The sequence below is a fragment of the Leptothrix discophora genome (assembly GCF_030705305.1).
Taxonomy (GTDB): Bacteria; Pseudomonadota; Gammaproteobacteria; order Burkholderiales; family Burkholderiaceae_C; genus Sphaerotilus; species Sphaerotilus discophorus.
Genome location: NZ_JAUZEE010000005.1, coordinates 1 through 57,671 on the forward strand (window position 1 = coordinate 1; position 57,671 = coordinate 57,671).

The following is a 57,671-nucleotide window of genomic DNA, read 5'->3' on the forward strand; positions in this document are numbered from 1 at the left end:
TGCTCGCGCTGTCCTTGATCTTCTTGAGCGTGTCGGACTGGGCTTGCGCGGTGCCGACGGCCAGCAGCGCGGCGGCCAGGATCAGGGTCTTGTTCATCGGGTCTCCGTGATGAAAGCGGTGACGGGAGAGCACCGTCACCAGGGGTGCAAACGATTCTAGGCAGGCGGTCCCGGCGGTCACGTCGTGGCGGACCCGAATGGCGCCTGCGGGAAACCCTGAGCGGCGATGCACGAGTCGTGCCGTCTGCCTCGGCGATGGCCGGGATGCCCGTCCAGGCCGGGTTCAGCGGCTGACCGGCGTGCTGCGTGCGGTGCCGGCCTCGGCCTGGCGCGACTGGCTCAGGAAGTCCCACAGTGCCGTCGCGGCCGGCTTGGACTGGCGCGCGAACTCGGGGCGCTCGCGGTAGAGGCGCACCTCGATGGTGACCTCGAAGGGCGGCGCGCCGCTCTGGCTCGGGGCGGCCGGCACGAGGCGGCGGGCGCGCAGTTCCTTGCGCACCGAACTGGCCGGCAGGAAGGCCACGCCATGGCCTTCGAGGGCCATGGCCTTGAGGCCCTCGGCCATGTCGGTCTCGTAGATCGGGTCGAGGTAGAGCGGCTCGCCGGCCTGCTTGAGCAGCAGGTCGACCATGCGACCGAGGTAGGCGCCCGAGGCATAGGCCAGGTAGGGCACGCGTTCGTGGGTGCGACCGGGCAGGCGGAACAGCGGCTCGCCATCGGCATTGGCGCGGGCATAGGGCGCCAGCGTCTCGCTGCCGAGCGTGAGCATCTCGTAGCGTTCCGGATTGAGCTGCAGCGGCTGCGAGGTGTGGTGATAGGCCAGCAGCAGGTCGCAGCCGCCCTCGGTCAGCTGCAGCACCGCGTCGTGCACGTTGAAGCCGATCAGCCGGCTCTTGAACTGGCCGAAGCGCTGGCGCAGGTCCATGACCCAGTGCGGGAAGAAGCTGAAGGCCAGCGAGTGCGGCACCGCGAACTCGATCATGTCGTGATCGGCGTTCTGGTGGCTGCGCATCAGGTTGCGCGCGGCCTGCAGGGCACCCAGCACCTCCAGCGCCTGCGGCAGCAGGGTCTGGCCGGCGGGGGTCAGGCGGGTCGGGTAGGACGAGCGGTCGACCAGGTCAACGCCGGCCCAGGCCTCCAGCGCCTGGATGCGGCGCGAGAACGCCGGTTGCGTCACGTGCCGCATCTGGGCCGAGCGCGAGAAGCTGCGCGTTTCGGCCAGGCTGACGAAATCCTCGAGCCACTTGGTCTCCATGCAAGGCAGTCTAGCGGTGGGTCAGGAGGCGGCTGCTACGGGCTGACCCTGCGCGGCGCCGGGGGGGTCGAGGCCTTCCTTCGGGCTGCCGTCCAGGCTGCTCTGCTGCAGCCGCCACATGTGCGCGTAGCGGCCGTCGAGCGCCAGCAGCTCGGCATGCGTGCCGCATTCGATGACCCGTCCGGCGTCCAGCACGACGATCGCATGGGCGTCGACGATGGTGCTGAGCCGGTGCGCGATGACCAGCGCGGTCTTGCCCTGCGCGGCGCTGGCCAGCTCGGCCTGGATGGCGCGTTCGTTGGCCGAGTCGAGGGCGGAGGTGGCCTCGTCGAAGATCAGGATGGGCGGGTTCTTCAGCAGCGTGCGGGCGATCGCCACGCGCTGCTTCTCGCCGCCCGAGAGCTTCAGGCCGCGCTCGCCGACCGTCGTGCCGTAGCCCTGCGGCTGGGCCGCGATGAAGTCGTGGATGTGGGCGGCGCGGGCGGCGGCCTCGATCTCTTCCTGGCTCGATCCGGGCCGGCCGTAGCCGATGTTGTAGCCAATGCTGTCGTTGAACAGCACGGTGTCCTGCGGGACGATGCCGATGGTGCGGCGCAGGCTGGCCTGCGTCAGCTCGCGCAGGTCCTGGCCGTCGATGGTGATGCGCCCGGCGCCGGCATCGACGTCGTAGAAGCGGTAGAGCAGCCGCGCCAGCGTGCTCTTGCCCGAGCCCGAGGCGCCGACCACCGCGACGGTCTTGCCGGCCGGGATCTCGAAGCTCACGCCGTGCAGGATGCGGCGCTGCGGGTGGTAGCCGAAGTCGACGTTCTCGAAGCGCACGGTTGCGCCGCGCACCTGCAGCTCGCGCGCGCCGGGCGCATCGGCGACCTCGCGCTCGCGTTCGAGCAGGTTGAACATCTTGTCGAGGTCGGCCAGGCTCTGCTTGACCTCGCGGTAGAGCACGCCGAGGAAGTTCAGCGGCACATAGAGCTGCAGCAGCAGCGCGTTGACCATCACCAGGTCGCCCAGCGTCATGCGGCCGTCGACGACGCCCTGCGTGGCCCGCCACAGCATGGCGGCCAGGCTCGCCGCGATGATGGCCTGCTGGCCGGTGTTGAGGATGGACAGCGTGGCCTGCGACTTGATCTGCGCGCGCCGGTAGGCGTCCAGGCCCTGGTCGTAGCGGCGGGCCTCGAAGTCCTCGTTGTTGAAGTACTTGACGGTCTCGTAGTTCAGCAGCGCGTCGATGGCGCGGGTGTGGGCCTTGGAGTCCAGCTCGTTCATCTGGCGCCGGAACTGGGTGCGCCACTCGGTCACGCCGATGGTGAAGATGCCGTAGGCGATCAGCGCGGCCAGCGTGATCCAGACGAAGCCGAGGTCGAACTTGCCGCCCAGCAGGGCGAGCACCAGCACCAGCTCGACCAGCGTCGGCACGATGGTGAACAGCGAGTAGCTCACCAGCGACTGCAGCGCGCGGGTGCCGCGCTCGATGTCGCGGGTCATGCCGCCGGTCTGGCGTTCGAGGTGGAAGCGCAGGCTCAGGTCATGCAGGTGGCGGAAGGTCTCCAGCGCGATCTGGCGCGCCGCGCCGTGCGTGGCCTTGGCGAAGACCAGCTCGCGCAGCTCGGTGAACACGGTCGTCATCAGCCGCAGGCCGGCATAGGCCGCCAGCAGGCCAGCCGGGACGACCATCAGCGCGCGTGGGTCGCCGGGCTTGAGGTCGAGCGCATCGACCAGCTGCTTGAGCAGCAGCGGCACGCTGACGTTGGACACCTTGGCCGCCACCAGGCAGACCAGCGCCAGCGCGATGCGCAGCCTGTACTGCCACAGGTAGGGCGCCAGGCGCTGGAGGGTGAGCCAGTCGGTGCGGGGCTCGGCCGGTCCGCCCGATGCGGGTGGCAGGTCCATGGAACGGGCAGAACGCATCGTGGAAGAATCGCTGGAAAGGTGGATGAACGATGACCGCAGCCGCACCGCAAGACCTGCCGCCCGCCGAGGGCGGCGCACCCGGTTCGCATCAGCGCGAGCTGGTCCTGCGGGTGATGCCGATGCCGGCCGACGCCAATGGCAACGGCGACATCTTCGGGGGCTGGATCATGGCCCAGGTCGACATCGCCGGGGCGGTGCTGCCCACGCGCATCGCGCGAGGCCGCATCGCGACGGTGGCGGTGAACCAGTTCATTTTCAAGCAGCCGGTGTCGATCAGCGACCTGCTGAGCTTCTACGCCACCGTCATCCGGGTGGGCAATACCTCGGTGACGGTGCACGTGGAGGTCTATGCCGAGCGCAATCCGGAGGACCCGGAGGTGGTCAAGGTGACCGAGGCCAACCTGACCTATGTCGCCATCGACCTGGAAGGCAAGCCGCGGCAGATCCCGCCGGCGCGGCGCTGAGGCGCTGGCCTCGTCCTACCCGAGGGCTCCAAACCGGCTATCCCCCGGCTCCGCCTCGTCATCCTGCAAGGCCGCCCAGGCACTCGGCGTGAAGCCGGTGGGCAGGACCGCGCCGCGGGCCGGGTTCTGGGTCAGGTCGTATTCGATGTGGTCGGCCAGCGCCTCGGCCCAGCGCGCGTAGAGCGCGGCGTTCGGGTGGAAGCGGTCGGCGGCCAGCCAGTGGTCAACGTCCTCGGTGGTCGGGTCGAAGGGCAGCACGAAACGGCTGCGCCGGTAGGCATGGCGGACGTGGCTGCGCAGCGCGCTGTCGAGCCGGCTGGCCTGCGCACCCATCAGCCAGCGCAGTGGCTGCGGCACGAAGTGCATCAGGTCCATGCGCGGCGGCGCGCAGTGGACCGTGAAACGCACCTTGGCCCGGTGCTTGGCATGGCTGCGGATGGCGTCGAGGTTGGCCAGCCAGCGCCCCGGCGGGGTCTGCTCCAGCACGTCATTGACGCCCAGCACGGTCACCAGCACGTCGGCCTGGTCGAGCTGCTGGGAGGCCATCAGCGGCAGCGCCGTGCTCGAGGACACCCCCGTCCGCGCGGCCAGCTGCCAGCTCACGCGGGTCAGGCCCATCGAGGTCTCGGAGATGCGCCGCGACAGCGACTCGGCCAGCATCGGCGCCAGCGTCAGGGCCGGGTCGGTGACCCCCACGCCGGCCGCCGACGAGTCACCCACGATCAGCAGCCGCAGGCGCGAGAAGCCCAGCCCGGCGCCGCCGTGACTGGGTACGCCGGGTTCGGGCAGCCGCGGCGTGCTGCGCCGCAGCTGCGCCGCCTGCCAGGCCAGCAGCGGACCGGCCAGCCCCCGCACCAGTCCGACTGTGCGCGACGACGGCGGCTCGGGCGCGGCCGGCGGGCGCGGCAGTCCGACGAGGGGCGGGCGGGTGGCGGTCACGGGGGGGCGGTGGGCGGTGGACGGTGGGCGTGGCGGGACCGCGCGATCAGCTGAACTGCGAGAAGTCCGGCTTGCGCTTGTCGAAGAAGGCCTGGAAGGCCTCGCGGGCCTCCGGGCTGCGCAGGCGTTCGCCGAAGACCTTGGATTCGGCGGCGACCGCCTCGCGCACCGCCGCCTCGGTCGGCGCGCGCATCAGGCGCTTGGTGTCGCGCACCGCGCCGGGCGGCAGGCTGTTGAAGCGGGCGGCGATGCGGCGGGCATGCGGCAGCACCTCGGCGGCCGGCAGCACCGCGTTGGCCAGGCCGCACTCGACGGCCTGCTCGGCCGTGAACGGGTCGCCCAGCAGCAGCTTCTCGGCCGCGCGGGCATGGCCCATCAGGCGGGCGACGGTCAGGCTGGAGCCGAACTCGGGCACCAGGCCCAGGCCGACGAAGGGCATCGCCAGGCGGGCCTCGTCGCTGACGTAGACGAAGTCGCAGTGCAGCAGCATCGTCGTGCCGATGCCGATCGCCGGGCCGGTGACGGCGGCGATGACCGGCTTGTCGCAGTCCAGCAGCGCGCGCATGAAGACGAAGACCGGCGAGTGCTCGTCGCGCGGCGGCGCGGCCATGAAGTCCTCGAGGTCGTTGCCGGACGTGAAGATGCCTGGCTGGCCGGTGATCAGCACGGCGCGCACGCTGGCGTCGCCTTGGGCCTGCGCCAGCGCCTCGGCCAGGGCGCTGTACATCGCCATCGTCAGGGCGTTCTTCTTCTCGGGGCGTGCGATCTCGATCTGGAAGACACCGTCGAACAGGGCGGTCTTGATGCTCATGGACTCTCCGGGCAAGGGCGGCAGTTTGTCACGCTTGGGTGACGGATCTGAAAAAGGGCCGCGCCACCGAAGGGTGGAACGGCCCTGGAACACACCCGGATTTTCCCGGGTGCGGGAGGAGACGGCGTTCGGGCGGCGCGGCGACGCGCCCGGCCTCGGGTCTCAGACCCGCTCGAAGATGCCGGCGGCGCCCTGGCCGGTGCCCACGCACATGGTCAGCATGCCGTAGCGCTGCTGGCGGCGGCGCAGGCCGTGCACGACGGTGGCCGCCCGGATCGCGCCGGTGGCGCCCAGCGGATGGCCCAGCGCGATCGCGCCGCCCAGCGGGTTGACCTTGGCCGGGTCCAGTCCGACGCTGCGGATCACCGCCAGCGCCTGCGCCGCGAAGGCCTCGTTGAGCTCGACCCAGTCCAGGTCGCCGAGCTGCAGCCCGGCGCTGCGCAGCGCGGCCGGGATGGCCTCGATCGGGCCGATGCCCATGATCTCGGGCGGCACGCCCTTGCTGGCGAAGCTCACGAAGCGAGCCAGCGGCACCAGGCCGTGCTCGCGCACCGCGCGCTCGCTGGCCAGGATCAGCGCACCGGCGCCGTCGCTGGTCTGCGAGCTGTTGCCGGCCGTGACGCTGCCCAGGCCGGTGGCCTTGCCGCTCGGGTCCTTGGGCGCGGCGAAGGCCGGCCGCAGCCTGGCCAGGCCTTCGAGCGAGGTGTCGGCACGCGGGCCCTCGTCCAGGCCGACCGTTCGGCGGCGCTCGCGCACCGTGCCGCTGGCCAGGTCGGGGCTGCGCTCGACGACCTCGAAGGGCGTGATCTCGTCGCCGAACTCGCCGGCGGCCTGCGCGGCCAGCGCCTTCTGGTGCGAGGCCAGCGCGAAGGCGTCCTGATCGGCCCGGCTGACGTTCCACTGCTGCGCGACCTTCTCGGCCGTCATGCCCATGCCGTAGGCGATGCCGATGTTCTCGTCGGCCGCAAAGATCGCCGGGTTGAAGCTCGGCGTGTTGCCGCTCATCGGCACCATGCTCATGCTCTCGCAGCCGGCGGCGATCATCACGTCGGCCTCGCCGACGCGGATGCGGTCGGCGGCCATCTGCACCGCCGACAGGCCGGAGGCGCAGAAGCGGTTGACGGTGATGCCGCCGACGCTGTTCGGCAGACCGGCCAGCAGCGCCGCGACGCGCGCCACGTTCAGGCCCTGCGGGCCTTCGGGCATGGCGCAGCCCACGATGGCGTCCTCGATGGCCTTCGGGTCCAGGCTCGGCACCTGAGCCAGTGCGCCGCGCAAGGCCGCCACCAGCAGGTCATCGGGCCGGGTGCTGCGGAAGAAGCCGCGGTGCGACTTGCCGATCGGCGTGCGGCTGGCCGCGACGATGTAGGCGTCCTGAAGCTGTTTCATCTTGGGTCCTCGGTCGATTCAGTTCCGCACCGGCTTGCCGGTTTGCAGCATGCCCATGATCCGTTCCTGCGATTTCGGGTGTTCGAGCAGGCTGCAGAAGTGCTGGCGCTCCAGCGCCATCAGGTAGTCCTCGGTGACGAGGCTGCCCGCGTCGACGTCGCCGCCGCAGATCACGTGGGCGATGCGGCTGGCGATGTCGAAGTCGTGGCGGGTGATCTGTCCGCCGTCGCGCATGCCCACCAGGCTGGCCTGGATGGTGGCGATGCCGCTGCGGCCGGCGACCGGGAACAGCGCCTGGTTCGGCGCGCGCCAGTTGGCATCGGCCAGGGCCTTGGCCTGGCCGATCGCGACGTGCAGCAGCTCGTCCTTGTGGGCCACGACGATGTCGTCGTCCTGCAGGTAGCCGAGCTGGCGGGCCTCGATCGCGCTGGTGGCGACGGTGGCCATGGCGGCGGCCTGGAAGCCGTCCTTGAGGAAGGCCAGCAGGTCGGTGCCGGGCGCGGCGGCTGCCTTCTCGGCGGCACGGCGGGCGATGTAGGTCAGGCCGCCACCGCCGGGGATCAGGCCGACGCCGACCTCGACCAGGCCGACGTAGCTCTCCAGCGCCGCGACCCGGCGGGCGCAGTGCACCGCCAGCTCGCAGCCGCCGCCCAGCGCCAGGCCGCGCATCGCCGCGACCACCGGCACGCCGGCATAGCGGATGCGCAGCATCAGGTCCTGCAGCTTCTTCTCCTCGGGCGCGATGCCCTTGGCGCCGGCCTTCATGAAGACCGGCATCAGCGCCTCGAGGTTGGCACCGGCCGAGAACACGTCATCGGGCGACCAGATCACCAGGCCCTGGTAGCTCGCCTCGGCCAGCTCGACGGCCTTGCGCAGGCCCTCGGTCACGGTCGGGCTGATGAGGTGCAGCTTGCAGTCGATGCTGGCGATCAGCACCTCGCCATCGAGCGTCCAGGCGCGCAGCTCCTCGTTGCGGAAGACCTCCGTGCCGGACTTCAGCGGCGCGACCGCACCGGTGCCGACCAGCGCCTCGGGGAAGTGCTGGCGCGCATAGACCGGCAGCGCCGGACGCGGCACGAAACGGCCCTGCGCGGCCGACCACGAGCCTTCGGCCGTGTGCACGCCACCGGCCTGCGCGACCGGGCCGTCGAAGACCCAGGCCGGCAGCGGCGCGCGGCACAGCGCGGCGCCGGCCTCGATGTCGGCCTGCACCCACTGCGCCACCTGCAGCCAGCCGGCTTCCTGCCACAGCTCGAACGGGCCCTGCTTCTGGCCGAAGCCCCAGCGCATCGCGAAGTCGACCTCGCGCGCGCTGTCGGCGATGTCGGCCAGGTGCACTGCGACGTAGTGGAAGCTGTCGCGCAGGATGGCCCACAGGAACTTCGCCTGCGGGTTGCTCGACTCGCGCAGCAGCTTCAGGCGCTCGGCGGCCGGCTTCTTGAGGATGCGGTCGATCAGCGGCTCGGCCTTGGCCCCGCCGGCGACGTACTGGCCGGTGGCCGGGTCGAGCCGCAGGATGTCGCGGCCGACCTTCTTGTAGAAGCCCGCGCCGGTCTTCTGGCCCAGCGCGCCTGCGGCGATCAGGCCGGTCAGCACGGCCGGCGTCGCATAGGTCGGGTAGAACGGGTCGTCGCCGTGGCCGGGGCCGAGGTTGTCCTGCAGCGTGCGGATCACGTGGGCCATGGTGTCCAGGCCCACCACGTCGGCGGTGCGGAAGGTGCCGCTGCTGGCGCGGCCGAGCTTCTTGCCGGTGAGGTCGTCGACCAGGTCCACGCTCAGGCCCAGCGCCTGCGCCTCGTGCAGCGTCGCCAGCATGCCGGCGATGCCCACGCGGTTGGCGATGAAGTTGGGCGTGTCCTTGGCCCGCACCACGCCCTTGCCGAGCGTGCGGGTGGCGAAGGTCTCCAGCTCGTCGAGCACGTCGGCGCGGGTGTCGGCCGTCGCGATCAGCTCGACCAGCTGCATGTAGCGTGGCGGGTTGAAGAAGTGGATGCCGCAGAAGCGCGGCCGCAGCGCCTCGAGCAGCACCGAGGCCAATTGGCCGATCGACAGGCCGGAGGTGTTCGACGCCACGATCGCGCCGGGAGCGATGTGCGGCGCGACCTTCTGGTAGAGGTCCAGCTTCCAGTCCATGCGCTCGGCGATGGCCTCGATCACCAGGTCGCAGCCGGCCAGCAGGCCGAGGTCTTCCTCGTAGTTGGCGGCGCGGATGCGCGCGGCATGGGCGGCCAGGCCCAGCGGCGCGGGCTTGAGCTTCTTCAGGTTGTCGATGGCCTTCAGCGCGATGGCGCTCTTCGGGCCTTCCTTCGCGGGCAGGTCGAACAGCACGACGGGCACGCCGACGTTGACGAGGTGGGCGGCGATCTGCGCGCCCATCACGCCGGCGCCGAGCACCGCGACCTGGCGGACTTGAAATCGGGACATGGGGTCTCCTGGGGAATGCGGGGACGGGTTCGGGATCAGGTTCGGGCCGGGCGCGTCATTCGACGCGCTGCCAGGTCTGCGTGCGGCCGATCAGCGGCAGGCCGATGTAGGCGCGCAACTCCATCGTCTTGCCGTCGTTGACCAGCTTCATGCGGACCTTGTAGGTCTTGCCGTTGTTGGGGTCGAGGATCTCGCCGCCGTCCCACAGGCCGGCCTCGGACGTGCTGGCCTTGACGCCCTGCAGGATGGTCATGCCCAGCACCGGCTGGCCCTTGCGGGCATCGCTGCAGGCATCGCAGCGGGCGTCCTGCCTGGCCGGGTCGGCGACCTTCTCGACCTTGCCGCTGAAGGTGCCACCGCTGTCGCTGATGCGCACCAGCGACTTCTCGGTCCTGCCGTCGTCGTCGATCGTGCGCCACAGGCCGGCGGGCGAGGACTGGGCCAGCGCGAGGCCGCCCAGCAGGCTCATGGCCAACGTCGCTGCGATCTTCGGGATGTGCGTGTTCATCGGGGTTCTCCGCGATCGGCCGGTGATCAGAAGAGGGCCTCGTCCATCGCCATCAGCGGGCTCATGCCGCTGCGTGCGGTGCGGATCAGGCCGGCGGTCTCGGGCAGCAGCTTGGCGAAGTAGAAGCGCGCGGTGTGCAGCTTGGCGGTGTAGAAGGTGTCGCCGGACTTCTCGGCCTCGGCCTGCTTGTCCAGCGCGACCATCGCCATGCGGGCCCAGAAGTAGGCGAACACGAGGTGACCCACCACCCGCAGGTAGTCGACCGCTGCGGCGCCAACCTCGTCGGGGTTGCCGAAGGCCTTCATGCCGAGCTCGGTGGTCAGCTTGGTGACCTTGTCGCCCAGGTCGGCCAGCGGGTTGACGAACTCCTGCATGTCCTCGCGCACGCCAGCGTCCTCGACGAACTCGGTGATGCGGCGACCGAAGGCCTTGAGCTTCTTGCCGTTGTCGGCTAGCACCTTGCGGCCCAGCAGGTCCAGCGACTGGATCGTGTTGGTGCCCTCGTAGATCATGTTGATGCGGGCATCCCGCACGTACTGCTCCATGCCCCATTCGCGGATGTAGCCGTGGCCGCCGAAGACCTGCATGCAGTGCGAGGTCGCGATCCAGCCGTTGTCGGTCAGGAAGGCCTTGACGATCGGGGTCAGCAGTGCGACCTCGTCGGCGCTGGCCTTGCGCACGTCCTCGTCGGGGTGGCTCAGTTCCTGATCCAGCAGCAGCGCGGTGTGCACGCACAGCGCGCGGCCGGCCTCGGCGTAGGCGCGCGCGGTCAGCAGCATCTTGCGCACGTCGGGGTGCACGATGATCGAGTCGGCCGGCTTGTCCGGGTTCTTCGGGCCCGACAGCGCGCGCATCTGGATGCGGTCCTTCGCGTAGGCGACCGCGTTCTGGTAGGCCACCTCGGTCAGGCCCAGGCTCTGCATGCCCACGCCCAGCCGGGCCGCGTTCATCATCACGAACATCGCCGCCAGGCCCTTGTGCGGCTCGCCGACCAGCGTGCCGATGGCGCCTTCGAGCACCATCTGCGCGGTCGCGTTGCTGTGGATGCCCATCTTGTGCTCCAGGCCGCCGCAGTGGATCGCGTTGCGGGCACCCAGGCTGCCGTCGGCGTTGACCAGGAACTTGGGCACCACGAACAGCGAGATGCCCTTGCTGCCGGCCGGTGCGTCGGGCAGCCGGGCCAGCACCAGGTGGACGATGTTCTCGGTCAGGTCGTGCTCGCCGGCCGAGATGAAGATCTTGGCACCGGTGATGCGGTAGCTGCCGTCGGGCAGCGGCTCGGCGCGGGTTCGCAGCAGGCCGAGGTCGGTGCCGCAGTGCGGCTCGGTCAGGCACATCGTGCCGGTCCAGATGCCGCTGGTCAGCTTGGGCAGGTAGGTCGATTTCTGCTCGGGCGTGCCGTGCGCATGCAGGCATTCGTAGGCACCGTGCGACAGGCCGGGATACATGGTCCAGGCCTGGTTGGCGCTGTTGAGCATCTCGTAGAAGCACTGGTTCACGACGTGCGGCAGACCCTGGCCGCCGTAGGCCGGATCGCAGCTCAGTGACGGCCAGCCGCCGGCGACGTACTGCGCGTAGGCGTCCTTGTAGCCGGCGGGCGTGCGGACCTCGTGGCTGCTGCGGTCGAGCGTGCAGCCCTCGGCGTCGCCGCTCTGGTTGAGCGGGAAGACCACGCCGGCGGCGAACTTGCCGCCCTCTTCGAGCACCGCGTTGACGGTGTCGACGTCAACCTCGGCATGGACGGGCATCTGCTGGAACGCGTCGGTCACCTGGACCAGCTCGTGCAGAACGAACTGCAGGTCGCGCAGGGGCGGGTTGTAGTGGGGCATGTCGTCTCCTGAAAGGGTGGTGTGTCGGTGCGGCCGGGCGGTGGGCCTGGCCGGTTCGGTTCTGGAAGGCGGCGGCCCGTCGTCGCCGGTCGGGACGGCGGCGGGCGCGGGATTCAGCGTCGGGGCGCGGGCGCCACGACGTGGCGCGCCAGCAGGGATTCGAAGCCGCGGCGGGCGCGCTCGATCGCGCCGGGCACGCGCAGGAAGCGGGCGTCGTGGTGCAGCGCCAGGATCAGGCCGTGCATCTCGAAGGCCATCTGCTGGGCATCGGTGTCGGGCCGCAGCTCGCCGACCTCGCGGGCCAGTTCGATCGCGCGGTGCAGCGCCGTCTGCCAGGCCAGCACCATGTCGGCCAGCGCGTCGCGGACCGGGCCGGGGCGGTCGTCGAACTCGACGGCGCCGCTGATGTAGATGCAGCCGGAGTCGATTTCCACCGTGACCCGCTCGATCCAGCGGTCAAACAGCGCGCGCAGCCGCAGCACGCCGCGCGGCTGTCGGATCGCCGGGAAGAAGACCTCGTCCTCGAAGCGGCGGTGGTATTCGCGGATCACCGAGATCTGCAGCTCCTCGCGCGAGCCGAAGTGGGCGAACACGCCCGACTTGCTCATGCCCGTCACCTCGGCGAGCGTGCCGATCGACAGGCCCTCCAGCCCCTTCTGCGAGGACAGCAGCAGGGCCGCGTCCAGGATCGAGGCGCGTGTCTGCAAGCCCTTCTGCAAGGAACGGGTGCCCGACCGGGGCGCGGTGCGGGTGCTGGGTGCGGGCGGGTTGAGGGTGGTCACGATGGCTCTAAATCGAACGGTCGTGCTATTTTGTTCGAGATCCCGCATTCGGCAACCCCCGGGCTTTCTCGGAGGCCTAGAGTCTGAACTCTAGGGGGCTGCGGACGGCGGCTGCGGCGCGTCGATGGAACCGAGGAACTGGCCGACCGCGCGATGCACATCCGTGCGCTTCAGGATGCCGCGATGGCTGCTGTCGGGCAAGAGCTGTTCGGTCAGCCGGCCCGGCCAACCGGCGAAGAGGGCGCGCGACAGGCGCGGCGGGATGGTGGTGTCGAGCGCGCCGATCACCAGCAGGCAAGGGCAGCGCACGTCGGCGATGTGGCGCACGGACTCGTAGCGGTCTCGCAGCAGGCCGGTCTGGCGCGCGAGCCAGTCCAGCGCCCCCAGGCCATTGGCCACCCGTTCGCGCTCAGCCGGCTTGCGCCAGGCCAGTCCCATCCCTTCGTCGTGGAAGCACAGCACGGCATGGTCCGGCAGGTCGGCCGGCGCCCGGAAGACCGAGGTCGGATGCTCGCGGCGGCCGTTGAAGTAGATCAGCGCCGAGCGGATCGTCCGCCCGCCCCGCGGCCTTGCCAGGTGCCCGTGCAGCACCTTGCCCGACAGCGCGACCTCCACCGGCACGATGTCGTGACCCGGGCTGTCCAGCACGGCGTTCCTCTTGGGCGAGGGGAACAGCAGGTGACGCTGCCAGGCCCAGAGCAGCGCCAGGGCGGCCAGCGCGGCCACCGTCGCGGCGGAAAAGATGAGGAGCAGGTGGGTCACCGGTCGATCCAGGGCGGGCAGGGCCAGCGGAGCTGTCGAGTGTCGCGGCGGCGCGTGACGCGGGCGGGTCCAGCCGGTGGCCATGACCACGTCTTGAAGCTGACACCTTGCATGATCTATGCTTGGCTTGAGGAAACTGCCATGGACGTGCTGCAACTCGATGTATCGGGTCGCCCTCAGGCTTGGATCTCGCCGAAGGAAGCGGCCACTCTCTACGCCAGCGACGCCGTCGCCTGGACGATCGGAGAGCCGTGTCTCGTGCTGCGTGGCGGCATCCAGCGCAGCAGCGGTCTGCAGTCGCGCATCGAGCTGCACCCGATCATCGCGGTGCGCGGCGCGGTCCCCAGCCGGGCCTGGCGCTAGGCGCCGGCGCTGTCCAACCCCAAGCTGTTCGTGCGCGACAAGATGGTCTGCGCCTACTGCGGCGGCCAGTTCCACCCGGAGGACCTGACGCGCGAGCACATCGTGCCGACCTCGCGCGGCGGAGCCGACAGCTGGATGAACTGCATCACCGCCTGCCGCTCCTGCAACGGCCGCAAGGGCAGCCGGCTGGTGCACGAGGCGCGCATGGAGCTGCTCTACCTGCCCTACGTGCCCAGCCTGCACGAGGACATGATCCTGCGCGGTCGCCGCATCCTGGTCGACCAGATGGAGTTCCTGCTCGCCAGCGTGCCCAGCCACAGCCGGCTGCACGGCTGAGCCGGGCCTGCGTTGCGGATGTCATCGGGACAGGTCGGGCGCTCCCTGTCGACCATGCCACCGGCGGTCAACCGGCGGTGCCGGGTGCGGCGTTAGGATGGTCTGAATCCCGGATCCGACCGTCACCGGTCCCCTGACACCATGCACCCGACTTCTTCCTTTCTTCGTCCGCTGGTCGTGCTGTTCGCCGCGTGTGCCGCGCTGGCGCTCTCCGCCTGCAGCACCACCAGCCCGGACGTGATCCAGCCACGTGACGCGCAGCGCCTGTCCAACGTGCAGGACGCGGTCGTGCTCAACGTGCGTCCGGTCGTCGTCGAGGGCCAGCAGAGCGGCACCGGCGCGGTGGCGGGCGGCGTGGTCGGCGGCATCGCCGGTGGCACCGTGGGCGGGCGGCGCGAGAGCGCGGCGGTGGCCATCATCGGGGCGGCCGCGGGTGCGGTGATCGGCAACACCGTCGAGCGCTTCGGCACCCGCGAGGACGCGGTGGAGATCCTGATCCAGCTGACCAACGGCGACCGTCGCGCGATCGTGCAGGCCAAGGGCACCGAGAACATCGCGGCCGGCGATGCGGTCATCCTGATCAACACCGGCGGCAAGACCCGCGTGATCAAGGCGCCGCCGGTTCAGGGCCGGTGACGCTGCCCGCCGTATCCCGGCGCGGCTGACCCGAAAGCGGTGCCACCCCATGACAAAGCCGCCTGTCGGCACCACGGCGAGGTGGTGACGGCGAGGCGGCCAGGGTGTCGGAGCGGTTGACGACGCGTGCTGCGCGTCACCTCGTCACGAGGTTCAGGGCTTGGTGCTGCGCAGCTGCTCTTCCAGCTCGTTGCAGGTCGGGGCGCAGACCAGCTGGGACTTGCCCAGCAGCTTGCGGGTCTTCAGTTGCGAACGGGCGCGGTGCTTGCCGCACAGGAAACACGACATCGTGGCGGCCGAATGGGTGCCGGCCGAGCCGAACGGCGAACCGGGCGTCTTGCTCAGGTAACGCAGGCCATCGGAGTCGATGGCGGTCTTGACAGTGTCTTTGCTCATGGATGTCTTCGGTCGCGGGTGAAGGAATCGCGGCGTGAAACTTCGACCACGCGAGATTGTGGCCAGTCGACACAATAGACGAAGTTTCCGCTCACTGCTCGTGAAAGGTTGATGCGAGCCCGATGCCGGGGCGTCGGGGGTGGGGTCTGGTTGACGAACGTCAAGACCGGAGCGTGCGTCAGAGGAATCGCTCCAGCAGCCGGCGGGACGCCCTGTCCAGGCCGAAGCGGTCGCGGATGCGGAAGGCGATGCCGTGCGCGCTGGCGATCAGCAGGGCGCTGCCGTTCAGGCGCCGGATGTCTTCCTCGGCTTTCAGCACGAAAGTGGTGGCGCCGCGGTCGGTTTCAACCGTCCAGGTGCTCGGGGTCGAGAAGGTCGACACGCCGACCAGCCGCTCGATCACCGGCACGAACTCGCGCGCAGCCAGTTCGTCGGCGATCAGCGTGCGGTCCGGCTCGGGCAGCGCGTCGAGCCGGTCGATCCAGACCAGCTCGTGGCCGTCCGGGCTGACCAGCGACAGCCCGTCGTCCGGCGCGCCCAGCGGGAAGGCCCGCACCGGCACCACGCCAACGTGCGCGACGCCGTCGAGGCCGGTCCAGACCAGCCGCCCCATCGCGTTGCGGGCCAGCGTCCAGGGCTGCTTGTCGTTCGGGTGTTCCATGCTCAACCCTGTCCGGCCGGATGGGCCGCATGCACCGGCGCGGCCGGCGTGATGACCGCCGCGTCGTCGTCTTCCGCCAGCTGCTCGGTGCGGCGCGCCTGGGCTTCGTAGAGACGCCAGTAAGCGCCCTGGCGGGCCATGAGCTCGTCGTGCGGGCCGACCTCGACGATCTGGCCGCGGTCCATCACGACCAGCCGATCGGCCTTGCGCAGCGTCGACAGGCGGTGCGCGATCGCGATGGTGGTGCGGCCGAGCACGAGGTTGTCCAGCGCCTTCTGGATCTCCTTCTCGGTCTCGGTATCGACCGCCGATGTGGCCTCGTCGAGGATCAGGATCTTCGGGTCGATCAGCAACGCGCGGGCGATCGAGATGCGCTGGCGCTCACCGCCCGACAGGCCTTGGCCCCGCTCGCCGACCAGCGAGTCGTAGCCGTGCGGCAGGCGCAGGATGAACTCGTGCGCGTGGGCCGCACGGGCAGCGGCGACGATTTCCGCGCGGGTGGCGTCGGGCCGGCCGTAGGCGATGTTCTCGGCGATCGTGCCGAAGAACAGGAAGGGCTCCTGCAGCACCAGGCCGATGTGGCGGCGGTAGTCGGCCACGCGGTAGCGGCGCAGGTCGTTGCCGTCGACCCGGATGGCGCCCTCGGTGACGTCGTAGAAGCGGCAGATCAGGTTGACCAGCGTGCTCTTGCCCGAGCCGCTGTGGCCGACCAGGCCGATCATCTCGCCCGGCCGGATGTCGAGGTCCAGCCCGCGGATCACCGCCCGGTTGCCGTAGCGGAAGCCGACGTTGCGCAGCTCGATGCGGCCTTCCGGCTTGTCGTAGGGCTGCGGCTGGGCGGGGTCCGGCACGTTGGAGACGTGGTCGAGGATGTCGAAGATGCGCTTGGCGCCGGCCGCCGCCTTCTGGGTCACCGAGACGATGCGGCTCATCGAGTCGAGCCGGCCATAGAAGCGGCCGATGTAGGCCAGGAAGGCGGTCAGCACGCCGACGGTGATCTCGCTGCCGGCGACCAGCCAGATGCCGAAACCCCAGACCACCAGCAGGCCGATCTCGGTCATCAGCGAGACGGTCGGCGAGAACAGGCTCCAGGTCCGGTTGAGCTTGTCGTTGACGGCCAGGTTGTGCGCATTGGCGTCGCGGAAGCGCTGGGCCTCCCGGCCCTCCTGGGCAAAGGCCTTGACCACGCGGATCCCGGGGATGGTGTCGGCCAGCACGCTGGTGACCTCCGACCAGACCCGGTCGATCTTCTCGAAGCCGGTGCGCAGGCGGTCGCGCACGATGTGGATCAGCCAGCCGATGAAGGGCAGCGGCAGCAGCGTGACCAGCGCCAGCAGCGGGTTGATCGAGAAGAGGATGAGCGCGGTCATCGCGATCATCAGCACGTCGGTGGCGAAGTCCAGCGCGTGCAGCGACAGGAAGACGTTGATGCGGTCGGTCTCGCTGCCGATGCGCGACATCAGGTCGCCGGTGCGCTTGCCGCCGAAGTAGTCCAGCGACAGTCTCAGCAGGTGCTCGAAGGTGGTGGTGCGCAGGTCCGCGCCGATGCGCTCGGAGACCAGCGCCAGCAGGTAGGTGCGGGCCCAGCCCAGGCCCCAGGCGGCCAGCGCGGCGGCCAGCAGGCCTCCGAGGTACATCGCCACCACCGAGATGTCGATGTGCTGGCCGTTCTGGTAGGGGATCAGCACCTCGTCCATCAGCGGCATGGTCAGGTAGGGCGGCACCAGCGTCGCGGCGGTCGAGGCCAGCGTCAGCAGGAAGCCGACCAGCAAGCGGCCCTGGTAGGGCCGCGCGAAGCGGGCCAGCCGCAGCAACACCCAGGTCGACGGCGGCGTCTGCAGCTCGCGCTCGCAGACCGGGCAGGACTCGCTGTCCTCGGGCAGCGGCGCCGCGCAGGTCGGGCAGGTGCCTGCTTCCTCGCGCACCAGCCGCGACTGCAGCGGCGCACCCGCGTCGCCCTGGGCCAGCTCGGCCTGGCGGCGCTCGAACTGGTCCAGCAGGCGGGAGGCCTGGGCATGCAGGCCGAGCGTGAAGCGCCAGTGGGCCAGCACGCGGTGCGGGTCGTGCAATTCCAGCAGGCCGACGCCGCCGTGGTCGCTCAGGCGCAGCGACAGGCCGGTGTCGATCGGCCAGGACTGCCAGTCGGCGTCCGGCCCGACGCGGGCATGCAGTGTGCGGCTGCCCAGCACGAGCTGGCCAGCGGTGAAGCGCATCCGGGCATCGAGGTCAACCTGCAGCGTCGCCAGGGCGTTCTCGTCTGCAGCCAGCGGCGCGGCCGGGCGGAGGTCCGGGGCGCTCGCCGCAGGTCGCGACGACGACGAATCTGACGGGACGGTGTGGGATGGATGCATGGTGGGAGGAAGTGAACCCTCGATTTTCTCCGAAGCAGGGACAACGGCCCAGCGCCTCGTCTCGCCGACGTCAGCCCAGGTGATGGGGAGCGACGCACAATCGCCCTCTGTCCGGGTTCCCGACCCCTCTCAGCCCAGCGCGTCAGCCGCGCCAGAACGAGCCGACCTCCGCGGCGGCCTCTCCTGAACATGAGCCTCAAAGAAGACATCAAGCTGTTGCGCATCAACTACCTGCGCGGCCCCAACGTCTGGACCTACCGCCCGGTGCTCGAGGTCTGGCTCGATCTGGGCGAGCTGGAAGACCACCCGTCCAACAAGCTGCCCGGCTTCAACGACCGGCTCACGGCGATGCTGCCGGCACTGGTCGAGCACCACTGCGGCGTCGGTGAGCGTGGTGGCTTCCTGCAGCGGCTGGTCGAGGGCACCTGGGCCGGACACGTGCTGGAGCACGTCGTCATCGAGCTGCTCAACCTGGCGGGCATGCCCACCGGCTTCGGCCAGACCCGCAGCACCTCGCGGCATGGGGTCTACCGGATGGTGTTCCGGGCCCGCGACGAGCAGGTCGCCCGCACCGCGCTCGCCTGCGGTCACGCGCTGATCATGGCGGCGATCAACGACCAGCCGTTCGACGTGCCCAAGGCGGTCGAGCAGATCCGCGAGCGCATCGACGAGTGCTACCTCGGCCCGAGCACCGCCTGCATCGTGTCGGCGGCGACCGACCGGCAGATCCCGCACATCCGCCTGAACGACGGCAACCTGGTGCAGCTCGGCTACGGCCGCGCCCAGCGCCGCATCTGGACCGCCGAGACCGACAAGACCAGCGCCATCGCCGAGGGCATCGCCGGTGACAAGGACCTGACCAAGTCGCTGCTGAAAGCGGTCGGCGTGCCGGTGCCCGAGGGCGAGGTGGCCAAGGATCCGGCCCATGCCTGGGAGATCGCGCAGGACCTGGGCCTGCCGGTGGTGGTCAAGCCGACCGACGCCAACCATGGCCGCGGGGTCAGCCTGGAGCTGAGCACGCAGGCCGAGGTCGAGGCCGCCTGGGGCATCGCCGACGCCGAAGGCAGCGAGGTCATCGTCGAGCGCTACATCCGTGGCGACGAGCATCGCCTGCTGGTCGTCGCCGGCCAGGTGGTCGCCGCCGCCCGGGGCGAAAGCCTGTGGATCCACGGCGACGGCGTGTCGACCGTGCTGCAGCTGATCGACAGCCAGCTCAACACCGACCCGCGCCGCGGCGAGGCCGAGGAGTTCCCGCTCGAGACCATCAAGCTCGACCGCGAGCCGGTCATCCGCCTGCTGCTGGAGCGCCAGGGCCTGGACGGCGACTCGATCCCGGCGGCTGGCCGGCGCGTGCTGATTCAGCGCAACGGCAACGTCGCGATCGACTGCACCGATGCCGTGCATCCGGAGGTCGCCCACGCCGTCGGCCTGGCCGCCCGCGTGGTCGGCCTGGACATCGCCGGCATCGACCTGGTGGCCGAGGACGTCTCGCGTCCGCTGCACGAGCAGGGCGGCGCGATCGTCGAGGTCAACGCCGGCCCCGGCCTGCTGATGCACCTGAAGCCGGCGGTCGGCACGCCGCGCCCGGTCGGCCAGGCCATCGTCAACCACCTGTTCGACGAGGCCAGCAGCGGCCGCGTGCCCATCGTCGGCATCGCCGGCCGGCGCGACACCCACCGCATCGCGCGGCTGGTCGCGTGGCTGGCGCACCTGGGCGGACGCCGCACCGGCCTGGCCTGCCGCGACGGCCTGTTCCTGGGCACCCGCGCGGTCGAGCGCAAGCCCAGCGCCCACTTCGACGCCGCGCTGCGCCTGCTGATGAACCGCGAGGTCGACGCCGTCGTGCTCGAGAACGGCCCGGAAAGCATCCTGCAGGACGGCCTGGCCTACGACCGCTGCCAGGTCGGCGTCGTCACCGACATGGACGGCGCCGACACCCTGGGCGCGCACGACATCGCCAGCCCCGACCAGATGCCGCGCGTGCTGCGCACCCAGATCGACGTGGTGCTGTCCGATGGCGTGGGCGTGCTCAACGCCGACCATTCCGAGGTCGCCGAACTGGCCCGGCTGTGCGACGGCGAGGTGCTGCTCTACGCCAGCACGCACGACAACCCCGCACTGGCCGCGCAGCGGTCCCAGGGCGGACGCAGCGTCTGCGCCCGCGACGGCCGCATCGTGCTGGCCAACGGCACGGCCGAGGTCTTCGGCCTGCCGCTGCACAACCCGCGCCGCGCCAGCCTGGGGCTGGGCACCGAGGTGCTGCTGGCGGCGGTCGCCACCGCCTGGGCGATGGGCATCTCGCCCGAGCTGATCGCCGCCGGCATCGAGACCTTCGAACCGGGCGCCGCACGCTGACGCGTGCGGCCGCCGACCTCCGATCCACGCATCCCCTCCGAATCGATGGAACTCACCCGCATCCGGGCCCTGCGCGGGCCCAACCTCTGGAGCCGCCACACCGCCGTCGAGACGATCGTGCGCTGCGAGCCCGATGAACGCGACATCAGCCGGCTGAGCGGATTCGAGACCCGGCTGCGGGCGCTCTTCCCGGCGCTCGGTGCGATGCCGGCGAGCAGCCAGGCGGGACCGCGCTCGCTGGCCCACGTGCTGGAGCTGGTGACGCTGACGCTGCAGACCGAGGCCGGCTGCCCGGTGACCTTCAGCCGCACCTCGGCAACGGTCGAGGCCGGCGTCTACCAGGTCGTGGTCGAGTACAGCGAGGAAGCGGTCGGCAAGCTGGCGCTGGAACTCGCCGAGCAACTGCTCAACGCCGCGCTGTCCAGCGAGGCCGCGAGCGCCGGCTTCGAGCTCGATGCCGCCGTGGCCCGGCTGCGCGAGATCGACGAGGACGTGCGCCTCGGCCCGAGCACGGGCTCGATCGTCAACGCCGCCGCCGCGCGCGGCATCCCCTGGCGTCGCCTGACCCAGGGCAGCCTGGTGCAGTTTGGCTGGGGCTCGTCGCTGCGCCGCATCTGGGCCGCCGAGGTCGATTCGACCAGCGCCGTGTCCGAATCGATCGCGCAGGACAAGGACCTGAGCAAGCGCCTGCTGGCCGCCGCCGGCGTGCCGGTGCCGGTCGGCCGCCCGGTGTCCAGCCCCGACGAGGCCTGGGCCGTGGCCGAGGAGATCGGCCTGCCGGTCGTGCTCAAGCCGCAGGACGGCAACCAGGGCAAGGGCGTGACGGTCAACATCATGGACCGCGCCAGCCTGGACATCGCCTACGCCGCCGCTGCCGAGATCGGCGAGGTTATGGTCGAGAAGTTCCTGCCCGGCAGCGACTACCGCATGCTGGTGGTCGGCAACCAGCTGGTTGCCGCCGCCCGGCGCGACCCGCCGCATGTCAACGGCGACGGCGTTCACACGGTGCGCGAGCTGGTCGACCAGGTCAACGCCGACCCGCGCCGCGGTGACGGCCATGCGACCTCGCTGACCAAGATCCGCTTCGACGAGATCGCGGTTGCGCGGCTGGCGCTGCAGGGCCTGACGCCCGAGAGCGTGCCGCCCAAGGGCCAGCGGGTGATCCTGCGCAACAACGCCAACCTGAGCACCGGCGGCACCGCCACCGACGTGACCGACGACGTCCATCCCGAGGTTGCCGCGCGCGCCGTGGCGGCCGCGCAGATGATCGGCCTGGACATCTGCGGCGTCGACGTGGTGTGCGAGAGCGTGCTGCGCCCGATGGAGGAACAGAGCGGCGGCGTGGTCGAGGTCAACGCCGCGCCTGGCCTGCGCATGCACCTGTCGCCGTCCTACGGCAAGGGCCGCAACGTCGGCGAGGCCGTCATCAACCACCTGTTCGGCCCGGTTGGCCACGGCAGCGACGGCCGCATCCCGGTCATCGCCGTGACCGGCACCAACGGCAAGACCACGGTGACCCGCCTGACCGCGCACATCCTGGCCAGCAGCGGCCTGCGCACCGGCATGACCAACACCGACGGCGTCTACGTCAACGGGCGCCAGATCGACAGCGGAGACTGCTCCGGCCCCAAGAGCGCCCGCAACGTGCTGATGCACCCGGAGGTCGACGCGGCCGTGTTCGAGACCGCCCGTGGCGGCGTGCTGCGCGAGGGCCTGGGCTTCGACCGCTGCCAGGTCGCGGTGGTGACCAACCTCGGCGCCGGCGATCACCTGGGCCTGAACTACATCACCACGGTCGAGGACCTGGCGGTGCTCAAGCGCGTGATCGTCCAGAACGTCGCGCCGACCGGCTATGCCGTGCTCAACGCGGCGGACCCGATCACCGCCGCGATGGCCTCGGTCTGCCCCGGACAGGTCATCTACTTCGCGGCCGACCGCCAGCATCCGGTGATGGCCACGCACCGGGCGCAGGGCAAGCGCTGCGTCTACATCGACGCCGACAACCTGGTCGCCGCCGAAGGTGCCTGGCGCGAGCTGATCCCGCTGCGCGACATTCCGCTGACCCGTGGCGGCGCGATCGGCTTCCAGGTCGAGAACGCGATGGCCTCGGTGGCCGCCGCCTGGGGCATCGGGCTGGACTGGGCCGCGATCCGCAGCGGCCTGGCCAGCTTCGTCAACGACGCCGACAACGCGCCCGGCCGCTTCAACGTGCTGGATCACCGGGGCGCCACCGTCATCGCCGACTACGGCCACAACCCCGACGCGATGCGCGCGCTGGTCTCGGCCGTCGAGGCCATGCCGGCGCGCCGGCGCTCGGTGGTCATCAGCGGTGCCGGCGACCGGCGCGACGAGGACATCCGCGAGCAGACCCAGATCCTCGGCGCGGCCTTCGACGAGGTGATCCTCTACCAGGACGCCTGCCAGCGCGGCCGCGAGGACGGCGAGGTCCTGCGCCTGTTGCGCGAGGGCCTGGTGGGCGCGCCCCGCACCGGCCAGGTCGACGAGATCTACGGCGAGTTCGTCGCCATCGACACCGCGCTGGATCGGCTCGAACCGGGCGACCTCTGCCTCGTGCTGGTCGACCAGGTCGAGGAGGCACTGGCCCACCTCAAGCAGCGCATCGCGGGCGGTGCGCCGGCGCCGCTGCAGACACCGCCGCAGGCGGCCTGATCAGCGCACGGCCCAGGTCCGCCCGAGCAGGGCGACCGCATAGACCGCGACGCCCAGGCCCAGGTTGACGCTCACCAGCATGCGGATGCGGGCCAGTGCCGCGCCGCCGGCCGGCCAGTCCTGGCGGTCCACGGCGGCGCGCAGGCGCGGCATCGCCTGGTGCGCGACCAGGCCGTAGAGCAGCGTCATCGCCAGGCCCAGCGCCAGCATCAGGTGGACGTGGCGCAGCACCACCGCCATGCCACCGGCCACCTCGATCATCCCCAGGCCCGATGCCCAGACCGCCAGCACGGCCAGCACCACGCCGCGCAGGAAGCGGCGCAGCGTGTCGGCCATCAGCGGCAGGCGTTGCGGCGCTGCCAGCGTGGCGACGGCGGCGGGCCGCACGCAGAACAGCATCACCGCCATGCCACCGACCCAGAAGGTCGCGGCGAGCAGGTGGACGAGCAGCAGGATCGGGTAGGTCCACATGGCAGAAAGCCCCGCGCGGGCGGGGCTGGTCGGGTCCGGGGACCGGGATTGTCGACCGGCTGGCGCCGGTCACCCGTCAGGCGTGCGCGGCCGTGCGGAAGCGCGACACCACCTCGGTCAGCCGGTGAGCCTGCTGGTTCAGGCTTTCGGCGGCCGCAGCGGTCTCCTCGACCAGCGCGGCGTTCTGCTGCGTGGCCTGGTCGAGCTGGCCGAGCGCGGCGTTGATCTGGTCGGCGCCTTCCTGTTGCTGACCGGTGGCGGCGTTGATCTCGGCCATCAGCGTGTTGACCTGGCGGACCTGGTCGACGACCGCGCCGATGGTCTGTCCGGCATCGGTGACGCGGCCGTGGCCCATCTCGACCTTCTCGACGCTGTCCTGGATCAGCGTCTTGATCTCGCGGGCTGCCTGGGCCGAACGCTGCGCGAGCGTGCGGACCTCGGCGGCGACGACCGCGAAGCCGCGGCCCTGTTCACCGGCACGCGCGGCCTCGACCGCCGCGTTCAGCGCCAGGATGTTGGTCTGGAAGGAAATGCCGTCGATGACGCCGATGATGTCGGCGATCTTGTGGCTCGAACCCTGGATGCCGTTCATCGTCTCGACCACCTGCCGGACCGATTCGCCGCCGGTGGCGGCCACTTCCGACGCCCGTGCGGCCAGCTCGTTGGCCTGGCGGGCGCTGTCGGCGTTGGCGCGCACGGTGTGGTTCATCTGCTGCATCGACGCGGCGGTCTCCTGCAGGCTGGCAGCCTGGTTCTCGGTGCGGGCCGACAGGTCGGCGTTGCCCTGGGCAATCTGCGAGGACGCGGTGGCGATCGCGTCGGTGCCGGCCCGGACCTCGCCGACCATGCGCGACAGGCTCACCGACATGTGGTCCAGCGCCGTCAGCAACGCGCCGATCTCGTCGTCGCTGGTGGCCTGGACACGCTGGCTCAGGTCGCCGTCGGAGACCGCCTCGGCCACGCGCACGGCCTGGGCCAGCGACGCCTTGATGCTGCGCGCGATGGCCAGCGACAGCGCGCCGGTCAGCAGCACGCCAACGAGGCCCAGCGCCGCCAGACCGATCAGGCCGTTGCGGGTCGAGGCCGCACGCTCATCGAGCAGCCGTTCCAGATGCGGCAAGGCCGCGTCGATCAGCGCGAACTGGGCGTCGACGGCTTCGGTCGTCAGCGCGAAATAGGCCTCGCCCGCCAGCGTGTACGACTCGAAGTCCGAGGTCATCGCGAGGACCTGGCGCTCGACCTGGGCGAGCTGCGCGTCGGACTTGTCGCGAGCGGCCTTGAGATCGCGCAGCAGCGCCGGGTTCGCCTCGGCGGCGGTCTCCAGGTGACGCCTGGCCGAACGGGCGTGCGAGCGAGCCAGCGCGATCGCGCCCAGCATGTCGGCACGCAGCGCCGGGGTCATCGTGCGTTGCGTCAGCGCGGCGGTGCCGCGGGCGCGCAGCTGGCCCAGCACCTCGGTGATCGGCGGCACGTCGTTGAGCATCGCGATCACGACGTGGTAGCTGTCGGCATTCGGGTCCAGGCTGAGCCCGGAGCTGTCCAGCACCATCGCCAGCAGGTTGAGTTCTTCCTCGATCAGCGCGGTGTGGCGCTTGAAGCTGGTCGCCGTATCGACGCGACCCTGCGCCACGTCGTCGGGCAGCGCCTGCCAGTCTTGCCGGATGCGGGCGAACTGCTCGCGCAACGACTTCTGCTCGTAGACGACGACCCCTGTCTGGACGGCATCCATGGCCTGGCCGACCTGGGGTGCCAGGTCGATGCGGCGCTTCTTCATCGCCTCGTTGCCGGCCAGCGTGCCGGCGGACGCGCCACGGTGCTGCTGGGTCAGTCGCAGCAGCTGCAGGACCTGTTCGGCCGGATGCAGGCCGCTGGCCTCCGACTGCGCCGTGCGCAGGTCGGCCAGCCGGTCCTTGAACAGGGTCAGCAGCGGCGGCAGGGCCAACGCCACGGTCAGGCTGCCGAGCAGGAGCAGCTTCTTCGACAGGGTGAGTCGGTCGAGCGAGATCATCTGGGGGCTCCCGCGTGTCCCATTGGCCGCCGATGGGGCCATCCTCAGGACACGACGATGGCGCCATCATCGACCGGGCGATGGCGCTCGAATGGGCGGAATTGCGCCGCTTCCGGCGCCCAATTCGACGCGGCCGGCGGCGCCGTCTCAGCCTGCGGCGGGCTGTGCCAGCAGCTGCGTGACGCGGCGCTCGAGCGCCAGGAAATCCGGTGCGCCGACGTGCTGCCAGACGATCTGCCCACGCCGGTCGATCAGCACGCTGGTGGGCGTGCCCTGCACGCCGCCGAAGGCCCGCGCGATGGCGCCGGTGTTGTCGATCGTGACCTCGAAGGGCAACGGCCGCGCCATGAGGTAGTTCACCACCGCTGCCGGCGCGTCGTACTGCATCGCCACCGCCAGGGTCTGGAAGCCGTGCGCCGCATGGCGCTGCTGCAGGGCGACCAGCGCGGGCATTTCCTGCCGGCAGATCGCGCAGGTGGTGGCCCAGAAGTTGACCAGCACGACCTGACCGCGCAGGCCGGACAGCTGGGCCGGGCTGCCGTCCATGCGGACGTAGCCGACCTCGGACGCTGCCTTCGGCCGGGTCTGCCACCAGGCCAGCGCACCGAGGCCGGCGACCCCGGCGGTCAACCCTCCGACGCTGGCCAGCAGCAGGCGGCGACGGGTGGACACGGTGGCGAGCGGGGCGGAGGTCATCGCGTGCGGCGGGATGGTGTCGGGCTTGGCCAGCAAGTTTAGGGCGGTCAGCCGGCTCGCTTAGCATTGACGGTTTCCCGAACCGGACGCCCGTCCTGACCATGACCACATCGCTCCTCGTGCGCGGCTACGAAGTCGTGATCGGCTTCGAGACCCACGCCCAGCTCTCGACCCAATCCAAGATCTTCTCCGGCGCCTCGACGGCCTTCGGTGCCGAGCCCAACACCCAGGCCTGTGCGGTCGACCTGGCGCTGCCGGGCTCGCTGCCGGTGATGAACCGGGGCGCCGTCGAGCGCGCCATCCGGTTCGGCCTGGCGGTCGGCGCGACGGTGGCGCCGATGTCGATCTTTGCCCGCAAGAACTACTTCTATCCGGACCTGCCCAAGGGCTACCAGATCAGCCAGTACGAGATCCCGGTGGTGCAGGGCGGCGCGATCGAGTTCCTGGTCGACGGCCAGCGCCACCGCGTGCGCCTGACCCGTGCCCATCTGGAAGAGGACGCCGGCAAGTCGCTGCACGAGGACTTCCACGGCATGAGCGGCATCGACCTGAACCGCGCCGGCACGCCGCTGCTGGAAATCGTCTCCGAGCCCGAGCTGCGTTCGAGCCGCCAGGCGGTCGAATACGCCAAGGCGCTGCACACGCTGGTGGTCTGGCTGGGCATCTGCGACGGCAACATGCAGGAAGGCAGCTTCCGCTGCGACGCCAACGTCTCGGTGCGCCGTCCGGGCGAGCCCTTCGGCACGCGCCGCGAGATCAAGAACCTCAACAGCTTCCGCTTCCTGCAGCAGGCGATCGACTTCGAGGTGCAGTGGCAGATCGACCAGATCGAGGACGGCCACGAGATCATCCAGGCCACCGTGCTGTTCGACCCGGACACCGGCGAGACCCGCATGATGCGGACCAAGGAAGACGCGCACGACTACCGCTACTTCCCCGATCCCGACCTGCCGCCGCTGCTGATCGCCCCGAGCTGGGTCGAGCGCGTGCGCGCCGAGATGCCGGAACTGCCCGGTGCGCTGGCCGCCCGCTTCGAGGCCGAGCACGGCCTGCCGGCCTACGACGCCGCGATGATGACCGCCAGCCGCGCCACCGCCGCCTATTACCAGGAAGCCGCGGCCGCCTGCGGCGCACCCAAGCTGGTCGCCAACTGGGTCATGGGCGAGCTGAGCAAGCGCCTGAACGCCGAGGGCATGGACATCGCCGCCGCGCCGGTGACGGCCGCGACGCTGGCCACGCTGATCGGCCGGATCCAGGACGGCACGATCTCCAACAACGCTGCCCGCCAGGTGTTCGAGTCGCTGTGGAGCGGCGAGGGTGCGACGGTCGACGCGGTCATCGAGGCCAAGGGCCTGCGCCAGATGAACGACAGCGGCGCGCTCGAGGCCATCCTCGACGAGGTGCTGGCCGCCAACCCGAAGTCGGTCGAGGAATACCGCGCCGGCAAGGACAAGGCCTTCAACGCGCTGGTCGGCCAGGCCATGAAGGCGAGCAAGGGCAAGGCCAATCCGGCCCAGGTCAACGAGCTGCTCAAGCGCAAGCTGGCGGGCTGAGGCCCGCCGCCGGTCTCAGCGCGCCAGCACCGTGCTGGGCGCGGGGCCCAGGCTGCCAGGTGCCGCGCCGGCCCAGAGCTTGCGCAGCCGCGCCAGCTCCTCGTCGTAGCGGGCGTTGATGCGCTGCAGTTCGGACTCGTGCGTGCTGGCCGAGGTGCGCTGGGCCTCGATGCTGGTCTTGTTGTCGTCGAAGCGGACCTTGAGCTTGCGTGGCAGGTCCTTGCCCTTGTAGAACTCGGCCTCCTCGTGCAGGGCCTTCTGCTCGACCTCCAGCACGGCCAGCCGCTTCTCGACGCCATGCAGCGCCTGTTTCAGCGGCTCCAGTGCCGCTTCGCGGGCGCGCTGGTGGGCGGGCTCGTCGGGATAGCGGTTGAGCAGGTTGCGGTCATGTCGCAGCGCATCCCTGCGCGCGGCATCGCGGACCATCTCGGCGCGCTGTGCCTCTTCCTGCGCGGCGCGTTCCTCGGCGGTCAGGCTGGGCATGACCCGGGCGCGCACCGAGCCGTCCTTGTTGCGCAGGTCCTGCTGGCGGTCCAGGCATTCCGGGATCGGCCGGTCCGAGGTCAGCCGGCGGCCCTTGGCGTCGATGCAGGTGTAGATGCCGGCGCTGTTCTGGGCCAGGGCCGGCGAGGCCGCCAGCGCGCACAGCAGCCCCAGCGTCGACAGCGCGACGCCCGCACGCGCCACGCGTCGTGTGGTCACTCGCCCACCCCGTAGCGGGTCCGGTAGGCCTGCACGGCCGGCAGGAAGCTGGCGAGCTGGGCGTCGCTCTGGGCGCCCAGGAAGGCCAGCAGGTCGGCCAGCGTGGCGATCGCGATGACCTCCATGCCCAGTTCGGCGCGCACGTGCTGCACGGCCGAGCGGTCGGTGTCGGTGCCGTTCTCGCTCGCCTTCTCCTGGCGGTCCAGCGCGATGGCCACGCCGCAGGGCGTCGCGCCGGCCGCGCGGATCATGCCGATGGACTCGCGCACCGAGGTGCCGGCCGAGATCACGTCGTCGATGATCAGCACCCGCCCGCGCACCGGTGCGCCGACCAGCGTGCCGCCCTCGCCGTGGTCCTTCGCTTCCTTGCGGTTGTAGGCGTAAGGCACGTTGCGGCCCAGTCGGGCCAGTTCGATGGCCACCGCCGCAGCCAGCGTGATGCCCTTGTAGGCCGGGCCGAACAGCATGTCGAACTCAAGGCCCGACTCGATCAGGCGGCGTGCATAGAATTCCGCCAGACGGCCCAGCTTGGCGCCGTCGTCGAACAGGCCAGCGTTGAAGAAGTACGGCGACAGCCGTCCCGCCTTGGTCCTGAACTCCCCGAAGCGCAGCACGCCGGCCTGCACGGCGAAGGCCACGAAGTCTTGTGCCAGGACATCCTGGCGGCTCGGGGAGATGCGCTCATTCATCGGAAATGTCACCCATGCGTCTGGTCAGCCTCAACCTCAACGGCATCCGCTCGGCAGCGAGCAAGGGCCTGGTTCCCTGGGTCGAAAGCATGTCGATCGATTGTATGGGGGTGCAGGAACTGAAGGCCCAGTTGGGCGACCTGACCGAGGACATGCGCACGCTCGACGGCATGGCGGGCCACTTCCACTGTGCCGAGAAGAAGGGCTACTCGGGCGTGGGCTTCTACGGCCGCGTGCAGCCCTCCGAGGTCCTGATCGGCCTGGGCGAGGCGGACGTCGACCGCGAGTTCGACGCCGAGGGCCGCTACGTCGAAGCCCGCTACGACCGGCCCGGCCGACCGCTCTCGATCATCAGCTGCTACTTCCCCAGCGGCTCATCGGGCGACGACCGCCAGCAGGCCAAGTTCCGGTTCCTCGACCGCATGGCCCCGCACCTGCGCCGGCTCAAGGCCGAGCGCGAGTTCATCCTGGTCGGCGACGTCAACATCGCCCACCGCGAGGTCGACCTGAAGAACTGGAAGGGCAACCTCAAGAACAGCGGTTTCCTGCCCGAGGAACGCGCCTGGATGACGATGCTGCTCGACGAGATCGGCCTGGTCGACGTCTACCGCAACCTCGAACCGGACGCGACCGACGCCGGCTACACCTGGTGGAGCAACCGCGGCCAGGCCTGGGCCAAGAACGTCGGGTGGCGGATCGACTACCACCTCGCCACCCCCGCCACCGCCAGGCTGGCCCGCGCGACCTCGATCTTCAAGGACCAGCGCTTCAGCGACCATGCGCCGCTGATCGTGGACTACGACCTCGCGCTCTGATCCGGCCATGTGCCGACCGTCGCGGTGCGGTGAGATCATCCGGCGACGGCCAGGGAGGCCGCGCGAGGGGTTCCGACCGATGAAACGCATCGTCATGTTCGGCGGCGGCAGCGGCAGCCGCGACATCACCATCGCCCTGTGCCAGGCCGGCTGGGACGTCACGCGCATCGTGCCGGCCTGGGACAGCGGCGGCAGTTCCAAGGCGCTGCGCGAGTCGCTGGGCATCCTCGCGCTGGGCGACATCCGCCAGGCTCTGATGACGCTGGCCCACGGCGAGGGCCGGCTCAGCAACGTCGTGCGCTACTTCAACGCCCGGCTGTCCGAGATCCCCGACCGTGCCGCGCTGCGCGCCGAGTTCGAGTTCTACGTGCGCGGTGCGCACCCGATGCTGCGGACGATGCCGCCGGAGGTCCGCCGGGCCATCGTCGACTACCTGGGCGTGTTCGAGTCCAGCATCGGCCCCGACTTCGACCTCAGCCGCGGCAGCATCGGTAACTTCGTGCTGACCGGCGCCTACCTCGCGCACCAGCGCGACATCAACCGCGCCGTCCTGGTCTTCCGCGCGCTCTGCGGCATCGGCGGGCATGTCTGGCCCTCGACCACCGACGACGAGGTCGAACTCGTCGCCGACCTGCGCGACGGCAGCCAGGTGCGGCGCCAGGACCAGGTCACGCGCCTGTCCGGCGAGCAGGCCGCCATCGGCATCGAGCGGGTCCGCCTGCACGGCGCCCAGGGCCGGCCGCCCGAGGCCAACCCGGCCGCGCTGGGGGCGCTGGCACAGGCCGACCTGGTCGTGTTCGGGCCCGGCAGCTTCTTCACCAGCACGCTCGGCCACCTGGCGGTCCGGGGCGTGGCGGCCGCGCTGGGGGCCGTGCCCGAGGTGCCCAAGGTCTACATCGGCAACATCCTGCAGTGCCCCGAGACGGTCGACCGCAGCGCGGCCGACCTGCTGCGCGCCTTCGGGCTGGGCGGCGGCGCGGGGCTGCTGACCCACGCCCTGGTCAACCGTGGCTGGGTGCCCTTCGAGCGCACCGAGCGGGGCCACCGCTACCTGTCCGAGGGCGAGACGCTGGCCCAGGACGGGGCCGGCCTGCATCTCTTCGTCGACGACTTCGAGGACCCGTGGCAGCGTGGCCGCCACGACCCGCAGAAGGTCGAGATGACGCTCGGCCACATCGCCGACCCGTCGTCCGAGCCGACCGCCTCCGCGATGATGTGGCTGTGACTTCCATCCCTTGTTGAAAGGGTGCGCGGCTTGCACGACGGCACGGATGCGGCGATAAATCGCCGTCTGGCGTCCAGCCGACGAGTCACAGGGAGTCCCCATGCACCGCACGCTTCATTCCGTTCCCCGCACCGCCCGCCTGACGCTGGCGGCCTGCGCCGTCCTGCTGGCAGGCACCGCCCAGGCCGGCGAGTTCTATGGCCAGGTCGGCTTCCCCGGCGCCGGCATCGGCTACGCCCAGCCGGTCAGCGACTCGGTCACGCTGCGCGCGGACGCGATCTCGATGGGCACGCGCGAGAGCGACTACGACGAGGAAGGCATCACCTACAAGGGCAAGCTCAAGGCCAACCGTGTGGCGGTCTTCGCCGACTGGTTCCCCTTTGGCGGCGTGTTCCGCTTCACCGGCGGGCTGGCGTCGAACAAGTTCGACCTGACGCTGGATGCCTCGGGCAGCGGCCAGCAGATCGACGTCGGCGGCACGCGCTACACCCTGAACGCCGGCGACGGCCTGACGATGTCGATCAAGTACCCGCGCACGATGCCGTACTTCGGCGTCGGCTGGGGCCACCAGCCCAACGTGAGCGGCCTGCGCATCAGCTTCGACGTCGGTGCGCTGATCGGCAAGCCCAAGGTCTCGGCCACCGGCCGTGGCCAGCTCGCCAACCCCTCCGCCCAGGCCGACATCGACCGCGAGGTCGCCGAGATCAACGACGGCATCGGCAAGGTCTCCGTGCTGCCGCAGTTCAGCTTCAGCCTGGGCTACAGCTTCTGAGCGGGCCACGCGGGACCGCAACGGTGCGCCGCTAGCATCGCGGCCATGCTGCGCTACCTCACCGTCCCCGTCACCGCCTTCCAGCAGAACTGCTCCATCGTCTGGTGCGACCAGACGATGGCCGCCGCCGTCATCGACCCGGGCGGCGACCTGCCCGAGTTGCTGGCCGAGGTCGATCGGCTGGGGTTGAAGCTCGAACAGATCTGGCTCACCCATGCCCACATCGACCATGCCGGTGGCACCGGCACGCTGGCGCGCGAGCGCGGGCTGCCCATCGTCGGGCCGCACCCGGGCGACCAGTTCTGGATCGACGGCCTGGCCCAGCAAAGCCGCATGTTCGGCTTCCCGCCGGCCGAGCCCTTCACGCCGACGCGCTGGCTCGCCGATGGCGACCGGGTCCAGATCGGCGAGAGCGTGCTGGCCGTGCGCCACTGTCCGGGCCACACGCCCGGTCACGTGGTCTTCCACAGCGCCGAGATCGGCCGCTGCTTCGTCGGTGACGTGCTGTTCGCCGGCAGCATCGGCCGCACCGACTTCCCCGGCGGCGACCACGACACGCTGATCGCCAGCATCACCCAGCGGCTCTGGCCGATGGGCGACGAGACCGTCTTCATCCCCGGCCACGGCCCGGAAAGCAGCTTCGGCCGCGAGCGCCGCAGCAACCCCTACGTCGGCGGGACCTGAGCCCGACCGCCCGGCCGGTGACCTGTGACCGCCAGGCGGTGAATGGATCACAGCTTCGCGCGTGAATCCACACCACCTGAAGCGCGAGCGCATCCCTAAATTGGTGGACATCGCAACCGGTCGCCCTCCGCCCTTCAGGTGGACCGGCGCCGCCTCAAGGATGCCCGCCATGCTGATCGAAACCCCCGCGCCGTGCCCGACGCTGCCGTCTTCCGCCCGGCCCGAACTCGCCTCGCTGGCGCCGGCGCTGGATCTGCTGCTGGGCGCTGGCGCCGAGGCCGGACCGGTGCTGCACCAGCTGCTGGGGCAGGCGCTCGATGAGCTGGACTACGGCCTCGCCATCGTCAATCGCCAGGGCCGGTTGATGCTGGCCAACCACCGCGCCCGCACCCTGTTCGAGCGCAGCAACGGCGTCTGCCAGCTGCAGATCGACCGTGTGGTGGCACGCCATCCGCTGCGCGAGGAGCCGCTGGCCCGTGCCATCCAGGCCGCTGCGCAGCAAGGACGGCGCGGGCTGGTGGCGGTCGGCGACGAAGACCGGCCGCAGTCCGTTGCCGTGGTGCCGCTGGGCGGCCAGCCGGTGCAGGGCGTGCTGCTGGTGTTTGGCAAGGCGCAGATGTGCGAGGCCCTGAGCGTCGACCACTACGCCCGGGTTCACGGCCTGACCCACGCCGAAGGCATGGTGCTGGCCGCGCTGTGCGACGGCGACACGCCGACCGAGGTGGCGCAGCGCTTCGGCGTCGCGGTCTCGACGGTGCGCTCGCAGATCGCTGCGATCCGCCAGAAGACCCAGTGCGGCAGCATCCGCGAGCTGGTGCGGCGCGTGGCGGTGCTGCCGCCGATCGTGTCGGCGCTGGGCCGCGGCCCGCTGCACGCCGGGCCGCACTGATCGACCGGGCCGGACGGCGCGCCGCCGCTGTCTCATCGCCTGAGCCTGTCACCGATGCGTCGTCATGTCGGTGTTTCCCACCCAACCCAGCGGGGAATCGATGGCCCTGGATGCTTGCGCCGAACTGGACCTTCGCCTAAGTTCGGGCGCGATGAACTCCCGCGCGGGCCGCTCAGGCCCTCCCATGCCGTCCCTGTCCGACCTGCCGATCTCGCCGGCGCTGCGCGCGCTGGCCGAGCGGGCCGAGCCACGCCGCTACCGCAAGGGCGTGCTGCTGATCCAGGAAGGCGACCAGGGCGACACCCTCTACATCGTGCTGGCCGGCAAGGTGCGGGCCTACTCGCAAGGCGAGAACGACCGCGAGATCACCTACGGCGTCTACGGTCCGGGCGAATACGTCGGCGAGATCAGCCTCGACGGCGGGCCGCGCTCGGCCAGCGTCATCACGCTGGAGCCGACCGTCTGCGTCGTGATCCCGCGCCAGACGCTGTTGCTGCACATCGCCCAGTACCCCGAGTTCGCCTTCGAGCTGCTGTCCAAGGTGATCCGCCGGGCGCGTGCGGCGACGCTGTCGGCCAAGCAGCTGGCGCTCAACGACGTCTACGGCCGGCTGCGCGCGCTGCTGGACTCGCTGGCCGAGAGCCGCATGGCGGAGCTGGCCGATGCGCCGGGCGCGGGCGCCAGCCCTGTCCTGAACGGCAGGAACGGGGTTGATGCCGCGGACGGCGTCGAGGGCGTGCTCAAGCGCCTGGCCGGTGCGCTGCCGGCCGATGCCGCGCCGCGCCTCGTCCCGCGCCTGACCCACCAGGACATGGCCAACCGGCTGGGCTGCTCGCGCGAGATGGTCAGTCGCCTGATGAAGGACCTGGAGAACGGCGGCTACGTCAGCGTCGAAGGCTCCGACATGGTCCTGCACCGCGCCCTGCCCGCGCGCTGGTGACGCCGGCCGCGTCGCTGGCCCGTCGCGCCACCGGAGTGTCCTGATGTCCGCCGCCCGCGCCCCGGTATCCCGTCCGTCCGTGCTGCTGCTGATCGTCCGCGACGGCGACCAGCTGGCCTGGACGCTGACCGACGGACGCGGCATCGGCCTGCAGGCGCGTGTGCCGCTGGCACCGCTGTGGCGGCTGGAGGCGATGTCCGCCGGTCTGGCCGAGGCCGACCCCGGCGGCTCGTCCGGCGCGACCCGCCGCCAGACCTGTGGCGCGCTGCTGCACCGGGAGCTGCTGCCACAGGCGGTGCGCGAGACGCTGGCACGGCTGGGGCCCTGCGACCTGACGCTGCAGCTCGCGCCCGAGCTGGCCGGCGTCGCCTGGGAGCTGGCCTTCGACGGCGAACAGCACCTGGACGAGCGCCATGCGCTGGCGCGTCGCCTGATCGACGGCCAGCCCAGCCCCGTGCGGTCCCCTGCCGCCGCGCCCCGCGAGCTGCTGCGTGTGCTGCTGCTGGCCGAGGACGGTGCCGAGCCGGTTGCCGATCTGCTCGACACCCTGCAGCAGGGCAACGGCCTGCGCGCGCTGATGGTCGAACGCGCCGCGATTGGCAGCGGTGCGCTGCAGGGCCTGCTGTCGCGCCATGACGTGCTGCACCTGACCGGCGGGGCCGAGGGCGCGGCCGGTGCGCTCGGTTCGCTGCGCCGCTGGCCGGACGGCCCCACCGCGGTCGAGGCCGCCTTTGGCCTGGCATCCGAAGCCGACGGCGGCCTGGCGCTGGTCGTGCTGCAGGCCGAGACGGCCCAGCTGCGTGCCGCGCTGGCCTCGCGCAGCGGCGCCCTGCGGCAGCTGATCGCGGCCGGCGTGCCGGTGCTGGTGCATGCCTGTGCCGGGCGGCCAGCGCGTTCTCCGGTCGGGCCCAGCCCCGCCGCAGCCGGCAACCAGGTCTTCCTGTCAACCCTCTATGGCGGCCTTGGCACCGGTCTGGCGCTGGGCGAGGCGGTGCGGCAGGCGCGTCTGGCCGCCCGCGCCAGCGGCGAGGATTGCCTGCACACGCAGCTGCACGGCGACCCGACGCTGCGCCTGCTGCAACCGGCCCGCGTGGCGCTGCCGGGGGCCGACCACGTCCGCCAGGTGACGATCCTGTCCTGCGACCTGGTCGACTCGACCCGGCTGATGCACAGCCTGGGCGACGAGGCCTACAGCGAGCTGCTGGCGCGCTACCACGCCATCCTGGGCGAGACCGTCACGGCGCACGGCGGCCGGGCCGACGACCCGCAGGGCGATGACGGCGTGATGTGCTACTTCGGCTTCCCGCAGGCGATCGAGAACGCCGCCGTGCTGGCGCTGCGGGCCGGCCTGCAGATCGTGGCGCGTTGCGCCGCCCAGGGCCTGGCGGTGCGGCTGGGCGCTGCGACCGGGCAGGTCGTCGTCAAGTCCGACCAGCCGGTCGGCGCGGCGGTGCACTACGCGGCGCGGCTGCAGGCGCTGGCGCCACCGGGCCACCTGATCGCCAGCGAGGCGACCTGGCGGGTCGTCGCCGAGCGCTTCGAGTTCGAGGCGCTGGGCCCGGCCCCGGCGATGAAGGGCTTCGACCAGCCCGGCGAGATCTACCGCGTGCTGGGCGAGTCGACGCTGCGCGGCACGGAGCGCTTCGACCGCCAGTCGCAGCTCGCGCCCTTCGTCGGCCGCATCGCCGAACTGGACTGGCTGCGCCAGCGCAGCCGACTCGACGGACCGGCCGCCAGCCGCGCGCTGCTGGTGCTGGGCGAGGCCGGCATCGGCAAGTCGCGCCTGGTGCGCGAGTTCCGGCGTGGCGAGAGTGGCCGCGGCTGGCGCTACATCGAGTGGCGCTGCGCCCCCGAGCAGGCCAGCACGGCCTGGTATCCGGTCACCGACTTCCTCAGCCGCTACCTGCGTTTCCGCGAGACCGACAGCGTCCAGCAGCGGCGCGACAAGATCGAGGCCAGCGGCCTGGGCGAGCTGCGCCACGAGCAGGCCGGCGCGCTGCTGGCCCAGCTGCTGAGCGTGCCAGCCGATCCGGCCGCGCTGGCCGGCTGGTCGAGCGAGCGCCAGCGCCGCGCCACGATGGACCTGCTGCTGCAGTGGCTGTGGCAGGCGCTGGAATCCGATCCGGTCTGCCTGGTGGTCGAGGACCTGCACTGGATCGACCCGTCGACCCGCACGCTGATCGCCCGCGCGCTCGCCGAAGGCGGCCAGCGGCGTCTGCTGGTGCTGATGACCTCGCGGCCCGAGCCCGGCCAGGACGACGGCGACCTCGGCGCCGACACCCTGATGCTGGCCGGCCTGACACCCGACACCGCGCGCCAGATGGTCGACAGCCTGTGCGGCAGCCGCGCGATCGATCCCGACACCGCGCACTGGGTGCTGGAACGGGCCGACGGCGTGCCGCTGTTCCTGGAGGAATCGACCCGCATGGTGCTGGACCTGGCCGGCGGAGCGCCCTCGGCCGCGCGTCCGGCCCCCGGTGCTCCCGCCGGCGCGGCGCCGATCGCCGCCGCGCTCGGCGCCCAGGTGCCGTCGACCATCCACGACCTGCTGATGACGCGGCTGGACCGCGCCCCGGCGGCCAAGCGCCTGGCCCAGGTCGCCAGCGTGATCGGACGCGAGTTCACGCGCTCGCTGCTGGGCTCGGTGGTGACGCATCCGCACTGCCCCGTCGGCGTGGCCGACCTGGACGACAGCCTGGCCACGCTGGTGCAGGCCGACCTGCTGATCCCGCGCGGCTCGGACCATGAACCGCTCTACCTGTTCCGCCATGCGCTGCTGCGCGATGCCGCCTACGGCTCGCTGTGGGATCGCGACCGGCGCCGCCTGCATGGCGTGATTGCCGAGGTCATCGAACGCGCGCTGCCGCACGTCGCCGAGGCCCAGCCCGAGCTGCTGGCCCGCCACCTGACCGAGGCCGGCCTGATCGCCGAGGCGGTGGCGCAATGGGAACGCGCGGCCCGCCGCTCGGCCGCCCGCTCGGCCCACCTGGAGGCCATCGCCGACCTGGAGACCGCGCTGGTGCTGGTCGAGCACATGGCGCCGGGCCTCGAACGCGAGCGCAGCGCGCTGCGCCTGAACCTGCTGCTGGCTGGCCGGCTGATCGCCATCGAGGGCTACGGCGCCGACCGGGTCGAGCATGTCTACGGCCGCGCGCTCGAACGGGCCCGCCAGCTCAACGACGACGTGGCGCTGGCCAAGGCGCTGTTCGGGCTGGAGGGCTTCCACTTCATGCGGGCCGACTTCGGTCGCGCCCGCGACATCGGCCTGCAGGCCGGCGAGCTGGCCCGGCGCTCGGCCGACCCGATGGCGCGGCTGCAGGCCCGCTGGACCGACGCCAACCTGGTCTTCCACCTCGGCGACCTGCCGGGGGCGGTCGAGCGCATGGACCGCTGCCTGGCCGACTACCGCCAGCTGCCGCACCGTCCGGCCGCCGTGCAGGACCCCGGCGTGATGTGCCTGTGCTACTCGGCCTGGGCACTCTGGCAGCTCGGCCAGCCCGACGAGGCGCTGCGCCGGGCCGAGCAGGTGGTCGAGCTGGCGCGCACGCTGCGGCACCGCTTCAGCATGGCCGAGGCCTACGGCTTCCTCAGCGTCGTTCACTTCTTCCGGGGCGAGAACGAGGCCGCGCTGCTGGCCGTGCAGCAGGCCATCGAGATCTGCCAGGAAGGCGGCTTCAGCGTCTGGCTGGCCCATGCCGAGGTGGTGCAGGGCCGGCTGCTGGTGCAGGTCGGCGAGATCGACCGGGGCGTCGACCTGCTGCGCGCGGGCTACCAGCGCTGGGTCGACACCGGCGCGGTCGTGACGCGCTCGTTCTACCTCGCGCTGTGGGCCCAGGGCGAGGCCGCCGCCGGCCGCATCGACCGGGCGCTGGCGCTGCTGGCCGAGGCGCGCGACCTGATCGCCCGTCACGGCGAGCGCTACTACGAGCCCGAGGTGCTGCGCCTGAGCGGCGAGTTCCAGCGCCTGCGGGCGATGGGCGGTCACCTCGCCGATCCGGCGCAGGTCCGGGCCCTGCTCGACGCCGCCGCCGACTGGCTCGGCCAGGCCGGCGAGCGCGCCCGCGAGCTGGGTCAGCACGGTGTCGGCCTGCGCGTGGCGATCAGCTGGCTGCGGCTGCAGCAGGACCGCCTCGCGCAGGGCGAGCACGACGAGCACGCCCGCCTGGCCGTGCAGGCCGAGGCCCGCGAACGGCTGGAATCCGCGCTGGCTGCGGTGCAGGGCGGCCGGTCCACCCACGACGTCAAGTGGGCCCGGGCGCTGCTGGAGCGGCTCGACGCCGCGCCGGCCGGGCCGCGCGAACCGATCTGGATCGATGCCGACGGTTCGCGCCCGGCCGACCGGCCGGCCACCGGCCTGTCGTCCAGCGCCCGGCCGGCCCTGCACGACCCGCACAACCTGCACGACCCGCACAACCTGCACGACCTGCACAACCTGCACGACCTGCACAACCTGGACAGCGGCTGAACCCGCTGCCCGTCCGGACCCTCACGACGCACCGACCGGCCCGAGCCGGCAGCCGTCCGTACCCACCGCCGCCAGGGAGGCCGCATGGACCACCGCAGTCCCGACTTCAGCGTCACCGAACGATTGCGGCGCTGTCTGGAGCAGCCGCTCCGCATCCGCCCCGACTGGGCCGCGCACGGGCTGGACCAGCCGGTGATCGGCTTCACCAGCCGGGCCGAGCCGGGCACGCCGACCTACCTCGTGCGCAACGCCGCGCTGGTGCGCGAGGTGCTCGCCGACGCCACCGGCCGCTTCAGCAACCGGCCCTATGCCGAGCTGGGCGGCGGCGACTTCATGCTGGCGATGGACGGCCTCCCGCACGACCGCCAGCGCCACTGGGTCATCGCCGAGCTGTTCGGCGGCCGCGCGGCGTCCCAGCTGCCGGTCCAGGCGCTGGCCCGGCTGGCCTGGGACGAGGCCTCGGTGCTGGCGCTCAAGTCCGACCGCTTCGACGCCGTCGCGCTGGCCCGCGAGGCCGCGCTGCGCTTCTGCGCCCACCTGTTCGGCTTTCCCCAGCAGGACCTGCCGCTGCTCGGGCTGGTCACGCAGGGCGTCTACGACGGCCTGGTCCACGTGATCCTGGGCCGCCACATCGGCCTGTCGCCGCTGACCGGCTGGCGACGTAGCACCAGCGCCCGGCCGCGCGAGTGCGTGCTGCAGCGGGTCGCCGACCATGCGCACCTCCGCGATCCCGCGGGGTCGCGGCGCCGCACCGAGCCGGACGACCTGGCCCGCTGCGCCGTGCTGCAGCGCGAGCTGCACCAGCTGCGCGCCGACCTGGTCGCGCGCGGCGCGGGCCCGGCCGGCGCGGACTTCCTGCCGCTGTGCGCGCGCCTGTCCGACCTGCCCGGCGAGGAGCAGGCGGCCATCGTGCTGGGCCTGATCGGCGGGACCATCGGCAACGTGCAGACCAGCGTGGCGCTGATCGTCGACCGGCTGCTCGATGCCCCGGCCGACCCGGCCGCCGCGCTGCGCCGCGCCGCGCATGCGCTGCAGGCCGACACCGGCATCGACGCGCTGGCGCCGCTGCGCGAGGCCGCCTGGGCCACGCTGGCCGCGTTCCCGCCGGTCGCCTTCCTGCCGCGCCAGGTGCGCTCGCATGACCTCGTCCTGGGCGGCGTGCCCGTGCCGGCCGGTGCCAACCTGGTGCTGTGGCTGGGGGAACCGGACGGGTCCGGGCCGGACTGGCGGCAGCGCGTCTTCACCACCCCGGCGCCGCACGACTGCATCGGCGACCGCCTGGTCATGCCGCTGCTGCTGCAACTCGGTGCCGGCATGCTGCGCCAGCCCGGCCTGGCGCGCGACTGGGACGAGCCGGCCGGCCGCGAGCAGCGTCTCGACCGCCGCTGGCATTTCGCCGCCCGGACCCTGCCGCTGCGCCAGGCACGCGAGGCCGGCCTGCGCCAGCAGCCGCTGTGCGTCGTGATGGACGTGCGCGAGCCGGTGGCGCAACACGGCCGCGAGCTGGCCCGGCTGATCGCCTGTGCCGCGCCGCTGATCGAGCAGAGCCTGCTTGAATCGCGCCACATCCACACCGCCTGGTTCGTGCTGTTCAACGCGGGCCGCCAGCTGGCGCTGTTCACCACCTACGACGGCAGCTTCGATGCCTACATCGCGTATTTCGCCGACCGGGTCGGGCCGCTGTTCGACCTGCTGTTCGCGCACATCGTCGATGCCCCGGTGCGCCGTCCGATCGGCCGCTACCCGAAGGAATTCGTGGCCCGCATCCGCAAGGCCCACGCGCTGCACGCCCCCATGGGCGGCTACTTCTTCAGCGCCTACCCGCAGCAGGCCACGGCCGACGTGCAGGCCGCCGATGCCTGGTGGCGCCAGCGCCTGGGGCTGGGCCCGCGCCAGCGGCCGCTGGGGCAGCGCCCGGGCACCGACCAGCCGGTCGCGCGGGCGGCCCATGACGCGCTGCTGGCGCCGTCGATGTCGACCGAGTTCGAGCCGGCCCGGATCGCCCGCAGCGCCGGCCTGCGCCTCGCGCTGCAGCGCCACCCGATCGAGCGGGTGCGGGCGGCGCTGGCCGACCGAGCGCAGGCGCTGCGCGACGAGGCCGATGGCCTGCACGCGGTGATGCGCGACGACGGCGGCGTGGCGACCGCGGCCGACGCGGATCCCGAGACCGCCCGCCGCCGCATCCTGGAACTGGTCGACGCGGTGCCGGCGCGCGTGGTCGAGCGGCTGCGCGCGACCCAGGGCGGACGCGGCGCGGCGGGCGCGGCGGCACCGGCCGAGGCGCTGTCGCAGCCCGAGGCCGAGGCGCTGGTCGAGCGCCTGGCAGCGGCCATGGCGGGCTGGCCGGGGCTGGGGCCGACCGGATCGGTCGATGCATCCGGTGAATTCGGTGAATCCGACGCATCCGACGCATCCGGCGCGCCGCTGCGACTGCGCCACCAGCCCGGCCTGCAGCGCGTGCACGGCCCGCTGTGCGTGGTCATGAACATCAAGGCGCCGCATGCCGACCATGCCCGCGACATCGCGCGGGTGATCGCCACCGGCGCGCCGACCATCGAGCGCAGCCTGCGCGAGGCCGGGCATGTTCACTTCGCCTGGTTCGTGCTGCTGGACGGCGGCCGCCAGCTGGCGCTGCTGACGAACTTCGACGGCGACCTCGACACCTACGTCGACCATTTCGCCAACGAGGTCGGCGACCTGTTCGACCGGCTGTTCGAGCACCTCGACGACCCGCCGCCGCTGCCGGTCTCGCGCCATCCGCGCGCGTTCGTGCGCCGCATCCACGACTACCACGACGGCCATGCACCGGTCGGCGGCTACTTCTTCAGCGCCTGCCCGGCGCTGCGCGTGGCCGACATCCAGCATGCCGGACGGGCCTGGCGCGACCGGCTGCGATGAGGGCTCGCGCCCGGCCCGACCGCTCCGAGACGACCCGCAACCAGGAGGTCCGCATGTCCATCGACGTGTCCGACGACGTGTCCACCGACGATCCCCACGCGCCCCAGCGCCTGCCCGGCTGCGGCTACCGCCGTGCCCATGCGGCGTGTCACCTCGTGCTGCAGATGTGCGAGGGCCGGCGCACCGAGGCGCGCGCCATGCTGAAGGCGCTGCGCCAGATGGCGGACGCGCATGGCCCGCTGAGCGGCCATGCCTCGGCGCTGGCCGAGGGCGTCGAGCTGCGTGGGCGTGACGGCGCCATCGACATCGGCCTGACCCTGCGCGGGCTGCGCCAGCTGGGCGTGTCGCGCGAGTGGATCGAGCGTTCAGCCGCCCGTTCGGACGCTTGGCGGCAAGGCCCCGCCGCGCGCGCCTGGCGGCTGGGCGACAGCGGACCGGCCGCGCCGTCGCACTGGGAAGGCTGGGCCGCCGACGACCAGGCCGACCTGGTGCTGAGCCTGCACGGGCACAGCGCCGCCGCCGTCGAGGCGCTGTGCGAGCGCGTGGTCGGGCAGGACGGCTTCGACACCGTCTGGGTCGAGCTGGGCCGCCTGAGGGCCGAGCGCCTGACCGAGCCGGCCCCCGCCGGCAGGGAACACTTCGGCTACCGCGACGGCCTCTCCCGGCCGGCCTGGGTCGAACGCCGGACGGTCGACGGCGGCATCGGCCGGCATCCGCAGGCGGTCGCGCTGGGCGAGCTGCTGTTGGGCCACCTCAACGACGTCGGCGCCAACCCCTGGGACTTCCGCGACCTGCGGGTGCAGGACGGTGATCCATCGGTCGACCCGCGCGCCGACCCCAACCCCGCGCTGGACGAGGCCCGGCGCTTCTTCCTCGGGGCCAGCTTCGGCGTGCTGCGCAAGATGCGGCAGGACGTCGGGGTGTTCCAGGCCCAGGTCGGGCAGGCGGCGCGGGACCTGGCCGCACGCGCGGGTTTCCGGCAGGCGATGGACGCGCAGTTGGCGACCGAGAACGCGCAGCGCCGGCGCGCCGGGCTGGCCGAGCGCGACGCGGCGGCGGTGGCGGACGTCTACATCCGGGCCCAGTTCTGCGGCCGCTGGCCGTCCGGCCACCCGATGCAGGCGCGCGACGGCTGGTTCGAGCCCACCGGCGCCCTGGCGCTGCCCGACGACGCGGGCCGCGTCCACGACCTGCCAGCCGATGCACCGCACCGCGGCTGCCCGGCGTTTGGCTCGCACGTGCGCCGCATGAACCCGCGCGGTGACCCGGTGGTGCCGCCGCGCCGTCGCGTCGTGCTGCGGCGCGGGCTGCCCTACGGCGCACACGGCGACGCCGACGTCGGCCTGCTGGGCCTGTTCTTCTGCGCCAGCATCGAGGACCAGTTCGAGCACCTGCTCGGCGCCTGGGCGCAGCAGACGCCGATGGGCCCGGACCATGTCGGCACGGCCCGCGATCCGCTGATCGGCCAGCATGCCGACGCGACCGCGCCGCTGGAGATCTGGCTGCCCGACGGCAGCGCGATGACCGCCAGCCTCGACCGCCCGAGCGTGCTGACGCAGGGCACGCTCTACCTGCTGTACCTGGGCCGGCACGGGCTGGACCAGGTCTGCGGAGGCACGCGATGACGGCGTCCGCCCGCCGGCCCGGGCCGCATGAGCCACGCGAGCCAGATGAGCCGCCCCCGCTCGAACGCTGCTGCGACCTGGTCCTGACCGGTGGCGTCACCAGCGGCGTGCTCTACCCGGCCGCCGTCTGCCACCTGGCCCTGCACTACCGCTTCCACGCGCTGGGCGGCACCTCGGTGGGGGCGCTCGCGGTGGCGATCACGGCGGCGGCCGAATACCAGCGCCGGCTCGGCTCGGACGCCGGCTTCGACGTGCTGGCCCAGGTGCCGGAGAAGCTCGCCGCCCCGATCGCGATGCCGCAGGGTCGCGTCAAGGACGTCTGCGACGGCATCGAGGCGCAGCCCACCACGCTGCTGTCGCTGTTCCAGCCCGACACCCGGGCCGGCGCGCGGCTGCTGAGGCTGTTCCTGGCCGCCAACCCGACGGGGGTCGTCAAGCTGGGCTGGGGCGTCCGGCTGCGCGGCCTGTTGCGGGAACTGCCGACGACCTACCCGCTCGTCGCCGGCACGACCGGGCTGGCGCTGCTGGCGGCCTTCGGCCTGTCCTGGGCCGGCTGGCGCACGTCCGGGTGGCCGGTCGGGCTGCTGGCGACGTTCCTGCCGGTGCTGGGCGCGCTGGCCCTGGGCCTGGTCGTGCTGCTGCTGGCGATCGGCCGGGACCTCCGGCGTGGCGCGCTCGACAACCACCTCGGCCTGTGCACCGGCCGTGGCCAGAAGGACAGCGGCAAGGGCCTGATCGACTGGCTGCACGACTCGATCCAGTGGGCTTCGGGCCGCCAGTCGCACGAGACGCCGCTGACCTTCCGCGACCTCTGGGACGCACCCGAGACGGGCCTGCCGCCGCCGGCCGATCCGACCGGCCCGCGCCGCCGCTCGATCGACCTGCGCATGGTCAGCACCTGCCTGAGCCACGGTCGGCCGGTCGAGCTGCCGCTGGCCGACAGCGACGAGAACGCCACCCTGTTCTTCGCGCTGGAGGAGTGGCAGCCCTACTTCCCGGATCCCGTGATCGCGCTGCTGCGCAGCACCTGCCCGGTCTACGAGGACATCGCCGATCGCTACGGCGCGCCGACCCGCGATGGCCTGCCGCCCGGTCCGCGCCTGACGCTGTTGCAGATGCCGCGCGAGCGCATGCCGTTGCTCGTGGCCGCACGCATGAGCCTGAGCTTCCCCGGCATCTTCTCGACCGTGCCGGCCTGGAGCCTGGACCTGGAAGAGCGCTGCTGGCGTCGCCTGCGCTACTCGGATGGCGGCATCTGCGCCAACTTCCCCATCCACCTGTTCGACGCCGCCGTGCCGCGCTGGCCGACCTTCGGCATCCTGCTGAGCGAGCCCGACAGCGGCCTGCAGCCGCCGCCGCATGCCACCGAGTTCCGCAGCCCGCTCACCGGCGAGCGGGGCCACGTCTGGTTGCCGCGCGCCCACCACGAGGGCGCCGCCAGCCTGAACCAGCAACTGCCCGAAGGTGGCGTGCTGAGCGCCGTGATCGGCTACGCGCTGCAGTCCCTCAACACCGCGCGGCGCTGGCAGGACTACACCCTGTCGCGCATGCCCGGCGTGCGCGAGCGGGTTGCCCGCGTCACGCTGGCCCAGGGCGAGGGCGAGCTGGACCTGCGCATGCGCGGCGCCGACATCGAGCGCCTGGGTCAGACCTATGGCCGCTGTGCTGCCGACCTGCTGCTCGACGCCTACCTGTCGCGGGCCGACGCCCAGCCCTCGCCGGCCTGGTCCGAACACCGCTGGGTGCGCTGGAACCTGCTGGCCGAGGGTCTGCGCGCACGCCTGGCCGGCCTGACGCAGGCGGCCGAGGACGCGCCGTGCAGCACGCCCCTGTCCAGCCAGATCGACGCCGCCACGACCACCTGCCCGCTGCGCGGCGGACTGGGCGAACGTCCCGACCCGGATGCGCCCGGCAGCACCGGCCGCCCCGAACAGCGACCGCCCTGGAGCGCCCACCGCCGCGAGCCGCGCCACGGCCAGGGCCCTGGCCAGCCCCAGCCGCGCACCGACCTGCACCCGCTCGACGACGACCAGCGCGCCGCCCTCGCCGCGTTGCTGGACAGCCTCTGCGCGGTCGAGGCGCAGATGGGCGTGGTGTGGCGCGAGCAGCCCTACCAGCCCGAGCCGAGGCCGGTGCTGACGGTGCGGCCGAGCCTGTGAGGCGACACCGGCTATGGCCCGGCCTGGCGCAGCGGGTTTCCTGAAAGGCCGAAAGAGGTTGGCGGGAATCCCTTCCCGTCCGACCTCAGCTCACCGGCGGCGGGTTGTAGCGGCGGGCCGGCTTGGGGGCGCGCTCGTAGAGGCCGCTCACCTTGCCGAGGTTGGCCTCGATCTCCTGGATGCGGGTGGTGCTGGCCGGGTGCGTCGACAGGAACTGCGGCGGCGCGCCCTTGCTGGCCTGGCCCATCTTCTGCCACAGCGTCACGCCGGCCTGCGGGTTGTAGCCGGCCCGGGCGGCGAGTTCCATGCCGACCAGGTCGGCCTCGGACTCGTCCTCGCGGCTGAAGCGCAGCGTCAGCAGCTGGCCGCCCATGTCGGCCACCGTGCGGCCCAGGTCGCCCAGGCCCAGCAGGGCCGAGCCCAGGCCGATGATCCCCTGCGTCGCGGTGGTCTTGCCCATGCGTTCGCGGGCGTGCTCGCGCAGCGCGTGGGCCATCTCGTGGCCCATGATCATCGCGACCTCGTCGTCGTTGAGCTGCAGCTTCTGCAGGATGCCGGTGTAGAAGGCGATCTTGCCGCCGGGCATGCAGAAGGCGTTGATCTGCTCGCTGCCGATCAGGTTGACCTCCCACTTCCACGACCGGGCGCGCGGGTTCCACTCGTAGGTGTGCGGCTTGAGCTGCTCGGCGATGGCGCGCAGGCGGATCAGCTGCGGGTGGTTGTCGGGTGCCAGCGCGCCCTTGCTGGACGCCTCCTGCTGGAGCTGGGCGTAGTTCTGCTGGGCGGCCTGCTCGACCTGTGCCGCCGGCACCAGCTTGGCGAACTTGGAGGTGCCGCCGACGTCGACGCCCTCGCGAGCCCAGGCCGGCACGGCCGCCATCGCGCCCGCGCCGGCCAGCAGGCCGGTGAACAGCCGGCGCGAGGTCGGTGCATGCCAGGGGCAGGCGCAGCCGCCGCGGTGCAGGTGGATCGGCGTCTCGATGACGGCATCGGTGACGAAATCTCGGCTCATGGTGCTCGGGGCTTTCGGGTTGGGGCGTGACGCGGCGAACGACACGTCGGGTTTCAGATGGGGATGCGTCAATCGTCCGACAAGGGGGCGGCCGGATCGACCTCCAGGCCCCGGACGGTGGCGCGCATCGTCCACAGCAGCCACAACGCGGGCAGTGCGGCGAGGGTGGACAACACGAAGAAGCTCGGCCAGCCGATCGATTCGGCCAGCACGCCGGCCAGCGGCCCGACCCAGACCCGGCCGACCGCCGCGAAGGCGCTCAGCATGGCGTACTGGGTGGCCGTGAAGCGCTGGCTGGTCAGGCTCATCAGGAAGGCGACGAAGGCGGCCGTGCCCATGCCGCCGGACAGGTTCTCGCCGGCGATCACCAGCAGCAGCGCGCCGTCGACCGGCGTGGCCTGCGCCAGCTGCAGGAAGCCCCAGTCGAAGGTCGGCACGGTCAGTCCCGGCAGGCTGCCCTTGCCGGCCACGGCCAGCCACCAGAAGCCGACGTTGCTGACCATCTGGAAGATGCCGAACAGCATCAGCGAGCGCCACAGCCCCAGCCGCAGCATCAGCGCACCACCGACCAGCGCGCCGGCAATGGTCAGCCACAGGCCCAGCACCTTGTTGACCACGCCGACCTCGGCCGAACCGTAGGCCATGGCCTTGAGCAGGAAGGGCGTCATCAGCGAGCCGGCGAAGGCGTCGCCGAGCTTGTAGAGCACGATGAAGCCGAGGAAGGCCCAGGCGCATGGCTGGCTGAAGTAGTTGCCCAGGCCACCGAGCAGGGTCTCGAAGCGGGCCCGCCGTGCCGCCCAGGCCGCCAGCGGCAGCGTGAAGCCGATGCCGGCCAGCAGCGCGACCAGGTCGATCCAGCGCTGGCGCAGCGCCGGGGCCATCGACGAGCCCTCGAACAGCGGCCCGAGCAGGGCCTGCAGCGCGGGCACGAAGGCCTGCTGGGTGACGACGTAGCCCAGCGCGACGGCGGCCACGACCGCCAGGAAGCCGATCAGGTCGTGGCGGGCCTCGCTGCGCGGCGCGTCGAGGGCCGGCAGTCGCGGCAGGGCGACCGCCGACAGCAGCGCCGCGCCGACCATGATCGCGGCCATCAGCCGGTAGACCGCCGGCCAGCTCCAGGCCGGACCGCCGTGCGCGGCGGCGGCGGCGATGTTGGCCGGGTCGGTCCAGATCAGCGCGACGCCGCCCGACAGGATCATCGCCAGCCGGTAGCCCAGCACCGACAGCGAGGAGCCCAGGCCGCGCTCGGCCGCCGGCAGCAGGTCGGTGCGGTAGGCGTCGATCACGACGTCCTGCGAGGCCGACAGGAAGGCCACCGTGACCGCCAGCAGCGCGAAGGCCTGCAGGGCGCCCTTCGGCGAGGTGGTCGACAGCGCCAGCAGCGCGGCCGCCAGCAGCAGCTGCGTCAGCACCAGCCAGCCGCGCCGGCGGCCCAGGCCGGGGACCTCGAAGCGATCCATCAGCGGCGCCCACAGGAACTTGAAGGTGTAGGGCAGGCCGACCAGGCTGAGGAAGCCGATGGTGGCGACATCGATGCCGTCCAGGCTCAACCAGGCCTGCATCGCCTGCCCGGTCAGCGCCAAGGGCAGGCCGGAGGCGAATCCCAGCAGCGTCACGACCGCCAGGCGCCAGGCGCGGCGCGCGCGGGCGAGGCCGCTGAGCGGCGGCGGGAGCGTCGCGGCCAGCGCGGCGGCGGTGTCGGGACGGGAGGCGGGCATCGGCAAATTCTAGGAGTCGTCCCGCCGCGGGCCCTGCCAGGTGCCGCAGGGCCTGGCAGGCGCGGCGCGATGACCGCCTCGCCGCTCGACGCCGGGCTGCGCCAGGCGCTGGGGGCCCGGGTCAGGGCACGCGGGCCAGGCCGCCGTAGGACAGCAGGCCGTCGACATCGGCCGAGGCGACCATGACCGAGGGCAGTGCCGGCGTGAAGTGGTAGTCGCGACCGGTGGCGCTGCCGCGCAGCGTCAGGTCCAGCGGCCGCAGCAGGCGCAAGCGGGTGTCGCGGGTGTCGCGTGTGTCGCGGCCCGGCATCGACGATGCCGCCGGGTTCGGCATGCCGGGCTGGCCGGCTGCCACGAGGTGGGCGCGCTTGGCGCCGCAGCAGTTGCTCATGTCGTGCTCCTTCGGATCAGAGGTGGGGCTGGTGCCGGTTCGGCCAGTTGCTGACGCGTTCGAGCAGGCAGGCGGCGCCGGACATTGCCAGCCACATCAGCAGGCTCGCCGGCCAGGTCAGGTCGAAGGTCCAGGTCAGGGGAACGGCCACCCACAGGCTCAGGCAGAAGAAGCAGTCCATCATGGCCCCGAGCCAGGACGTGCCCAGCTGCGAGCGCAGGCGGACGATCAGGTCGCCCGGGCCGTCTTCGCGGGCCAGCAGGTGGGTGAGGCGCCAGGTGGCCAGCGTGCACAGCACGAACAGCCAGCAGAGCTGGAGATCGATGAACATGTCGGCTCCCGGGCCATGGGCGCTGTGGGGCCGCGCGGCAGGCACCGTCCGCAGACAGAGCCTGTCGCGCGGGTCGTCGGCTTCAGCTGAAGGTGAAGACGTCGCCCAGGCGGGTGAAACCGGCCAGGCCCACCGGCTTGCTGTTGCAGTTGTCGAGCGCCACCACGACCACGTAGAGCGAGTAGATGTTGCCGCAAGGGCCCTCGCCGTCCTTGTCGAGCCAGTCCTCGGGCAGGTCGATCGTGATGACGTCGTCCTTGCCGTCGCAGTTGTTCATCGGCACGACGACGTGCTTTTCCTTGTCGGCACCGGCGCCGATGCGTTCGGCGATCACCGAGACGCACCACTTGCCGCACAGGATGTTCTTCAGGCGGGAGCCGATGTCGAGCTTGATGACGACCTGGTAGCGGCTGCCGGGCGTCAGGATCGCGGTCGCCTCGTGGGCCGGCTCCTCGTAGAGCTGGACATCGAAGCGGCTGAAGGTCAGGCGATTGGTGACGGGTGCAGGAGATTCGACGGTCATTTTGCTTACCTCACGGAGTTGCTGGGGTCCGAGCGGAGACATTCCGGTCGGCACCGGGGGCAGCGGCGGTCCGTTGATCGGGCCGCATCGCCTTCCTCGGTGAACTCAGTGTGGTCGGCACCACTTTCGGGGCCCTTCGCGGCCGCTTCGACGCGGCCTCTCCTGCGCTGACGCGGCAGGTGACGTTGCGCTGGCGGCGCGCTTGAACGGCGCTGTCGTGCCGCTTAAGCGCGTGCCCCGGCCCCTGACGCTGAATCGGCAGCCGGCGGCGGACGGTCAGGGCTGGCGGGCCGCGTTCAGCGTCGCGCGGGTGGCCAGCGCCACGCGCCGGGCCGCCTCGGCGAATTCGTCGCCCTGGCTCGCGTACAGGATGGCGCGCGAGCTGTTGACCACGATCGGGCCGGTGATGGCGCCGGCCGCGTCGCGCGCCAGGCCGGCCTGCACGGTCGCGACCGCGTCGCCGCCCTGCGCGCCCACGCCGGGAATCAGCAGCGGCAGCGTCGGCGCCAGCTCGCGCACCCGGGCGATCTCGGCCGGGTAGGTGGCGCCGACCACCAGGCCGATCTGGCCGTTGCGGTTCCATTCGGACTGGGCCAGCGCGGCCAGGTGCTCGTACAGGCGCGGCTGGCCGGGCAGGTCGGCCAGGCGCTGCATCTGCCAGTCGTTGCCGCCCGGGTTGGAGGTGCGGCACAGCAGGATCGCGCCCTTGTCCGGGTGGCGCAGGTAGGGCTCGATCGAGTCGAAGCCCATGAAGGGCGACAGCGTCACCGCGTCGGCCTGGTAGCGCTCGAAGGCTTCGCGGGCGTACTGCTCTGCGGTGCTGCCGATGTCGCCGCGCTTGGCGTCGAGGATCACCGGCACATCCGGCGCGACGCGCTTGATGTGGGCCATCAGCCGCTCCAGCTGGTCCTCGGCGCGATGGGCGGCGAAGTAGGCGATCTGCGGCTTGAAGGCGACGACCACGTCCTTGGTCGCGTCGACGATGCGGGCGCAGAAATCGAAGATGCGTGCGGCATCGCCCTTCCAGGCGCCGGGAAACTTCGACGGCTCCGGGTCCAGGCCGACACACAGCAGCGAGTCGTGCAGGCGCTCGGCACGGGCGAGTTGGTCGGTGAAGTTCACGGCGACGCCCGATCCGCTCAAGCGCCGATGCGCCGCGCCAGCGCGGTCGCTGCGCCGGTGTAGCTGGCCGGGGTCATGGCCAGCAGGCGGTCCTTCTCGGCCTGGGGCAGGGCGAGGTTGGCGATGAAGCCCTGCATCAGCTCGCGCGTCATCGGCTGGCCGCGGGTGAAGGCCTTGAGCTGTTCGTAGGGCTGCGGCAGGCCGTGGCGGCGCATGACGGTCTGGATCGGCTCGGCGAGCACCTCCCAGGCGCTGTCCAGGTCGGCGGCCAGCGCGGTCTCGTTGAGCTGCAGCTTGTCCAGGCCGCGCAGCAGGCTGTCGTAGCCGAGCTGTGCATAGCCCAGCGCGACGCCCATGTTGCGCAGCACGGTCGAGTCGGTCAGGTCGCGCTGCCAGCGGCTGATCGGCAGCTTCTGCGCCAGGTGGGTCAGCAGCGCGCTGGACAGGCCGAAGTTGCCCTCGGCGTTCTCGAAGTCGATCGGGTTGACCTTGTGCGGCATGGTCGAGGAGCCAACCTCGCCGTCCTTGGTCTTCTGCTTGAAGTAGCCCAGGCTGATGTAGCCCCAGACGTCGCGGCTCCAGTCGACCAGGATGGTGTTGGCGCGCGTGACCGCATCGAACAGCTCGGCCATGTAGTCGTGCGGTTCGATCTGGATCGTGTAGGGGTTGAAGCTCAGGCCCAGCGCACCCTCGACGACCTGGCGGCTGAAGGCCTCCCAGTCGTGCTCCGGGTAGGCGCTCAGGTGGGCGTTGTAGTTGCCGACCGCGCCGTTCATCTTGGCCAGCAGGGCCACGCCGGCGATGCGGCCGCGGGCGTGCTGCAGGCGGGCGACGACGTTGGCGATCTCCTTGCCGACCGTCGTCGGGCTGGCCGTCTGGCCGTGGGTCCGGCTGAGCATGGGCACGGCGGCGAAGTCGTGCGACAGCGTCGTCAGCCGGGCGACGATGCGGTCCAGCGTCGGCAGCAGCACGGTGTCGCGCGCGGCCTGGAGCATCAGCGCGTGGCTGGTGTTGTTGATGTCCTCGCTGGTGCAGGCGAAGTGCACGAACTCGCCGGCGGCGACCAGCTCGGGCAGGTCGGCGAAGCGGGACTTGAGCCAGTACTCGACCGCCTTGACGTCGTGGTTGGTGGTGCGCTCGATGTCCTTGATGCCCTGCGCATCGGCCTCGCTGAAGTTCGCGACCAGCGCGTTCAGGTGGGCGCGGGCGGCGGCCGACAGCGGCGCGAACTCGGCGAAGCCGGCGTCCGACAGCGCGATGAACCAGGCCACCTCGACCTGCACGCGGCGGTGCATCAGGCCGTATTCGCTCAGCAGCGGGCGCAGCGCGCCGAGCTTGCCGGCGTAGCGGCCATCGAGGGGGGACAGGGCGGTCAGGGCGCTGAGGGAGGCGTTGGACATGGCGCGGGGCCCGGCGGGCGGGCTCGTTCGGGGGAATCGGGAATTGTAGGTTTCGCCCCGTCCCCCCGGACCCGCCGCGCGGCGCCGGCGGGCTCAGGGTGGATCGACGATGTAGATGGCATCGACCGTGTTCGGGGGCGCCCCCACCGGTCCGCGCGCCGCCGGGCCCCCGCCACGGACCTTCAGCGCCATCTTCACCGGCAGGGTGCCCCCCGCCAGCGCGCCGCAGACGTGCGCGGCGGCGATCGACGTGCCGCGCAGTTCCTTGCTCGTGCCGGTCGTGAAGCCCGGACCTTGCAGCCGCCCGGGACCGTAGATCGGCCTGCCACCCACCAGGGTCGAGGAATAGCCGGCTTCCTCCAGCGTCGCCGCCGCCGGCGGGTCCTCGGGATGCTCCAAGGCGCCGACCACCTGGCCCCGGTGGACGTTCGCCAGGCTGGAGCGCTGGTCGAGCAGGTCGTCCGGCACCGCCAAGTTCGACGGTGCGAAGCCGTACTGCGGCCGGTAGCCTTCCAGTTCGCCGGGGATGTCGCGCCGGCGCATCCAGCCGTCGACCGTGGCAGGCAGCGCCTGTTCCGGGGCGACCTCCAGGCGCAGGGTCCAGCGACCCAGGGGCCCGATGGGCCGGCCGTCGCGGTCTTCGGTGTGCGCGAGCGCGACCAGCACCTGGCTCGCCCCGGACCCGTTCGCGCCATCGGTCGTGTGCGTGTCGTTGAAGACCGCGGCGACCCGTCGCCCGCCGACCTGCAGCTCGCCTTGCTGGCCCGCCTCGACCGTCAGCGGCGCCGCGCCGCTGCCGTGCGGCGGCGTCAGCGTCGCCCGCATCGCGCAGGGCTGTCCGGCCAGCGCCGGCACCCAGAACTCGACGAAGGTCTCGGTCGCATCGGGGATCTCGACGTGCCAGGCGAACGAGAAGCCGTTGCGTTCATCCGGCTTGAGTCGCTGGTGGATGCGCTGCGCCTCGCCGGTGCCGTCGTCCTTCACGCTGCCCGAGCCGAGGTTGCCGGCCGCCACGATGACCTGCAGCCGCCGATCGCCGTTCAGCCCAGTCCACGCGCGGATCTGGTCGTCGATGGCCTGTTCGAGCATCGAGGTCCCGTTCTGCGGACCGCCGAAGCCGCCCAGGCTGAGGTTGATGAACACCTGCGCATCGGGACGGCAGCGCGCCAGGATGTAGTCGATGCCGTCCAGCACGGACGACGCCAGCCAGTTGGCGCCGGTGTCGAGCAAGGCCAGGTCGGGCAGCTGCACGTGCATCACCGCCGGGTCGCCCGGGTCCTGCTCGCCCTTGTGCGACCGGTCCTGGCGCGCCCGGTCGTGGGCGTCGAGCACGGTCGACAGGATGTGGGTGCCATGCGTCCAGTCGCAAGCCTGCGGCAGGGCATGGCCGAAGGCCCGGTACAGGTCCAGTTCGACCTGTTCGCGCTGCCAGGCGTCCAGGCCGGCAGCCAGGCGCGAGCTGGCCTGCGCGTGCAGGTCCGCGCCGGTGAACGCCCGGCCATAGCCCATGTCGCCGGGCGTGTGCCAGAGGCCGCTGGCCGGGTCGGCGACCGCGCCCTGGTCCCAGTAACGCTGGATGCGCGGCTGGCCGTCGCGCCAGAAGCGCTGGTGCAGGAAGCCGCAGCGACCGTCGATCACGCCGATCACCCGCGGGGCGTCGCAGCGCTCGACCTCCGCCAGCGGGGCGGCGGGGCCCTGCATGTCGACCAGGCCGGGCCGGGCCGCCGCGTCGCGGGCCGAGACCACCGGCGCCAGGCTCGGGTGAGCCAGGCCGATGCGGTGCCGCGTCGACTGGGCCAGGGCCAGGTCCAGGTCGTCGACATGCAGCCAGACGGTGGCCAGGTCCGTGTCGGGGTTCGCCCGCGACCAGACCAGTCGCCGGGTCTTGCCGGCCAGGGCCGCAGCCCCGTCACGGGTCATCACGAGCTTGAGCCAGTCGCCGTCCGGTCCCCGCATCGGCTGGAGGTAACGACGTTGCGTGAGCTGGGCCCAGCGCAGGTAGGGATCGGGGGCGATCAAGGTTGCTGCTCCGTGTGCCACTCCGCGCGGGCGCGCTTCCAGAGCCAGGCCAGCGGCTCCGAACGCTTGACCCTCACGGGCTCGCCCTTCGCCGTGTCGCCGATCCGGTGCTGGATGCGCTCGACGAAGCCGAGCGCGTCGAGGTCGGTGCGATCCTCCGGGTTGAGGTGCGCGAGGACCGCGGCGGGATCGAAATGGCGTGCCGTCACGTCGCGGGTCCCCTCCTCCGGCGCCGTGCACCGCGCCACCAGGTAGTCCGCCATCACCGTGCCGAGCATCTGTCCGGCGATCGAGTCGATCTCGTGGTGAACGCCGGCGTACTCGCGGTTCTCGGCGATGCGGTGCGCCAGGGCCAGCTGCACCTGGGTGATCTCCGGCTGATCGATCAGCGTCGACAGCGTCCAGGCGATGGCGAAGGCTTCCGTGGCATGGCCGCTGGGCAGGCTGCCATGGGCGGGCGTCAGGATCGCCGGCATGACCTGCATGTTCACGCGGTGGGGGCGCCGCACCGAGAGCGCATGCTTGAAGCGCTGCACGGCATGGTTGGCCAGGCCCAGCGCGACCTGCATCAGCTCGATCGTGCGCGGCGTGCGGTCCGGATGCAGCGGCAGGATCTGGGACCAGAAGGCAAACGGCGGCGTCGTCTGCGAGGTGATCTCCAGCAGTCGCTCGCGCGACGGATCGTCGGACCGCGGCATCGAACGCAGCCGTGACTTCTCGACCACCTGCAAGGCCTGCGCCGCGAGGATGTCGTCGCCCGGTGCCTTCATCGTGACCAGTTCCAGCCACTGCGCAGTGCCCTTGGCGTCCCTCGCCCAGTGCTTGAGCGAGCCCGACGCCAGCGCCACCGAATCAAACGCCAAACCCTCGGCGACCTCGAAGCCCCAGATCGCGCCCCGCACGTCCGGCTGCCAGTGCAGCAGTCGGTCCTCGTTGGGCGGCACGTGGCTCGGGACCTTGAGGTTGAGGCCGGGGGCCGTGTTCACCTGATGGCGCAGCAGCGCATGGTGGGACGACTCGAGCGCCTGCGTCAGGCCCGGGTTGACGATCGCGCCGGCATAGCCCGCCACGCCGTTCATCGAGGCCGATGATGCGGAAGACGCGGACGACGCGGACGAGGCCGAGGATGCGGACGAGGCCGAAGACGCCGACGATGCGGACAAGTTGCTCATGGAACCACTCCCTGGTTTGGAAGGCAGGCCGTTCCCCGTCAGTTCTCCGGCAAGCCCGCCGCACGCAGGGCCTGCGCGTAGCGGATGGCATGCGGCCTGTCGGCGCCGGGGTATCGCCGCAGGTACTGGGACACGCTGAAGCCGCGCTCGATGCGCAGCAGTTCCTGGACCGTCGCGCGGGCGGCCTCGTCATGGCCGCCGAGCGACTGCGCGATCGCCAGGATGCGCAGCGTCGAGCCGTGGGTGCGGTTGGCCCGCAGCGAGCGCTGGCCGTAGGTGATCGCGCCCTCGTGGTCGCCGCTGGACAGCAGCGCCATCGAGGTGAAGTTGTCGTAGTAGTAGCGCATGGGGTCCAGCGGCGACAGGCGCTGGGCCTGCAGGGCGCAGTGGATCGCATCCTGGCCCTCGTTCGCGTAGGCATGCAGGGCCGACTGGAACAGCCAGGCCAGGCCCTCGTTCGGGTTGGCCTGGATCGCCATGGCGTAGCGCCCGGAGGCCTGCGACAGGTCCTTGCCGAGGTAGGCATGCACCAGGCCGTCGATCGCCAGCGCGAGGCTGTGGTGGCTGTCCAGTTCGAGCGCCTGGGAGACCGCGCGGCGGGCCAGCTGGTGGTCGTCGTCCTGCCGGTCGGACCAGCCCTGCGCGACCCGCAGCACATGCCACTTCGCGAGCCAGGCGCGCGGTGCCGGCGAGCGCGGGTGGCGCTCGCACAGGTAGGTCAGCATGTCGCGGGCCCGCGTGAACTCGCGCGGCGAGAGCAGGTGCATCAGCGCGATCGCGCCCAGCAGGATGGTGTAGCTGTCGAGCGTGGGCAAGGGCAGGCTGACGGCCCGGCGCACCTCGGTGCCGACCATGGCCGCGCCGATCTGTTCGCTCAGGCGTTCGACCACCGGGCCGCTGCCGTCGAGCGCATCGGCGACGCGGCCTTCGAGGCCGTCGGCCCAGACGACCTCGCCGCTCGGGCAGCGCACCAGCTGCGCGCGCAGGCGGAAGCGTTCGCCCGAGACGGTCTGCGTGCCCATCACCACGTACTGGCAGCCCAGCATCGTGCTGAGTTCGCCCGGATCGACGGCACGCTCGCGCAGCCGGGTCGTCGACAGGCGCGAGATCACGTTGAGCTGCGGCAGGCGGGCGAACTGCGCGATCAGGTCGTCGGCCAGGACCTCGCCGAGCACCTCGTGGCGGCGCTCGGTCGACATCGGGTCCTGGAAGGGGATGACCGCGATGCAGATGCGGTCGGCATGCCCCGCGCCTTGGGGTGACCAGGCCGGCATCGCCTGCCCGAGCGGACCGGCGCGAAACGCGCGCTGGCGTTCGGAGAAGTGCTTGAGGTTCACGAGACCGATGTCCTCGACCTCGACCCCGAGCCGGGGCCGCTCGGGGTCCGGTCCCGCCGCAGACAGCTCGTGGTCACCGAGGTCCTCGATGTCCGCGTCGACATCGGGCACCAGCGCATCGCGGGCCTCGGGCGACAGGATGGTCTCGCCGGGATTGGCGATCGAGCAGAGCCGGGCCGCGAGGTTGACGCCGGAACCGAACACGTCGTAGTCCTCGACCACCACGTCGGCCTCGTGCACGCCGGCGCGCAGCACCATCGCCGCGTCGCGTGAGCGACCCGTGTTGAACGTCGCGATGAGCCTGTGCATCTCGAAGGCGGCTTCCACCGCCTGGGGCACAGACCTGAATTCGAGCAGCATGCCATCGCCCAGGCTCTTGACCATGCGGCCGCTCCTCGGGGGCAGGACCTCGGTGCGCACCGCCTGGACAAACTGCCGCCAGCGCTGGATCACGTCGCTTTCATGCTCCCGCAGCAGCCGGACCGACTCGACCACGTCGACCACCACCACCGTCCGTCGCACGCGCACCAGTTCGGGCCATGGGTGAGTCCCCTCCTGTCGCGCCGCTTCTTCGCCGTGCATGGTCAGCTCTTGTCCGTATTCAGGCATCCTCATTTTGGGGGACCGATTCGAGCCGGTGCAAGCGAAGTCCGATGGCATCGGGCATCCGCGGCACCGCATCGAGCAAGGCGCGCGTGCAGGGGTGGGCCGGGCGGGCCAGCAGCTCGCGCGTCGGCTGGCATTCGACCAGCCGTCCGGCCTGCATGACCGCGACCCGGTCGCTGACCTGTGCGACCGCCGCGAGGTCGTGGCTGATGAACACCAGGGCGAGCCCGTGGCGACGCTGCAGGTCAACCAGCAGGTTCAGCACCTGAGCCTGCACCGAGACGTCCAGCGACGACACCGCCTCGTCGCAGACCAGCAGCCGCGGCCGCACCGCCAGGGCCCGCGCGATCGCGATGCGCTGGCGCTGTCCGCCCGAGTAGGCATGGGGCCGGCGCGACAGGTCGGCATCGGCCAGGCCGACCTGCGCGAGCAGGTCCGCGACCTGTGCGTCGCGGTCCCGCCGACCGCGTGCGAGGCCGTGCAGCACCAGGCCTTCGCCGACGCTCTCCGCGATGCTCATGCGGGGATCGAGCGAGCCCTGCGGGTCCTGGAAGATGATCTGCACGGTGCGGGCCCAGGCCAGCCGGTCGGCGCGGCGGCGCCGGTCGAC

44 protein-coding genes and 1 pseudogene (1 of these 45 running past the window's edge) are annotated in these 57,671 nt (G+C 71.7%); 16 read left to right on the forward strand and 29 right to left on the reverse strand.

Features of this window, described 5'->3' with window-relative positions:
- Positions 1-283: 283 nt before the first annotated feature.
- Complete coding sequence (locus Q8X39_RS10380; protein ID WP_305749600.1) at positions 284-1,255, reverse strand: LysR substrate-binding domain-containing protein; 972 nt, start codon at positions 1,253-1,255, stop codon at positions 284-286.
- Between the two features lie 21 nt (positions 1,256-1,276).
- Complete coding sequence (locus tag Q8X39_RS10385) at positions 1,277-3,160, reverse strand: ABCB family ABC transporter ATP-binding protein/permease (RefSeq protein WP_305749601.1); 1,884 nt, start codon at positions 3,158-3,160, stop codon at positions 1,277-1,279.
- 32 nt (positions 3,161-3,192) lie between these two features.
- Here Q8X39_RS10385 and Q8X39_RS10390 point away from each other — a divergent pair, with 32 nt between their 5' ends.
- Complete coding sequence (locus Q8X39_RS10390) at positions 3,193-3,627, forward strand: acyl-CoA thioesterase (protein ID WP_407068000.1); 435 nt, start codon at positions 3,193-3,195, stop codon at positions 3,625-3,627.
- Positions 3,628-3,642: 15 nt separating this feature from the next.
- On the opposite strand, the gene Q8X39_RS10395 is transcribed toward Q8X39_RS10390, so the two are convergent.
- The 8 genes from Q8X39_RS10395 to Q8X39_RS10430 all read right to left on the reverse strand — a co-directional run bounded on the left by Q8X39_RS10395 (position 3,643) and on the right by Q8X39_RS10430 (position 13,071).
- The gene (locus tag Q8X39_RS10395) at positions 3,643-4,566 is read right to left on the reverse strand and encodes an SGNH/GDSL hydrolase family protein (RefSeq protein WP_305749602.1); all 924 of its coding nucleotides are present in this window, start codon (positions 4,564-4,566) and stop codon (positions 3,643-3,645) included.
- Positions 4,567-4,612: 46 nt separating this feature from the next.
- Complete coding sequence (locus tag Q8X39_RS10400) at positions 4,613-5,377, reverse strand: enoyl-CoA hydratase (protein ID WP_305749603.1); 765 nt, start codon at positions 5,375-5,377, stop codon at positions 4,613-4,615.
- Positions 5,378-5,539: 162 nt separating this feature from the next.
- Positions 5,540-6,766 (reverse strand): acetyl-CoA C-acyltransferase, encoded by a 1,227-nt coding sequence (locus tag Q8X39_RS10405; RefSeq protein WP_305749604.1) that lies wholly within the window; start codon positions 6,764-6,766, stop codon positions 5,540-5,542.
- Positions 6,767-6,784: 18 nt separating this feature from the next.
- Positions 6,785-9,190 carry a 3-hydroxyacyl-CoA dehydrogenase/enoyl-CoA hydratase family protein gene (locus tag Q8X39_RS10410; protein WP_305749605.1) on the reverse strand — a complete coding sequence of 802 codons (2,406 nt, stop codon included), beginning with the start codon at positions 9,188-9,190 and terminating at the stop codon, positions 6,785-6,787.
- Positions 9,191-9,245: 55 nt separating this feature from the next.
- Entirely contained in the window at positions 9,246-9,698 is a 453-nt protein-coding gene (locus tag Q8X39_RS10415) for a DUF2147 domain-containing protein (protein WP_305749606.1), read from the reverse strand.
- 26 nt (positions 9,699-9,724) lie between these two features.
- Positions 9,725-11,527 (reverse strand): acyl-CoA dehydrogenase C-terminal domain-containing protein, encoded by a 1,803-nt coding sequence (locus tag Q8X39_RS10420; RefSeq protein ID WP_305749607.1) that lies wholly within the window; start codon positions 11,525-11,527, stop codon positions 9,725-9,727.
- Positions 11,528-11,640: 113 nt separating this feature from the next.
- Complete coding sequence (locus Q8X39_RS10425; protein WP_305749608.1) at positions 11,641-12,357, reverse strand: TetR/AcrR family transcriptional regulator; 717 nt, start codon at positions 12,355-12,357, stop codon at positions 11,641-11,643.
- A gap of 42 nt (positions 12,358-12,399) precedes the next feature.
- Positions 12,400-13,071, reverse strand: a complete 672-nt coding sequence (locus Q8X39_RS10430) for an alpha/beta fold hydrolase (protein ID WP_305749609.1) — start codon at positions 13,069-13,071, stop codon at positions 12,400-12,402.
- A gap of 141 nt (positions 13,072-13,212) precedes the next feature.
- Between Q8X39_RS10430 and Q8X39_RS10435 the strand changes: the two are divergent.
- Positions 13,213-13,770, forward strand: a pseudogene (locus Q8X39_RS10435) (HNH endonuclease).
- Between the two features lie 141 nt (positions 13,771-13,911).
- Positions 13,912-14,406: a glycine zipper 2TM domain-containing protein gene (locus Q8X39_RS10440; protein WP_305749610.1), complete on the forward strand. Its 495-nt coding sequence runs from the start codon at positions 13,912-13,914 to the stop codon at positions 14,404-14,406.
- Between the two features lie 153 nt (positions 14,407-14,559).
- Here the strand turns inward: Q8X39_RS10440 and Q8X39_RS10445 are convergent, their stop codons facing one another.
- The 3 genes from Q8X39_RS10445 to Q8X39_RS10455 all read right to left on the reverse strand — a co-directional run bounded on the left by Q8X39_RS10445 (position 14,560) and on the right by Q8X39_RS10455 (position 17,814).
- Positions 14,560-14,802: a hypothetical protein gene (locus Q8X39_RS10445; protein ID WP_305749611.1), complete on the reverse strand. Its 243-nt coding sequence runs from the start codon at positions 14,800-14,802 to the stop codon at positions 14,560-14,562.
- Positions 14,803-14,980: 178 nt separating this feature from the next.
- A complete protein-coding gene (locus tag Q8X39_RS10450; RefSeq protein WP_305749612.1) occupies positions 14,981-15,463 on the reverse strand; it encodes a cyanophycin metabolism-associated DUF1854 family protein in 483 nt (160 codons plus the stop codon).
- 2 nt (positions 15,464-15,465) lie between these two features.
- Positions 15,466-17,814: a cyanophycin metabolism-associated ABC transporter gene (locus Q8X39_RS10455; RefSeq protein WP_305749613.1), complete on the reverse strand. Its 2,349-nt coding sequence runs from the start codon at positions 17,812-17,814 to the stop codon at positions 15,466-15,468.
- A 189-nt stretch (positions 17,815-18,003) separates the two neighbouring features.
- On the opposite strand from Q8X39_RS10455, the gene Q8X39_RS10460 reads away from it, so the two are divergent.
- Together Q8X39_RS10460 and cphA are read left to right on the forward strand one after the other, a co-directional pair.
- Positions 18,004-20,169 (forward strand): cyanophycin synthetase, encoded by a 2,166-nt coding sequence (locus tag Q8X39_RS10460; protein WP_305749614.1) that lies wholly within the window; start codon positions 18,004-18,006, stop codon positions 20,167-20,169.
- A gap of 45 nt (positions 20,170-20,214) precedes the next feature.
- Positions 20,215-22,839: a cyanophycin synthetase gene (cphA, locus tag Q8X39_RS10465; RefSeq protein WP_305749615.1), complete on the forward strand. Its 2,625-nt coding sequence runs from the start codon at positions 20,215-20,217 to the stop codon at positions 22,837-22,839.
- On the opposite strand, the gene Q8X39_RS10470 is transcribed toward cphA, so the two are convergent.
- The 3 genes from Q8X39_RS10470 to Q8X39_RS10480 all read right to left on the reverse strand — a co-directional run bounded on the left by Q8X39_RS10470 (position 22,840) and on the right by Q8X39_RS10480 (position 26,014).
- On the reverse strand, positions 22,840-23,310 hold the full coding sequence (locus tag Q8X39_RS10470; RefSeq protein ID WP_305749616.1) for a CopD family protein: 471 nt from the start codon (positions 23,308-23,310) through the stop codon (positions 22,840-22,842).
- A gap of 76 nt (positions 23,311-23,386) precedes the next feature.
- Positions 23,387-25,318 (reverse strand): methyl-accepting chemotaxis protein, encoded by a 1,932-nt coding sequence (locus tag Q8X39_RS10475; protein WP_305749617.1) that lies wholly within the window; start codon positions 25,316-25,318, stop codon positions 23,387-23,389.
- Positions 25,319-25,465: 147 nt separating this feature from the next.
- Positions 25,466-26,014, reverse strand: coding sequence for a TlpA family protein disulfide reductase (locus Q8X39_RS10480; protein ID WP_305749618.1), 549 nt, complete (start codon positions 26,012-26,014; stop codon positions 25,466-25,468).
- A 101-nt stretch (positions 26,015-26,115) separates the two neighbouring features.
- Between Q8X39_RS10480 and gatB the strand changes: the two genes are divergently transcribed.
- The gene (gene gatB, locus Q8X39_RS10485) at positions 26,116-27,567 is read left to right on the forward strand and encodes an Asp-tRNA(Asn)/Glu-tRNA(Gln) amidotransferase subunit GatB (protein ID WP_305749619.1); all 1,452 of its coding nucleotides are present in this window, start codon (positions 26,116-26,118) and stop codon (positions 27,565-27,567) included.
- Between the two features lie 15 nt (positions 27,568-27,582).
- Here gatB and Q8X39_RS10490 read toward each other — a convergent pair whose 3' ends face one another.
- Both Q8X39_RS10490 and pyrE read right to left on the reverse strand, forming a co-directional pair.
- Complete coding sequence (locus tag Q8X39_RS10490) at positions 27,583-28,269, reverse strand: DUF4124 domain-containing protein (RefSeq protein ID WP_305749620.1); 687 nt, start codon at positions 28,267-28,269, stop codon at positions 27,583-27,585.
- Positions 28,266-28,958, reverse strand: coding sequence for an orotate phosphoribosyltransferase (gene pyrE, locus Q8X39_RS10495; RefSeq protein ID WP_305749621.1), 693 nt, complete (start codon positions 28,956-28,958; stop codon positions 28,266-28,268). The genes Q8X39_RS10490 and pyrE overlap by 4 nt, the downstream gene beginning before the upstream one ends.
- A gap of 14 nt (positions 28,959-28,972) precedes the next feature.
- Here pyrE and Q8X39_RS10500 point away from each other — a divergent pair, with 14 nt between their 5' ends.
- The 10 genes from Q8X39_RS10500 (at position 28,973) to Q8X39_RS10545 (ending at position 45,430) form a co-directional block, all read left to right on the forward strand.
- The gene (locus tag Q8X39_RS10500; protein WP_305749622.1) at positions 28,973-29,773 is read left to right on the forward strand and encodes an exodeoxyribonuclease III; all 801 of its coding nucleotides are present in this window, start codon (positions 28,973-28,975) and stop codon (positions 29,771-29,773) included.
- 79 nt (positions 29,774-29,852) lie between these two features.
- Entirely contained in the window at positions 29,853-30,998 is a 1,146-nt protein-coding gene (locus Q8X39_RS10505) for a gluconeogenesis factor YvcK family protein (protein ID WP_305749623.1), read from the forward strand.
- A gap of 100 nt (positions 30,999-31,098) precedes the next feature.
- Positions 31,099-31,770, forward strand: a complete 672-nt coding sequence (locus Q8X39_RS10510; protein ID WP_305749624.1) for a hypothetical protein — start codon at positions 31,099-31,101, stop codon at positions 31,768-31,770.
- 45 nt (positions 31,771-31,815) lie between these two features.
- Complete coding sequence (locus Q8X39_RS10515; RefSeq protein WP_305749625.1) at positions 31,816-32,454, forward strand: MBL fold metallo-hydrolase; 639 nt, start codon at positions 31,816-31,818, stop codon at positions 32,452-32,454.
- 169 nt (positions 32,455-32,623) lie between these two features.
- Positions 32,624-33,343, forward strand: coding sequence for a helix-turn-helix transcriptional regulator (locus tag Q8X39_RS10520; protein WP_305749626.1), 720 nt, complete (start codon positions 32,624-32,626; stop codon positions 33,341-33,343).
- Between the two features lie 184 nt (positions 33,344-33,527).
- Positions 33,528-34,283, forward strand: a complete 756-nt coding sequence (locus tag Q8X39_RS10525) for a Crp/Fnr family transcriptional regulator (RefSeq protein WP_305749627.1) — start codon at positions 33,528-33,530, stop codon at positions 34,281-34,283.
- A gap of 43 nt (positions 34,284-34,326) precedes the next feature.
- Positions 34,327-38,748 carry an AAA family ATPase gene (locus Q8X39_RS10530; RefSeq protein ID WP_305749628.1) on the forward strand — a complete coding sequence of 1,474 codons (4,422 nt, stop codon included), beginning with the start codon at positions 34,327-34,329 and terminating at the stop codon, positions 38,746-38,748.
- A gap of 84 nt (positions 38,749-38,832) precedes the next feature.
- Complete coding sequence (locus tag Q8X39_RS10535; RefSeq protein WP_305749629.1) at positions 38,833-41,646, forward strand: hypothetical protein; 2,814 nt, start codon at positions 38,833-38,835, stop codon at positions 41,644-41,646.
- Between the two features lie 53 nt (positions 41,647-41,699).
- Entirely contained in the window at positions 41,700-43,271 is a 1,572-nt protein-coding gene (locus Q8X39_RS10540) for a hypothetical protein (protein WP_305749630.1), read from the forward strand.
- Positions 43,268-45,430, forward strand: coding sequence for a patatin-like phospholipase domain-containing protein (locus tag Q8X39_RS10545; protein ID WP_305749631.1), 2,163 nt, complete (start codon positions 43,268-43,270; stop codon positions 45,428-45,430). Before Q8X39_RS10540 ends, Q8X39_RS10545 begins: the two co-directional genes overlap by 4 nt.
- Positions 45,431-45,515: 85 nt before the next feature.
- Here the strand turns inward: Q8X39_RS10545 and Q8X39_RS10550 are convergent, their stop codons facing one another.
- From Q8X39_RS10550 to Q8X39_RS10600, 11 genes are all read right to left on the reverse strand, one after another.
- Positions 45,516-46,442, reverse strand: a complete 927-nt coding sequence (locus Q8X39_RS10550) for a M48 family metallopeptidase (protein ID WP_305749632.1) — start codon at positions 46,440-46,442, stop codon at positions 45,516-45,518.
- A gap of 68 nt (positions 46,443-46,510) precedes the next feature.
- The gene (locus Q8X39_RS10555) at positions 46,511-48,160 is read right to left on the reverse strand and encodes an AmpG family muropeptide MFS transporter (RefSeq protein WP_305749633.1); all 1,650 of its coding nucleotides are present in this window, start codon (positions 48,158-48,160) and stop codon (positions 46,511-46,513) included.
- Between the two features lie 121 nt (positions 48,161-48,281).
- Complete coding sequence (locus tag Q8X39_RS10560) at positions 48,282-48,551, reverse strand: hypothetical protein (RefSeq protein ID WP_305749634.1); 270 nt, start codon at positions 48,549-48,551, stop codon at positions 48,282-48,284.
- Between the two features lie 16 nt (positions 48,552-48,567).
- Positions 48,568-48,882: a DUF1360 domain-containing protein gene (locus tag Q8X39_RS10565; RefSeq protein WP_305749635.1), complete on the reverse strand. Its 315-nt coding sequence runs from the start codon at positions 48,880-48,882 to the stop codon at positions 48,568-48,570.
- A gap of 82 nt (positions 48,883-48,964) precedes the next feature.
- Positions 48,965-49,405, reverse strand: a complete 441-nt coding sequence (locus Q8X39_RS10570) for a hypothetical protein (protein WP_305749636.1) — start codon at positions 49,403-49,405, stop codon at positions 48,965-48,967.
- Positions 49,406-49,681: 276 nt separating this feature from the next.
- The gene (gene pyrF, locus Q8X39_RS10575; protein WP_305749637.1) at positions 49,682-50,527 is read right to left on the reverse strand and encodes an orotidine-5'-phosphate decarboxylase; all 846 of its coding nucleotides are present in this window, start codon (positions 50,525-50,527) and stop codon (positions 49,682-49,684) included.
- A gap of 17 nt (positions 50,528-50,544) precedes the next feature.
- Positions 50,545-51,927 (reverse strand): adenylosuccinate lyase, encoded by a 1,383-nt coding sequence (purB, locus tag Q8X39_RS10580; RefSeq protein WP_305749638.1) that lies wholly within the window; start codon positions 51,925-51,927, stop codon positions 50,545-50,547.
- 93 nt (positions 51,928-52,020) lie between these two features.
- Positions 52,021-53,946: a S8/S53 family peptidase gene (locus Q8X39_RS10585; RefSeq protein ID WP_305749639.1), complete on the reverse strand. Its 1,926-nt coding sequence runs from the start codon at positions 53,944-53,946 to the stop codon at positions 52,021-52,023.
- Positions 53,943-55,118: a phosphatase PAP2 family protein gene (locus Q8X39_RS10590; protein WP_305749640.1), complete on the reverse strand. Its 1,176-nt coding sequence runs from the start codon at positions 55,116-55,118 to the stop codon at positions 53,943-53,945. Before Q8X39_RS10590 ends, Q8X39_RS10585 begins: the two co-directional genes overlap by 4 nt.
- A 38-nt stretch (positions 55,119-55,156) precedes the next feature.
- Positions 55,157-56,977 carry an adenylate/guanylate cyclase domain-containing protein gene (locus Q8X39_RS10595; protein ID WP_305749641.1) on the reverse strand — a complete coding sequence of 607 codons (1,821 nt, stop codon included), beginning with the start codon at positions 56,975-56,977 and terminating at the stop codon, positions 55,157-55,159.
- A gap of 79 nt (positions 56,978-57,056) precedes the next feature.
- Positions 57,057-57,671, reverse strand: the 3' portion of a protein-coding gene (locus Q8X39_RS10600) for an ATP-binding cassette domain-containing protein (RefSeq protein ID WP_305749642.1). 237 nt of this gene lie beyond the right edge of the window; 615 of the gene's 852 nt are visible here — the last part of the coding sequence; its start codon lies off the right edge, out of view — the gene reads right to left on this strand; the stop codon is at positions 57,057-57,059.

Coding starts and splice junctions, on each gene's coding strand:
- Q8X39_RS10380 (WP_305749600.1), bottom strand. CDS start 1,255: ATGGAGACCAAGTGGCTCGAGGATTTCGTCAGCCTGGCCGAAACGCGC.
- Q8X39_RS10385 (WP_305749601.1), bottom strand. CDS start 3,160: ATGCGTTCTGCCCGTTCCATGGACCTGCCACCCGCATCGGGCGGACCG.
- Q8X39_RS10390 (WP_407068000.1), top strand. CDS start 3,193: ATGACCGCAGCCGCACCGCAAGACCTGCCGCCCGCCGAGGGCGGCGCA.
- Q8X39_RS10400 (WP_305749603.1), bottom strand. CDS start 5,377: ATGAGCATCAAGACCGCCCTGTTCGACGGTGTCTTCCAGATCGAGATC.
- Q8X39_RS10405 (WP_305749604.1), bottom strand. CDS start 6,766: ATGAAACAGCTTCAGGACGCCTACATCGTCGCGGCCAGCCGCACGCCG.
- Q8X39_RS10410 (WP_305749605.1), bottom strand. CDS start 9,190: ATGTCCCGATTTCAAGTCCGCCAGGTCGCGGTGCTCGGCGCCGGCGTG.
- Q8X39_RS10415 (WP_305749606.1), bottom strand. CDS start 9,698: ATGAACACGCACATCCCGAAGATCGCAGCGACGTTGGCCATGAGCCTG.
- Q8X39_RS10420 (WP_305749607.1), bottom strand. CDS start 11,527: ATGCCCCACTACAACCCGCCCCTGCGCGACCTGCAGTTCGTTCTGCAC.
- Q8X39_RS10425 (WP_305749608.1), bottom strand. CDS start 12,357: ATGCGGGATCTCGAACAAAATAGCACGACCGTTCGATTTAGAGCCATC.
- Q8X39_RS10440 (WP_305749610.1), top strand. CDS start 13,912: ATGCACCCGACTTCTTCCTTTCTTCGTCCGCTGGTCGTGCTGTTCGCC.
- Q8X39_RS10445 (WP_305749611.1), bottom strand. CDS start 14,802: ATGAGCAAAGACACTGTCAAGACCGCCATCGACTCCGATGGCCTGCGT.
- Q8X39_RS10450 (WP_305749612.1), bottom strand. CDS start 15,463: ATGGAACACCCGAACGACAAGCAGCCCTGGACGCTGGCCCGCAACGCG.
- Q8X39_RS10455 (WP_305749613.1), bottom strand. CDS start 17,814: ATGCATCCATCCCACACCGTCCCGTCAGATTCGTCGTCGTCGCGACCT.
- Q8X39_RS10460 (WP_305749614.1), top strand. CDS start 18,004: ATGAGCCTCAAAGAAGACATCAAGCTGTTGCGCATCAACTACCTGCGC.
- cphA (WP_305749615.1), top strand. CDS start 20,215: ATGGAACTCACCCGCATCCGGGCCCTGCGCGGGCCCAACCTCTGGAGC.
- Q8X39_RS10470 (WP_305749616.1), bottom strand. CDS start 23,310: ATGTGGACCTACCCGATCCTGCTGCTCGTCCACCTGCTCGCCGCGACC.
- Q8X39_RS10475 (WP_305749617.1), bottom strand. CDS start 25,318: ATGATCTCGCTCGACCGACTCACCCTGTCGAAGAAGCTGCTCCTGCTC.
- Q8X39_RS10480 (WP_305749618.1), bottom strand. CDS start 26,014: ATGACCTCCGCCCCGCTCGCCACCGTGTCCACCCGTCGCCGCCTGCTG.
- gatB (WP_305749619.1), top strand. CDS start 26,116: ATGACCACATCGCTCCTCGTGCGCGGCTACGAAGTCGTGATCGGCTTC.
- pyrE (WP_305749621.1), bottom strand. CDS start 28,958: ATGAATGAGCGCATCTCCCCGAGCCGCCAGGATGTCCTGGCACAAGAC.
- Q8X39_RS10500 (WP_305749622.1), top strand. CDS start 28,973: ATGCGTCTGGTCAGCCTCAACCTCAACGGCATCCGCTCGGCAGCGAGC.
- Q8X39_RS10505 (WP_305749623.1), top strand. CDS start 29,853: ATGAAACGCATCGTCATGTTCGGCGGCGGCAGCGGCAGCCGCGACATC.
- Q8X39_RS10510 (WP_305749624.1), top strand. CDS start 31,099: ATGCACCGCACGCTTCATTCCGTTCCCCGCACCGCCCGCCTGACGCTG.
- Q8X39_RS10515 (WP_305749625.1), top strand. CDS start 31,816: ATGCTGCGCTACCTCACCGTCCCCGTCACCGCCTTCCAGCAGAACTGC.
- Q8X39_RS10520 (WP_305749626.1), top strand. CDS start 32,624: ATGCTGATCGAAACCCCCGCGCCGTGCCCGACGCTGCCGTCTTCCGCC.
- Q8X39_RS10525 (WP_305749627.1), top strand. CDS start 33,528: ATGCCGTCCCTGTCCGACCTGCCGATCTCGCCGGCGCTGCGCGCGCTG.
- Q8X39_RS10530 (WP_305749628.1), top strand. CDS start 34,327: ATGTCCGCCGCCCGCGCCCCGGTATCCCGTCCGTCCGTGCTGCTGCTG.
- Q8X39_RS10535 (WP_305749629.1), top strand. CDS start 38,833: ATGGACCACCGCAGTCCCGACTTCAGCGTCACCGAACGATTGCGGCGC.
- Q8X39_RS10540 (WP_305749630.1), top strand. CDS start 41,700: ATGTCCATCGACGTGTCCGACGACGTGTCCACCGACGATCCCCACGCG.
- Q8X39_RS10545 (WP_305749631.1), top strand. CDS start 43,268: ATGACGGCGTCCGCCCGCCGGCCCGGGCCGCATGAGCCACGCGAGCCA.
- Q8X39_RS10550 (WP_305749632.1), bottom strand. CDS start 46,442: ATGAGCCGAGATTTCGTCACCGATGCCGTCATCGAGACGCCGATCCAC.
- Q8X39_RS10555 (WP_305749633.1), bottom strand. CDS start 48,160: ATGCCCGCCTCCCGTCCCGACACCGCCGCCGCGCTGGCCGCGACGCTC.
- Q8X39_RS10560 (WP_305749634.1), bottom strand. CDS start 48,551: ATGAGCAACTGCTGCGGCGCCAAGCGCGCCCACCTCGTGGCAGCCGGC.
- Q8X39_RS10565 (WP_305749635.1), bottom strand. CDS start 48,882: ATGTTCATCGATCTCCAGCTCTGCTGGCTGTTCGTGCTGTGCACGCTG.
- Q8X39_RS10570 (WP_305749636.1), bottom strand. CDS start 49,405: ATGACCGTCGAATCTCCTGCACCCGTCACCAATCGCCTGACCTTCAGC.
- purB (WP_305749638.1), bottom strand. CDS start 51,927: ATGTCCAACGCCTCCCTCAGCGCCCTGACCGCCCTGTCCCCCCTCGAT.
- Q8X39_RS10590 (WP_305749640.1), bottom strand. CDS start 55,118: ATGAGCAACTTGTCCGCATCGTCGGCGTCTTCGGCCTCGTCCGCATCC.